The organism is Halobaculum sp. MBLA0147, from assembly GCF_041361345.1.
GTDB lineage: Archaea > Halobacteriota > Halobacteria > Halobacteriales > Haloferacaceae > JAHENP01.
This window is the reverse complement of the sequence record NZ_JBGKAD010000003.1, coordinates 1-57671: the sequence shown is the minus strand read 5'-3', so window position 1 is coordinate 57671 and position 57671 is coordinate 1. Positions and strand designations below refer to the sequence as shown.

The 57671-nt window shown below is 69.3% G+C and carries 55 protein-coding genes (1 of these 55 running past the window's edge); 27 read left to right on the top strand and 28 right to left on the bottom strand.

The features are described from left to right. From RYH80_RS16715 to RYH80_RS16705, 3 genes are all read right to left on the bottom strand, one after another. Positions 1-2250: the 5' portion of a glycoside hydrolase family 15 protein gene (locus RYH80_RS16715; RefSeq protein ID WP_370905211.1), read on the bottom strand. Its footprint begins 669 nt before the window's first position; the window shows 2250 of its 2919 coding nt (coding positions 1-2250); it begins with the start codon at positions 2248-2250; its stop codon lies beyond the left edge, outside the window. 100 nt (positions 2251-2350) lie between these two features. Next, entirely contained in the window at positions 2351-3718 is a 1368-nt protein-coding gene (locus RYH80_RS16710; RefSeq protein WP_370905210.1) for a methyl-accepting chemotaxis protein, read from the bottom strand. 254 nt (positions 3719-3972) lie between these two features. After that, positions 3973-4188 carry a hypothetical protein gene (locus tag RYH80_RS16705; protein WP_370905209.1) on the bottom strand — a complete coding sequence of 72 codons (216 nt, stop codon included), beginning with the start codon at positions 4186-4188 and terminating at the stop codon, positions 3973-3975. A 275-nt stretch (positions 4189-4463) separates the two neighbouring features. Here RYH80_RS16705 and RYH80_RS16700 point away from each other — a divergent pair, with 275 nt between their 5' ends. Then, a complete protein-coding gene (locus RYH80_RS16700) occupies positions 4464-5054 on the top strand; it encodes a response regulator (RefSeq protein WP_370905207.1) in 591 nt (196 codons plus the stop codon). 47 nt (positions 5055-5101) lie between these two features. On the opposite strand, the gene RYH80_RS16695 is transcribed toward RYH80_RS16700, so the two are convergent. After that, complete coding sequence (locus RYH80_RS16695) at positions 5102-6667, bottom strand: bacterio-opsin activator domain-containing protein (RefSeq protein WP_370905206.1); 1566 nt, start codon at positions 6665-6667, stop codon at positions 5102-5104. A 59-nt stretch (positions 6668-6726) separates the two neighbouring features. Next, positions 6727-7719 (bottom strand): sensor histidine kinase, encoded by a 993-nt coding sequence (locus RYH80_RS16690; protein ID WP_370905205.1) that lies wholly within the window; start codon positions 7717-7719, stop codon positions 6727-6729. A gap of 252 nt (positions 7720-7971) precedes the next feature. Here RYH80_RS16690 and RYH80_RS16685 point away from each other — a divergent pair, with 252 nt between their 5' ends. Continuing rightward, positions 7972-8658: an HAD family hydrolase gene (locus tag RYH80_RS16685; protein WP_370905204.1), complete on the top strand. Its 687-nt coding sequence runs from the start codon at positions 7972-7974 to the stop codon at positions 8656-8658. A 182-nt stretch (positions 8659-8840) separates the two neighbouring features. On the opposite strand, the gene RYH80_RS16680 is transcribed toward RYH80_RS16685, so the two are convergent. After that, on the bottom strand, positions 8841-9782 hold the full coding sequence (locus RYH80_RS16680; RefSeq protein WP_370905203.1) for a DUF7351 domain-containing protein: 942 nt from the start codon (positions 9780-9782) through the stop codon (positions 8841-8843). A 267-nt stretch (positions 9783-10049) separates the two neighbouring features. On the opposite strand from RYH80_RS16680, the gene RYH80_RS16675 reads away from it, so the two are divergent. Continuing rightward, complete coding sequence (locus tag RYH80_RS16675; RefSeq protein ID WP_370905202.1) at positions 10050-11438, top strand: PAS domain-containing sensor histidine kinase; 1389 nt, start codon at positions 10050-10052, stop codon at positions 11436-11438. 33 nt (positions 11439-11471) lie between these two features. On the opposite strand, the gene RYH80_RS16670 is transcribed toward RYH80_RS16675, so the two are convergent. Then, the gene (locus RYH80_RS16670) at positions 11472-12191 is read right to left on the bottom strand and encodes a hypothetical protein (protein ID WP_370905201.1); all 720 of its coding nucleotides are present in this window, start codon (positions 12189-12191) and stop codon (positions 11472-11474) included. Positions 12192-12355: 164 nt separating this feature from the next. Here RYH80_RS16670 and RYH80_RS16665 point away from each other — a divergent pair, with 164 nt between their 5' ends. The 8 genes from RYH80_RS16665 to RYH80_RS16630 all read left to right on the top strand — a co-directional run bounded on the left by RYH80_RS16665 (position 12356) and on the right by RYH80_RS16630 (position 18319). Beyond that, positions 12356-12670, top strand: coding sequence for a YbjQ family protein (locus RYH80_RS16665; RefSeq protein WP_370905200.1), 315 nt, complete (start codon positions 12356-12358; stop codon positions 12668-12670). A gap of 79 nt (positions 12671-12749) precedes the next feature. Then, a complete protein-coding gene (locus tag RYH80_RS16660) occupies positions 12750-13319 on the top strand; it encodes a hypothetical protein (protein WP_370905199.1) in 570 nt (189 codons plus the stop codon). Positions 13320-13379: 60 nt separating this feature from the next. After that, the gene (locus RYH80_RS16655) at positions 13380-14240 is read left to right on the top strand and encodes an NAD(P)/FAD-dependent oxidoreductase (protein ID WP_370905198.1); all 861 of its coding nucleotides are present in this window, start codon (positions 13380-13382) and stop codon (positions 14238-14240) included. 107 nt (positions 14241-14347) lie between these two features. Then, complete coding sequence (locus RYH80_RS16650) at positions 14348-15748, top strand: hypothetical protein (RefSeq protein WP_370905196.1); 1401 nt, start codon at positions 14348-14350, stop codon at positions 15746-15748. Positions 15749-15942: 194 nt separating this feature from the next. Further along, positions 15943-16305 carry a helix-turn-helix domain-containing protein gene (locus tag RYH80_RS16645; RefSeq protein ID WP_370905195.1) on the top strand — a complete coding sequence of 121 codons (363 nt, stop codon included), beginning with the start codon at positions 15943-15945 and terminating at the stop codon, positions 16303-16305. A gap of 89 nt (positions 16306-16394) precedes the next feature. Continuing rightward, entirely contained in the window at positions 16395-16727 is a 333-nt protein-coding gene (locus RYH80_RS16640) for a DUF7521 family protein (RefSeq protein ID WP_370905194.1), read from the top strand. A 255-nt stretch (positions 16728-16982) separates the two neighbouring features. Beyond that, positions 16983-17666, top strand: a complete 684-nt coding sequence (locus RYH80_RS16635; RefSeq protein WP_370905192.1) for a PAS domain-containing protein — start codon at positions 16983-16985, stop codon at positions 17664-17666. A 248-nt stretch (positions 17667-17914) separates the two neighbouring features. After that, positions 17915-18319 (top strand): helix-turn-helix domain-containing protein, encoded by a 405-nt coding sequence (locus tag RYH80_RS16630; RefSeq protein WP_370905191.1) that lies wholly within the window; start codon positions 17915-17917, stop codon positions 18317-18319. A gap of 55 nt (positions 18320-18374) precedes the next feature. Here the strand turns inward: RYH80_RS16630 and RYH80_RS16625 are convergent, their stop codons facing one another. From RYH80_RS16625 to RYH80_RS16615, 3 genes are all read right to left on the bottom strand, one after another. Continuing rightward, positions 18375-19028, bottom strand: a complete 654-nt coding sequence (locus RYH80_RS16625) for a DUF2270 domain-containing protein (protein ID WP_370905439.1) — start codon at positions 19026-19028, stop codon at positions 18375-18377. Positions 19029-19153: 125 nt separating this feature from the next. After that, a complete protein-coding gene (locus RYH80_RS16620; protein WP_370905189.1) occupies positions 19154-19633 on the bottom strand; it encodes a DUF6691 family protein in 480 nt (159 codons plus the stop codon). Further along, positions 19630-20121, bottom strand: coding sequence for a YeeE/YedE family protein (locus RYH80_RS16615; RefSeq protein ID WP_370905438.1), 492 nt, complete (start codon positions 20119-20121; stop codon positions 19630-19632). The genes RYH80_RS16620 and RYH80_RS16615 overlap by 4 nt, the downstream gene beginning before the upstream one ends. 449 nt (positions 20122-20570) lie before the next feature. Between RYH80_RS16615 and RYH80_RS16610 the strand changes: the two genes are divergently transcribed. Beyond that, complete coding sequence (locus tag RYH80_RS16610) at positions 20571-20816, top strand: sulfurtransferase TusA family protein (protein ID WP_370905188.1); 246 nt, start codon at positions 20571-20573, stop codon at positions 20814-20816. Positions 20817-20818: 2 nt separating this feature from the next. Further along, complete coding sequence (locus tag RYH80_RS16605) at positions 20819-21418, top strand: DsrE/DsrF/DrsH-like family protein (RefSeq protein ID WP_370905186.1); 600 nt, start codon at positions 20819-20821, stop codon at positions 21416-21418. Between the two features lie 161 nt (positions 21419-21579). On the opposite strand, the gene RYH80_RS16600 is transcribed toward RYH80_RS16605, so the two are convergent. Next, the gene (locus RYH80_RS16600; RefSeq protein WP_370905185.1) at positions 21580-22782 is read right to left on the bottom strand and encodes an MBL fold metallo-hydrolase; all 1203 of its coding nucleotides are present in this window, start codon (positions 22780-22782) and stop codon (positions 21580-21582) included. A 242-nt stretch (positions 22783-23024) separates the two neighbouring features. On the opposite strand from RYH80_RS16600, the gene RYH80_RS16595 reads away from it, so the two are divergent. The 3 genes from RYH80_RS16595 to RYH80_RS16585 all read left to right on the top strand — a co-directional run bounded on the left by RYH80_RS16595 (position 23025) and on the right by RYH80_RS16585 (position 26540). Beyond that, positions 23025-24083, top strand: a complete 1059-nt coding sequence (locus RYH80_RS16595) for a hypothetical protein (RefSeq protein WP_370905184.1) — start codon at positions 23025-23027, stop codon at positions 24081-24083. Between the two features lie 96 nt (positions 24084-24179). Continuing rightward, positions 24180-25538 carry a hypothetical protein gene (locus RYH80_RS16590; protein ID WP_370905182.1) on the top strand — a complete coding sequence of 453 codons (1359 nt, stop codon included), beginning with the start codon at positions 24180-24182 and terminating at the stop codon, positions 25536-25538. Between the two features lie 90 nt (positions 25539-25628). Continuing rightward, entirely contained in the window at positions 25629-26540 is a 912-nt protein-coding gene (locus tag RYH80_RS16585) for a DUF6338 family protein (protein ID WP_370905181.1), read from the top strand. On the opposite strand, the gene RYH80_RS16580 is transcribed toward RYH80_RS16585, so the two are convergent. Beyond that, a complete protein-coding gene (locus tag RYH80_RS16580) occupies positions 26541-27008 on the bottom strand; it encodes a hypothetical protein (protein WP_370905179.1) in 468 nt (155 codons plus the stop codon). 215 nt (positions 27009-27223) lie between these two features. On the opposite strand from RYH80_RS16580, the gene icd reads away from it, so the two are divergent. Beyond that, on the top strand, positions 27224-28477 hold the full coding sequence (icd, locus tag RYH80_RS16575; protein WP_370905177.1) for an isocitrate dehydrogenase (NADP(+)): 1254 nt from the start codon (positions 27224-27226) through the stop codon (positions 28475-28477). A 267-nt stretch (positions 28478-28744) separates the two neighbouring features. On the opposite strand, the gene RYH80_RS16570 is transcribed toward icd, so the two are convergent. Beyond that, positions 28745-29155 carry a P-II family nitrogen regulator gene (locus tag RYH80_RS16570; protein WP_370905175.1) on the bottom strand — a complete coding sequence of 137 codons (411 nt, stop codon included), beginning with the start codon at positions 29153-29155 and terminating at the stop codon, positions 28745-28747. Further along, positions 29152-30609, bottom strand: coding sequence for an ammonium transporter (locus RYH80_RS16565; protein ID WP_370905174.1), 1458 nt, complete (start codon positions 30607-30609; stop codon positions 29152-29154). Before RYH80_RS16565 ends, RYH80_RS16570 begins: the two co-directional genes overlap by 4 nt. A 311-nt stretch (positions 30610-30920) precedes the next feature. Here RYH80_RS16565 and RYH80_RS16560 point away from each other — a divergent pair, with 311 nt between their 5' ends. From RYH80_RS16560 to RYH80_RS16550, 3 genes are all read left to right on the top strand, one after another. Next, positions 30921-31436 (top strand): DUF4260 domain-containing protein, encoded by a 516-nt coding sequence (locus RYH80_RS16560; protein ID WP_370905173.1) that lies wholly within the window; start codon positions 30921-30923, stop codon positions 31434-31436. 73 nt (positions 31437-31509) lie between these two features. Then, positions 31510-31935 (top strand): nickel-responsive transcriptional regulator NikR, encoded by a 426-nt coding sequence (nikR, locus tag RYH80_RS16555; RefSeq protein WP_370905171.1) that lies wholly within the window; start codon positions 31510-31512, stop codon positions 31933-31935. Between the two features lie 253 nt (positions 31936-32188). Further along, positions 32189-33541 carry an FAD/NAD(P)-binding protein gene (locus tag RYH80_RS16550; RefSeq protein ID WP_370905170.1) on the top strand — a complete coding sequence of 451 codons (1353 nt, stop codon included), beginning with the start codon at positions 32189-32191 and terminating at the stop codon, positions 33539-33541. A 47-nt stretch (positions 33542-33588) separates the two neighbouring features. Here RYH80_RS16550 and RYH80_RS16545 read toward each other — a convergent pair whose 3' ends face one another. From RYH80_RS16545 to RYH80_RS16535, 3 genes are all read right to left on the bottom strand, one after another. After that, positions 33589-34044, bottom strand: a complete 456-nt coding sequence (locus tag RYH80_RS16545) for a DUF6176 family protein (RefSeq protein WP_370905168.1) — start codon at positions 34042-34044, stop codon at positions 33589-33591. A 176-nt stretch (positions 34045-34220) separates the two neighbouring features. After that, positions 34221-34526, bottom strand: a complete 306-nt coding sequence (locus tag RYH80_RS16540) for a DUF7521 family protein (RefSeq protein ID WP_370905166.1) — start codon at positions 34524-34526, stop codon at positions 34221-34223. Positions 34527-34529: 3 nt separating this feature from the next. Beyond that, a complete protein-coding gene (locus RYH80_RS16535) occupies positions 34530-34871 on the bottom strand; it encodes an ArsR/SmtB family transcription factor (RefSeq protein ID WP_370905165.1) in 342 nt (113 codons plus the stop codon). 100 nt (positions 34872-34971) lie between these two features. On the opposite strand from RYH80_RS16535, the gene RYH80_RS16530 reads away from it, so the two are divergent. Genes RYH80_RS16530 through RYH80_RS16520 form a run of 3 tightly spaced genes read left to right on the top strand, consistent with a single transcriptional unit; the run spans position 34972 to position 38380 of the window. Beyond that, entirely contained in the window at positions 34972-35823 is an 852-nt protein-coding gene (locus RYH80_RS16530) for a CPBP family intramembrane glutamic endopeptidase (protein ID WP_370905163.1), read from the top strand. Next, positions 35820-36734: an ABC transporter ATP-binding protein gene (locus RYH80_RS16525; RefSeq protein ID WP_370905162.1), complete on the top strand. Its 915-nt coding sequence runs from the start codon at positions 35820-35822 to the stop codon at positions 36732-36734. Before RYH80_RS16530 ends, RYH80_RS16525 begins: the two co-directional genes overlap by 4 nt. Next, a complete protein-coding gene (locus tag RYH80_RS16520) occupies positions 36731-38380 on the top strand; it encodes a hypothetical protein (protein ID WP_370905161.1) in 1650 nt (549 codons plus the stop codon). The genes RYH80_RS16525 and RYH80_RS16520 overlap by 4 nt, the downstream gene beginning before the upstream one ends. Before the next feature lie 44 nt (positions 38381-38424). On the opposite strand, the gene RYH80_RS16515 is transcribed toward RYH80_RS16520, so the two are convergent. From RYH80_RS16515 to RYH80_RS16495, 5 genes are all read right to left on the bottom strand, one after another. Continuing rightward, complete coding sequence (locus RYH80_RS16515; RefSeq protein WP_370905160.1) at positions 38425-38742, bottom strand: RPA12/RPB9/RPC11 RNA polymerase family protein; 318 nt, start codon at positions 38740-38742, stop codon at positions 38425-38427. Positions 38743-38856: 114 nt separating this feature from the next. Next, positions 38857-39360 carry a hypothetical protein gene (locus RYH80_RS16510; protein ID WP_370905158.1) on the bottom strand — a complete coding sequence of 168 codons (504 nt, stop codon included), beginning with the start codon at positions 39358-39360 and terminating at the stop codon, positions 38857-38859. Between the two features lie 334 nt (positions 39361-39694). Beyond that, positions 39695-39859: a hypothetical protein gene (locus tag RYH80_RS16505; RefSeq protein WP_370905157.1), complete on the bottom strand. Its 165-nt coding sequence runs from the start codon at positions 39857-39859 to the stop codon at positions 39695-39697. A gap of 130 nt (positions 39860-39989) precedes the next feature. After that, positions 39990-40919, bottom strand: a complete 930-nt coding sequence (locus RYH80_RS16500; RefSeq protein WP_370905155.1) for an HFX_2341 family transcriptional regulator domain-containing protein — start codon at positions 40917-40919, stop codon at positions 39990-39992. A 133-nt stretch (positions 40920-41052) separates the two neighbouring features. After that, positions 41053-41316: a hypothetical protein gene (locus RYH80_RS16495; RefSeq protein ID WP_370905153.1), complete on the bottom strand. Its 264-nt coding sequence runs from the start codon at positions 41314-41316 to the stop codon at positions 41053-41055. Positions 41317-41416: 100 nt separating this feature from the next. Here RYH80_RS16495 and RYH80_RS16490 point away from each other — a divergent pair, with 100 nt between their 5' ends. Beyond that, positions 41417-42169 (top strand): sugar phosphate isomerase/epimerase family protein, encoded by a 753-nt coding sequence (locus RYH80_RS16490; protein ID WP_370905152.1) that lies wholly within the window; start codon positions 41417-41419, stop codon positions 42167-42169. Between the two features lie 172 nt (positions 42170-42341). Then, the gene (locus tag RYH80_RS16485) at positions 42342-43598 is read left to right on the top strand and encodes an RNA-guided endonuclease InsQ/TnpB family protein (protein WP_370905437.1); all 1257 of its coding nucleotides are present in this window, start codon (positions 42342-42344) and stop codon (positions 43596-43598) included. On the opposite strand, the gene RYH80_RS16480 is transcribed toward RYH80_RS16485, so the two are convergent. The 3 genes from RYH80_RS16480 to RYH80_RS16470 all read right to left on the bottom strand — a co-directional run bounded on the left by RYH80_RS16480 (position 43581) and on the right by RYH80_RS16470 (position 47138). Beyond that, positions 43581-45353, bottom strand: a complete 1773-nt coding sequence (locus tag RYH80_RS16480; protein WP_370905150.1) for an FAD-binding domain-containing protein — start codon at positions 45351-45353, stop codon at positions 43581-43583. The two genes, RYH80_RS16485 and RYH80_RS16480, sit on opposite strands and share 18 nt — an antisense overlap. A 98-nt stretch (positions 45354-45451) precedes the next feature. Continuing rightward, entirely contained in the window at positions 45452-46213 is a 762-nt protein-coding gene (locus RYH80_RS16475) for an aldo/keto reductase (protein ID WP_370905149.1), read from the bottom strand. Positions 46214-46286: 73 nt separating this feature from the next. Beyond that, positions 46287-47138, bottom strand: a complete 852-nt coding sequence (locus RYH80_RS16470) for an NmrA/HSCARG family protein (RefSeq protein ID WP_370905147.1) — start codon at positions 47136-47138, stop codon at positions 46287-46289. Positions 47139-47270: 132 nt separating this feature from the next. Here RYH80_RS16470 and RYH80_RS16465 point away from each other — a divergent pair, with 132 nt between their 5' ends. Then, on the top strand, positions 47271-48524 hold the full coding sequence (locus RYH80_RS16465) for a PQQ-dependent sugar dehydrogenase (RefSeq protein WP_370905146.1): 1254 nt from the start codon (positions 47271-47273) through the stop codon (positions 48522-48524). Between the two features lie 5 nt (positions 48525-48529). On the opposite strand, the gene RYH80_RS16460 is transcribed toward RYH80_RS16465, so the two are convergent. Together RYH80_RS16460 and RYH80_RS16455 are read right to left on the bottom strand one after the other, a co-directional pair. Beyond that, on the bottom strand, positions 48530-49459 hold the full coding sequence (locus RYH80_RS16460; protein WP_370905145.1) for a hypothetical protein: 930 nt from the start codon (positions 49457-49459) through the stop codon (positions 48530-48532). A 95-nt stretch (positions 49460-49554) separates the two neighbouring features. Continuing rightward, on the bottom strand, positions 49555-51573 hold the full coding sequence (locus tag RYH80_RS16455; protein ID WP_370905144.1) for a PAS domain S-box protein: 2019 nt from the start codon (positions 51571-51573) through the stop codon (positions 49555-49557). A 185-nt stretch (positions 51574-51758) separates the two neighbouring features. Between RYH80_RS16455 and RYH80_RS16450 the strand changes: the two genes are divergently transcribed. Beyond that, the gene (locus RYH80_RS16450) at positions 51759-53213 is read left to right on the top strand and encodes an ATPase domain-containing protein (protein WP_370905143.1); all 1455 of its coding nucleotides are present in this window, start codon (positions 51759-51761) and stop codon (positions 53211-53213) included. A gap of 48 nt (positions 53214-53261) precedes the next feature. On the opposite strand, the gene RYH80_RS16445 is transcribed toward RYH80_RS16450, so the two are convergent. Further along, positions 53262-57671: PAS domain S-box protein (locus RYH80_RS16445; protein ID WP_370905141.1), on the bottom strand; the 4410-nt coding region annotated here is incomplete at its 5' end.

Below are 57671 nucleotides of genomic sequence, written 5' to 3'. Positions count from 1 at the left end.
CGCGCCGTCTTCGCCCTCGCCGTAGCCGTCGCCGACGTAGCGGTAGAACCCCGGCCCGTGTGGCGTCTCGACGCGGATCGCGTCGTCGACGACGGCGACGGACCGCTCGATCACCGGGTCGTCGGCCGGGACCACCCCGAGCCGGACCAACTCGAGGAAGCCGGCGTCGATCACGTCCCGTTCGTCGAACTCGCGGCCGCCGTTGGCGAGCGTCCGCAGTTCCCCGTCGTCCGGGTCCCGGTTCGCGTTCACGCGGAAGTAGTACGGCGGATCGTGGCGCTCCGTCCCCTCGCGAGTCACACACCACTCCCGGACCCCCGCGCGGAACCGGTCGGCAGTCGCCAGCCACACCAACTGGTCGGCCGGCTCGCCCGTGGCGGCCGCGAGTGAGGCCGCCGAGACGAGGCCCGCCACCTCCGCGGCGATCGTCGACGGCGACAGGCCGGACTCCTCCTCCCAGCGTTCCTGCTGTGTCTCCGGCCCGTTCCGGACCACGTAGTCCGCGAACGCCGCCACCTGGTCGTAAGAGACTTCGACGGCGGCGGCCGCCAGCGGGTCGCTCGCCCCGTCGAGTAAGTCGTCGTCGAGCAACTGCCGGACCATCACCAGCGGGAACGACACCTGGTCGAGCTGTTCGCCACCCCAGCGCGTCCGGCCGTCCACCCAGGTGTTCTGCGGGATGGAGCCGCCCTCGCGCTGCTGGACGCGGTAGAGGTACTCGACGGCGGCGCGTGCCGCGTCTCGCTTCCCGACGGCGTCGTAGGCCGTGAACGACTGGTAGAGGTCCCGTCCCCAGACGTAGTGGTACCCCACGTCGCCCGGCTCCTCCGCGCGGATCACGTCCCCCCACGGGATCGACGGACTCGCGACGCCCGCGCCCTCGAAGGTCGCGTCCTCGGCGGCGCGGAGGACGGCCAGACTCCGGCGGTACAGTCGTGTCAGATCCGGGTCGTCGGCGACCGACGCCGGGAGCAGGGCGTCGTCAAGCCAGGCCGCCCACCCGTCGCGGTACGTCTCGGCGACGGTGTCGTACCCCGCCGCCAGCGAGGCGGTCGCGACCTCGGCGGCCGCCGCGGCGTCGAGGGCCCCCGTGTCGTCCGCGGGGCCACCCGCGAACCCCAGTGCGAGCGTGGTCGAGAGACTCGTCGTCCCGCCGTCGCCGGAGCCGTCGTCCGTCCCGTCGCCACCCGTCTCCGAGTCTCCTCCGTCGGAGTCGTCGCCGGAGCCGTCCAGTCGCCCGACGAGCGCACTCGAGCCGGTCGCGGCGTCGGACTCGTCGGGTTCCGTCCCGCGGGCGAACAGGCGGGCCGTCTCTGGGTCCGGCACCGGCGCGGCGCTGGCCCACGCGAACCCGTCGGCCGCGGCCATCGCGACGGCCACGTCGTAGTCGTCGCCGTCGGGAGTACGGGCGGCACCGCCGTCGCTCGTGTCCGTCGTCGCGAGCACCGGCGTCCCGTCGGCCGTCACCCGGCTGCTCTCGTCGTCGACGGTCCCCGTCGTCACCGCGGGGCGACACACTGCGTACACCGCCAGCGGTGTCTCGCTCTCGAAGGCCACGTCAGCGAGCACGGCGTCGCGGTCCGGGTCGGCGACGTACGACACCGACAGCGACCAGTCTCGGGACTCCCCGGCGAACTCGTGGCGGTAGAGTGGCTCCGCTCCGTCGCCGACGGTCGTCACGGACCGTTCCACGTCGTCGTCCGTCCGGCGGTCGCGCTCGGCCGTCCGCTCGGCGTACCCCTCGCCGTCGGTGACGAGGAAGTCGAGTCGACGGACGTTCGGGAGGTCCACTCGCGGGAAGCGCACCTCGGTCAGCGCGCCGCGGGTGAGTGTGAACCAGACGCGGCCGTCCCCGTCTGCGCCCGCCGCCGCGTCGCCGTCGCCGGTCCCGACCGCCGTCCCGACGCCGACCTTCTCGCCGGTGGTCCAGAACGGCGCGAACTCCACCGGCTCGGGGGTGCTCGTCGGCGTCGCCGTCGCGTCCGCGTCCGAGTCGGTCCCGTCGTCGGCCGGCGTCGACCGCGACCCAGTCGCCGTCTCGTCGCCGCCGCCACCACACCCCGCGACGCCGACCGCACCGGCGGTCGCCAGTCCCGCGAGAAAGCGCCGTCGTTCCGTACTCGACGGGGCGCCGCGGCCGCTCTGCCCGTCACTGTCGGCTCCGCTCTGCCCATCACTGTCTGCTCCGGTCTCCGCACTCTCGGGTTCGAGACCCCCCGTCTCCGGCCGCTCCGTGTCACGTCCACGCACGGCGTGCCGCTCGGCACTCCGGCTACAAAACGGCGACGAAGGATCTCGTCGTCGTTCGAACAGACTCGTGGTCGAGTCGAGAGCTTCGGGGGCCGGACGGTCACTCCGGCGCCGGAGTGGGTGCCTCGTCGACGCGTTCCAAGTCGGCAGCCAGCGCGTGGACCGTCTCGTCCAACTCCCGGACGCGGTCGGTCTGGGTCTCGGTCGCGGCGGCGATCTCTCCGACGCGTTCCGAGACCTCGTCGGCGCGCTCGGCGACCGCCGTCACGTCCTCGCGGACGGCGCGGAGACTGTCGGACTGCGAGCCGACGGCAGTCGAGACGGCCGTCACCTCGCGCTCGACCGCGCTGGCGCGGTCGTCGATCTCGGCGTGTGTCTCGCGGAGCGCCGTCGCGTCGTCGGCCGCCGAGTCGACGGCGGTCTCCAGGGTCTCGACACCGTCGACCACCTCCTCGACCGTGTCTCGGATCGCCGCGACGCGATCCCGTACCGTGTCCACCTCCTCGCGGGTGCGTTCGGCGAGCGCCTTCACCTCGTCTGCAACCACGTCGAACCCGTGGTCGTCTGCGCCGTCACCACCCGCGCGTGCCGCCTCGATGGCGGCGTTCAACGCCAAGAGGTTCGTCCGGTCGGCCACGTCGTCGATCGTGTCGACCACCGCACCGATCCGGTCGGCCTCGCGTGTCAGCGTCGCCACGCGTTCGTCGATGGTGTCTGTCTCGCTCGCGGCCGTCTCGACGGCCGTCGCCACCTCGTCGGCGCGTTCCGTCGCCCGTGTCACGTCCGTCCGCAACTCTCCGTACAGCGTGTCGATCCGCTCGGCGCGCTCGGCGACCGTCTCTCCCTCGTCGCTGATCTCGGCGAGGTCCGTCTCGACGGCGTCGAGTGCGGTCCGCTGGCGGTCCGCCAGCGAGTCGATCCGAGCGGCCGCGTCGGCCGTCTCCGTCAGCGAGTCTCTGACCGACCGGGTCGTCGTCGTCACCTCCTCGGTGATCCGCTCTTGTACCTCGGCGAGGCGGCGGTTCCGGCGGACCACGTCCGTCACGACGGTGTTGATCTGGATCGCTCCGACGGTGGCCCCGTCTTCCGGGTCGAACAGCGGGAGCCCCTTCGCCAGCACGGCCCAGAGGTCCCCGTCGGCGGACTCGCCGGTCCGCGGTTCCTCCTCGACGATCACGTCGCCGGTGCGAGCGACGGTCTCCGAGAGCACCTCGCTCTCGCCGTCGGTACCGACGAGTGCCGACGCACGCTGGCCGTCCGCCGTCGCCGCCGAGACGCCGACCAACTCGGCCAACTCGTTGTTCCACCCCGCGACGTGCCCATCGTCGTCGACCACGCCGACGGGGTCCGGGAACGTCTCGACGACCTGTTCCAGCAGTCCGCGGTAGAAGTCTCGCTGCCGACGGAGCGTCGCCGTGTCGTCGCTCTCGACCGCGAGCGAGTCGGGAAGCAGTCGTGTCGCGTCCATTCTCGGAGCGGTCGGTGGACTACCCACTTGTCGGTTGTGGTACGCGGTGACGTGATCGAGAACCGCGAGAACGAGACCTACGTGGCAGTCGGCAGACCGTGTAGGTGGGAACCGTCCAGAGCGGGCGTACGGCGGGGAACGACCAGAGAGCCGTGCGAGGCGGGCTTGCAGCGAGGAAACGGGCGTGCGGCGGGGAACGACCAGAGAGCCGTGCGGGTCGGGCGTGCGGCGGACGACACTGGGTCGCGTACCGATCAGACGTAGTCGCGGCCGCAGTCGTCGCACGTCACCGAGGCCTCGACACCGTCTGGACCGGCGACGGCACGCCCCGTGAGCGAGCCGCCACACCAGCGACAGTCGCCACGCGCGGCGATCACTCTCGCGTGTTCGACGACGCCGTCCGCGAGTGCCGCCGTACTGTCACCGCTCGTCTCGACCGATCCGTCGGCCACCGATGGTCGTACTGACATCGTACCCCTACAGACACACTGTACGGTAGAGACACCCCTCGCTAACAGTGTAGCGCGCCTGTCGGACACCAGTCTAACAGTAGAGAGGCACCGAGCACGGCGTCGTCCGGGTCCACGTACACACCGCAGTCGCCCACGACCGACCGTCCACACCCGTGCCGCTGTTCTCGGGTGGATCGGTGTCGGTCACCAGATGTGTTCTATCAGTCCACTACTGCCGAACGTGTGTGGCAGATTTATGTGCGGGCGTGGGAATGTAGGGGTGTGAGTCGATAGTGCCGGGGGAAGACACGGACGGCGACATCGCCGACGTGCGAGTGCTCGTCGTCGACGACGAGAAGGAGGTCGCTGACGCGTACGCGCTACGCCTCCGGAACGTCTGTGATGTGCGCGCCGCGTACGGGGGACGAGAGGCGCTAGAGACCGTCGAGGAGGAGACGATCGACGTGATCCTGCTCGACAGACGGATGCCGGAGATGTCCGGCGACGAGGTGTTGGAGGAACTCGACGAACGGGGGTTCGACGGGCGTGTGATCATGCTGACCGCCATCGATCCCGGGTTCGACGTGCTCGACCTGCCGTTCGACGACTACCTCCGGAAACCGGTCGAACGCGAGGGGTTGGCGGCGACCATCGACCACCACCGGACGGTGTTGGCGTACGAACTGCTGGGCGAGTACTTCAGTGTCGAGTCGAAACGTGCCGTGCTCGCGGCGGAGCTGTCGACGGAGGAACGCCAGAGCAGCGACCGCTACGGCGAGATCGAGGCGACCGTCGAGGCACTGGAGTCGCGCGTCCGACGGCTGCTCTCGGATCCGATCGAGATGTTCGAGTCGTTCGACGAGATCGGCCGCGAGGGGCTGTGAACGGCGTCTACCTCGTCGACAGCCCCGAGTGAACGCCGTCCACCTCGTCAGTCGGCCTCGTCGAGCGTCCGCTCGCGCGACTCCTCGAAGAACGACGACAGCAGCTTGCGCTGGCCGGCGCGCAGGTGGTACAACAGCGTCGGCGCGGTGATGTCCAGCGAGGTGGCGACCTCCTCGGCGGTGCTGCCACGCGGCGACTCGAAGTAGTCCGCGAAGAACGCCGTCCGCAGCGCCTCCTCCTGTTTGTCCGTCAGTCGATCACCGAGCGCGTCCTGTACGTCCCGCTCGGTGGTAACGGACCGTTCGCGTTGCTGTTTCGCCGCGAGGTTCGCGTCGAACTCCCGCTTGATCGTCTCGGAGATCCGCCGCACGTCCTCGCTGGGCGACAACTCGACGATCATCTCCCCGCGACCGTCGGCGTACGTCGCCGACTGGATCGTCCCGCCGAGCGAGGAGGCCGCGACCAGCGGCGTCCCGCCGGTGAACTCCACCTCGACCGATCCGCCAGTGCCCTCGGCGACGACTCGCGTGCGGACGACGCCTTCGCACTCTGCGAGGTCGTCGGCCACCGTCTCGGCGTCCGCGTCGGCGGTCGTCACGTAACAGAGCAGTCCACCGCCGTCTTGGGGAACGACGCCGTCGAGCGCCACGTCCGTGTCGAACGACGCCGACACGTCCGCGAGCGGGCAGTTCGCGGCCGAGTACTCCAGCGTCAACTCGGTGACCGTGTCCGACAACAGGAGGTTGCGGTGGCGGGCGGCGTTGATCGCGAACCCCGCGACCTGGCCCAGCGTCTCGAAACTGGCCCGCTCGCGCCCGGAGAACGCCTCCTCCTCCGTCGCGTACACGCCGACGATCCCGTAGACGGTGTCGCCGTACACCAGCGGGATCGACAACAACGACTGGAGCCCGTTCGCGAACGCGGTCTGCCGGACGGGTTCCGGCACCGAGGGGTCGTCGGCGACGGGCGCGACGAGTCGGACCTCCCCCGTCTCCATCGCGCGTTCCTCGGGGCCGACGGCGTCGCCGTCGAGACTCTGCCGGACGCAGTCGATCGTGTCGTCGGTCGTCCCCGCCGAGGCACGGATGACCACGTCGTCGCCGCCGATCTCTCGTTCCCCGAACCAGGCGAACTCGTAGCGGTCCGTCTCGCCGAGTCGGCGGACGACGGTCTCCGCGATCCCCTCACGTGTCGTCGCGCCGACGAGTTCGACCAGGATCTCGGAGACCAACTCCGAGATCACCGCCATCTGGTCGAGTTCGGCGCGCAACGCCTCCGCCTCGCGGCGACGCGACCGGCGATCCGTCACGTCGTCGACGTACACGCGGGCACCGTCGTCGACGGCGTCCGGGTCCACCGTCACCGCGAGCCACCGCTCCAGTCCCGGGTAGTACTCCTCGAACTCGTGTGCCGTCGGGTCACCGTCGGCGTCGGCGAACGCACGCGGGAGTGTCCGCTCGACGGAGTGTGGGAACACGTCGTCGACGTGCGCCTCCGCCAGTGTGTCGTGGTCCGTGTCGAGCACCTCGACGACGGTGTCGTTCGCGGCAGCGACGCGACCCGCGGCAGTCACGTCGAGGACCCCCACCGGACAGCCAGACAGCGACTCCATCGTCTACCTCTCCCACTCGTGGAATATGTGATTGTCGGTGTGGTGAGTCCGAGGCGGCGCTACGCCGACGACGGATCGTCCAGCCCAGTCACCTCGAACCGGGCACCCCCGTCGCCGTCGACGGCCGCCACGGACCAACCGTGTGCGCTCACGATCCGTCGTGCGATGGCGAGCCCGAGACCGGTCCCGGTCCCGTCCGCGGAGTAACCGGACTCGAACACGCGCTCCCGCTCCGCGACGGGGATACCCGGGCCGTCGTCGGCGACGTAGAAGCCAACCGCGGACGGCGGCTCTGCCGCCGCAGGCGCCTCCTCCTCCGTCGCGTCGAGACGGCCGACACACACCGTGGGCGCGTCGCCGGCGTGTTCGACGCTGTTGCGGAAGAGGTTCTCGAAGAGGCGTTCGAGCGTGTCGGCGTCGCCGACGGCCGTCGGGAGCGGTCCCTCGATCCGGAGTTCGGCGTCGTCGGTCGCCACCGAGCCCCAGGCGTGCTCGACGACCGTCGCCAACGCCACCGGCTCGGTGTCGGTCACCTCGCCGACGCGAGCGAGTGCGAGCACGTCGTCGATGATCTCCTCCATCCGGTCGTGGGCGTCCGCGACCGCCGCGAGGTACTCGTCCTCGCCGGTCTCGCGTGCCACCTGGAGGTTCGCCTTCGCCACGTCGAGCGGGTTCCGCAGGTCGTGCGAGACGACGCTGGCGACCGTCTCGCCGTCCAGTCGCACCGCGTCGTCTCCGTCGGTGTCCGCCGCCCCCGGGTAGTCGGTAGCCGTCTGCTCTGGAACCGCCCCGCCGTCGCGAGCACAGACCTCGTCTCCGTGTGCGTGTGCGTCCCCACGCCGCTCCGCGTCTGCCGTCTCTCCGTCCCTGTCGTCGCCCCGGTCTACGTCCGCGTCGGGCCCGTCTCCGTCGTCGTCTCGGGTTGCACCGCGGTCCCGAGACCCCCCGCCGTCCGCTCGTTCGCCGCGTCGCTGCTCGTCTCGGTCGACCTCGGACTCGTCCGTGTCCGTGGGCCGCGAGTCCAGTCGCCTGCCGTCGTGTGTCGGTGCCATCGTAGTGTGTCGTCGGTGCGGTCGGTGGCGTGCCCGCCGTCTCCGGAGCCACGGCGGGCAGTGCGAACGACGGGGAGCGTCACGAGCCGTCGCCCGCGTCTGTGAGTGACTACGACACTGCTTGGCTTGAAAGTCGCGGCTAACCATACAGAGAGTTCGGTCGGCGAGGCGGCGATCGACCGTCGGATCGGTGACGACGTGCGCCGTTCTACTGCGGGAGCGTTATCCCTCCCGGTCGCGTGAGTGGGGACGATGGCGTACGACGCGGTCGTGTTCGACATGGACGGAGTTCTCGTCGAGCGCACCCCACAGTGGGTGTTCGACGAGACGGCGGAGGAGACGCTCTCTGCTTTCGACATCACGGACCCGATGGGGTACGAGTACCGAGCGATCAGACACCTGGAGGGGACGCCGGACCGGGCGCTGGAGCACTTCGATGCGGAGTACGGGATCGACTTCGAGGAGGTCTGGCAGCACCGCGACGAGGTGCTCGCGAGCAAGCAGGCGACGGCCGTCCAGCGGAACGAGAAGAACCTCTACGACGACGCGCGCCGGGTCGACGACATCCCGGTGCCGACGGGCGTGGTCTCGAACAACCTCCAGCCCGCGGTGGAGACGGTCCTGAACAGCTACGACCTCGCGGACAGTTTCGACACGGTGTACGGGCTCTCGACGCGCCTCTCGGAGTACGACTACCGGAAGCCGAACCCGACGTACCTGGAGGCCGCCCTGCGGGACCTCGACGCCGACAGCGCCGTCTACGTCGGCGACCGCGCGTCCGACGTGAAGGCGGCGCGGCGCGCCGGCATCGACGGTGCGTTCGTCCGCCGTCCGTTCAACGACGACGAGGTGTTCCCACCCGCGTCGCCGCGGTTCGCCGCCGACTCGCTGGGCGAGTTGCTCGACGACCTCGAACCACACCTCGCGCAGGCGGAGTGAGCGGGTGAGCGAGTGAACGAGTGAGTGGTCGTGGGACGTTGTCGTTGCCCCCACGGGTCCGACAGGGAGACCGACCGGGGAGTCGTCGACACGGCGGTTCCGTCTGGCGAAAAATCACTTCGCACACGGGGTGTGTCTGACGCAGTGAGGACGACCACTGGCGGGTCCGTGCCTCGCGGAGGCTACTCGGGCGCAGTCGCGGTCTCGGTGGAGACCACCGCGACCGTGTCGTCGACGACGACGGTCGCAGTTCCCCCGTCCGTCGTCCACGTCAACGCGACGCGGAGCGGATCTCGACTCCGGAGTTCTCTCCCCGGCAGTGGCAGCACCCACGGCGGCGAGTCCTCGGTGTCGACACCGATCGACCGCAGGGTCGCTACCACCCGCGGCTCGCGTGCGAGCGCGCCGGTGAAACTCGGCACGAGTACGAGCGAACACCGGTCACAGTCGAACCGGAGCGCGTCGTCGAAGCCGACGGCGTGGGCGTCGGTGTCGACCGCCTCCGGTGCCGGGCGGTCCACCGCCTCGGGGTCGATCGAGACGGAGACCGTCCCGGCACAGTAGGGACACTGTCCCCGACGCACGAGGTCCGCGAAGCCGTGGACGCGGTCGGCCACGGCTCCGTACACCTCCGTTTCCGTCCGCCCGGCGAGGGCGTTGCGCGGCAGCGGGAAACTGACGTGTGGACGTTCCGAGCCACAGTCCGGACACGTCACCTCGAGGAATCCGTGTTCGTACGTCGCCGCCAGGTCCGTCCCACAGGCAGGACACGACGCGTCGGGACCGTCGAGCGTCACGTCGTCGTCCGTCGTGGGGCGGCTCCCGAGCACGGCGCGGTACAGTGCGGTCGCGGCGGCGGTCGGGACGTACCCCTCGTCGGTCTTGCGGACGTACACCCCACGGAGCTTCTGGAGGTGGTAGTTGAACTTCCCACTGTCTTCGAGGCCGACCGCACGCATCAGGTCCGCGTACCCCGTCGGTTCGGTCGCCGCCGCGCGCCACCGTTCCAACAACGCCAACACGATCTCCAGTCGGAGGTCGTGGCCCAACAGCGCGAACGCCTCGCGGGCGGCCTCGTCAGCGTCTCCGTCGTCACCCACTCCGTCCCCTCGCTCTCGCGTCACACCGCTGCCGAAGAGCCCCGCCGCAATCAGGGTGACGGGACCCCGACGACTCGAACGTGCGCCGGTGGACCCGAGGTAGGGAGCCAGTGAACGATAATGCCTCACATTTACAACACTATCGGACCGATCACTGGTACACTCCAGAGTATTCGCCCCGAAGAGACGTATTCGACGCGGCGTACGTCGTTCGGACCGAACCACAGGCGACGCGTCGATCCGAGCCTGCGTTTCAGTTATGTACCTAGGCCGCATCATTCGAACGTAACAGTGGGCCTTCATCGAAAGCTCGTCGAGGAGTCGTCCGACATCCCGACGGTGATCGACGCGGACGGGGAGATCACGTACGTGAGTCCCTCCGTGACTCGGACCCTCGGGTACGAGCCCGAGGAGTTGGTCGGCGAGGTCGGGTTCGAGTACCAACACCCCGACGACCGTGACACCGTCGCAGACGCGATCGAGACCGTCCGGTCGAACCCAGACGAGATCGAGGTGGTCGAGACGCGGTTCCGTCGGGCAGACGGCTCGTGGTGTTGGATCGAGGCGACGATCCAGAACCGTCTCGACGACCCAGACATCGACGGGATTCTCGTCAACAGCCGCGACATCTCACTGCGGCGACGAGAGCGGCGGCGGTACCGCGGTCTCGCCGAAGAGTACCGGACACTACTCCAGTCCGTCGAAGACAACATCTTCTTCCTCGACGTCGAGTCGACCGAGGACGGACGAGTGTACCGCTTCGACCGGCTGAACCGGTCCTACGAAGAACAGACCGGAATCACGACCGAGGATGTCCGCGGAGAGACGCCGGTCGAGGTGTTCGGTGAGGAACTCGGCACGGAGCTGCGTGCCAACTACGAGCGGTGTGCAGCGGCCGGCGAGCCGATCTCGTACCAGGAGGAGGTCCCGGTCGAGACGGGAGCACGCTTCTGGCAGACCGTGCTCACGCCGGTCGTCGAGGGCGGTGACGTGACACGGATCATCGGGATCACGCGGAACGTCACCGAGCGGGTCAAGCGAGAGCGGCAGCTCGAGAGCCAGAACGAACAACTCGAGGAGTTCGCGAGTGTCGTCTCACACGACCTGCGTAACCCACTCAGCGTCGCACAGGCACGGACGGAGCTACTCGCCGACGAGGTCGACAGCGAACACGTCCCACCGGTGAGTAGATCCCTCGACCGGATGGAGGAGATCGTCGACGACACACTCACTCTCGCCAAACAGGGACAGGTCGTCTCGGAGTCGGAGCCGGTGCCACTGGGTGATCTCGTCGAGTCGTGTTGGGAGAACGTAGACGCGGGCGCTGCAGCGGTCGAACTCGAGTCCGACGTGACGGTCGTCGGCGATCGGAGTCGACTCCAGCACGTCTTCGAGAACCTCTTTCGGAACGCACTGGACCACGGTGGCACCAACGTGACCGTCCGTGTCGGGCGTTCGGACGACCACGAACTGTACGTCGAAGACAGTGGGCCTGGAATTCCCGAGGAAGAGCGCGAGCGGGTGTTCGAGCCCGGACACACCTCCACGCGCGAGGGGACGGGGTTCGGACTGACCATCGTCAGACGGATCGCCGAGGCACACGGCTGGACAGTCTCGATCGTCGACGGAGCCGACGGGGGAGCGCGGTTCGAGTTCAGCGGTGTCGAGTTCGTCGACTGACCCCTCGGACACTCACCGTGGGGGCGCTGGAACTCACCCCTCCGTCGTCACGTCGCCGCGCATCCCACCGTGGACCGTACAGACGTAGGTGTCGAGGTCGTCCGCGAGCGAGGACGTGAGCGTGAACGCCACCTCGTCGCCGTCGTCGCGCCAGTCGACGGCGGCGTCGGACTCGTAGCTGCCGTCGCCGTCCTGCGAGAGCAGCGCCGAGCCACCGCCGCGGAACGCCAGCGGGTGGACGCTCCACCCGCGGTTCTCGAACACGTACCGCACGCCGACCTGCAGCGTCAGCGTCGGATTCTCCGTGCCGCTCGCGGCGACGGTGGTGTCGTTCGTCACCTCCCACGCACTCGCCCCGACGTTGTTCACTACTACTCGCGTCGGGGTCGCGGTGGCGGTCGGTGTCGCCGTCGCGGGGTCGGTGGGGGTGTCCGTCCCCGTCGTCGTGTCCGACTCCGTCGCCGTCGGGGTGTCCGCCTCTGTGGGTGTGTCCGTCGGCGTCTCGGTGTCGTCGCCACCACCGTACCCGTCGTCACTGCCGCCGTAGCCGTCGTCGCCGCTCCCGTAGCCGTCGCCGGACCCCTCCGTCGGAGTCGGCGAGTCCGTCGGGGTCCGGGTCGCCGTAGGCGAGGTGGTGGCCGTCTCCGTGGCGGTCTCGGTGCCGGCGCCAGTGCCGTCGGTGCCGGCACAGCCGGCCAGCAGTGTCACGATACTCGTCCCCGTCGCGCCGAGGAAGGTCCGTCTGCGAGTCACAGGTGTACTACGTCTCCAGCCACTTGAGCGGTGTGTCGTCGGTCGGTTCGGTCTCGGGGCGTCGATCGGACCGGGGACCGGCTCCGGACTGTGCCCCGCCGACCGTGTTACGAACACTGAGACACGGAACCGGTGACTATACTCTCTCCCTCCCAGGCACCCGTATGGAAGTCGTCACGACGGAGACCGTCCCCGGCGAGGAGGTCGCGGAGACGCTCGGCGTCGTCCGCGGGAACACGGTCCGCGCCCGGAACGTCGGTCGCGACATCACGCAGTCGATCCGGAACATCACCGGCGGCGAGTTGAAGGCGTACTCGGAACTGTTGAGCGACGCCCGCGACGAGGCGCTCGAACGACTCGTCGACGACGCCGAGTCGCTGGATGCCGACGCGGTCGTGAACGTCAGACTCGAGAGTTCCGCCATCGCCAACGGCGGCAGCGAGGTGATCGCGTACGGTACCGCCGTGGCACTGGAGTGATCGCCGTGCGTCGAGCGGCGGCACGACACCCGACCCCAGTGCGAGTACGGATTCGGTCACCACCGTCTGTGCGACAGCCGTGGTGACACGCCGAGACCCCGCGCGGACGGGTGTCTACGCGGGGCGTGTCGTCGGGCTCGCGACGGGTGGGCTCGCGGTGCTGGCGGTGCTGGACCGCCGCGGCTCGTACGTCCGACTCGTCGAACTCCTCCTCGGGACGCCGTCGACACCGGCGGGCCCACTCGCCGCGCTGCGGGCGTCACTCGGACTCGACCCGACGACGGTCGTGACCGTCTGGCTGTGGACGACCGCACTCGCCGTCGTCGCGGCGCGGTACGGGATCTGTTACGTCGTCGGGTCTCTCGTGGGCGTGGTGTACGACCGACTCGACGGCGGGTCGGTGAGAGTAGTCGCACTGCTCGTCGCACCGATCGCGGCCCTCGACGCCACGCAGGTGGCGCTCGACACCGGGAGCCGCTGGCTCGCCGTCGGGCACGTCCTCGTGTGGGCGGCGTTCGTCCCCGTGTTCGGGTGGCTCGAACGACGAACAACCGGGGAGGACCGCGACGGGCCGGTGCGCCTCGGAGACCACGAGTCGAACGATCGGTCCGACGGAGCCGGTAGCGAGACCGACGGGCCCGACGACTGACCCGACCACTCGCCACCAGTCGACGGGGTTATCTCGCACGCCAGCCGTACGGGCCGCCAGATGACCGAGACACAGTCCGGCGACGACGGAACCGAGAAGACCGGGAACGAGGACGACGGCGCAGCGACGACGGGGATCGGCGACGGCGGAACGGAAAGCGAGAGTGACAGAGAGACACGGACGGAGACGGACGAGTCCAGAGACGCCGTGATCGTCGGCGGCGGCGTCGCGGGACTCTCGGCGGCGACGTTCCTCGCACGCGCCGACCGCGACACGCTGGTGATCGACGCCGGGGACTCTATCCTCCGGCGGAACGCTCACCTCGAGAACTTCCCGGGGTTCCCGGCCGGCGTGAACGCACGGCGACTGCTGGAGCTGCTGGCCGAACAGGCCGCCGGTGCCGGTGCCGACCGCCGCGAGGCGACCGTCGCGTCCGTCCGCCCGACGGCCGAGGGGTTCGTCGTCGAGACGGAACCGGGCCACACCGTCGCCGCCGAGACGGTCGTGGCGGCGACGAAGAACGAGGTGGGGTACCTCGACGGCGTCCCCGGCGTCGGCGTGATCGACCGCGGGAAGTCGTTCCTCGACGTGGACGAACGCGGCTTCACCGGGGTCGACGGCCTGTACGCGGCCGGCCGCCTCGCGGAGAAACCCCACCAGGCGGCCGTCTGTGCCGGGCACGGCGCGGAGGTGGCCGTCGCCATCCTCGAGACGGACGACGAGCCGTTCTACCACGACTGGGTGACCCCGGACGGCTACTTCACCGACCGCGGCCGCGACCTCCCGCCGGGCTGTGAGGAGATCGACGAGGCGGAACGCGAGCGCCGCGAGGCGGCGGCCCGCGAGCGGATGCGCGAGGCGTTCGCCGAGCCACACCCCGACCCGCAGCCCACCCACCCGTCGCTGACGGACGACGACTGAGCCGCGAGCACCGAGTCGGAGTCAAAGAATCTTGTGCCACTCTCCGCGCACGCGCCGCCGAGAGGGGGTTTTGAGTACGGAGGAACCCGTCACTTCGACCGTCCCCGATGACGCACGACACGACAGAATCCCCTCGGGCGGACGGGTCCGGCGGCACGGAACCGCCGGGTGCGGCGCAGTCCCTCCGAGCAGACGAGACAGACTTCTCGTCGACGGACGAGACAGACTCCTCCCCGACAGACGAGACGGACCCACCATCGCGAACGACCAGACGCGGTCTCCTCCGGATCGGCGGGACGGGCCTCGCTCTCGGCGGTGCGGTGGGATCGGCGGGGTGTCTCTCCGCACTCCCGCCGCTCGGCGGCGGCCAGCGCTACGGTCGGATCGACGCGCCGGCCTCGGACGACCCGGAGTACGCACGCTGGGTGCCCGCGCCCTGGGACGAGGTGAGTGAGGACGACTACTTCGGCTTCGGAGCGGCGCGTCCCGGCACCGCTCCACGTGTCCCGCACCTGCTCGCGTGGCGGCGTGCCAGCACCGTCTGCTCGCTCGACTACTTCGGCGTCGGGTGGGCGTCGTACGACCGGTACGTCTGGACACCAGCGGGGTCGGTCCTGACGGGGTCGTTCGAGGCAAAGACGGTTCGAGACACCCTCGGGGGGACCGCGTACCGTCCGGCCGGCGACTACCGCGAGTACGACCTGTTCGAACGACCGGACGGGCGGCGGGTGGCGGTCCGCGACGGCACACTCCTGTTCGTGACGCCGGACGACGAACACCCGGATCTCGAACGACTCGCCGACACGGGTGCCGGTGCCCACCCGCGACTAGTGGACGCGAACGACGCCGCCGCGACGGTCGTCGAGCGGGCCAGCGAGTCGACGCGCGTGAGTGCCGCTCGCGAGTTCGGCGCGTTCCACGAGGCGGCGGCGTGGGGTGCAGACGGGTTCCGCGTCGGCGACGACGGTGTCTACCAGGTGATCACGCTCGTGTTCCCGTCGCCGGACACGATCACTCTCGACGAGCTCCAGACGGCGTATCGAGAGCGGACGGGACTCGTCGAGGCCTGGACGCAGGAGGCGGACTCCTTCGACGCTCAGATGGACGAGCGGGTCGCGACACTGGAGACGCGCGTTCCGGAGGGGGACCTCCGCCGGTTCGACGCTGTGGCCGAGCCGGTGCAGGCGACGTGGGGGTTCGAGTGGGACGCCGCCGAGCGTGCGCTCACGATCCGCCACGAGGCGGGTGCGTCGGCCGACCCAAATCGTCTCACCGTCGACATCGACACCGACGAGGCGCCGTACCGACACGACGACCGGCCGGTGTGGACGGACGTCGACCGGGTCGAGCCGGGTGCCGAGACCACGCTCGACCTCGGGGCGGTGACGGGACTGGAGTCCGTCGGACTCGACCTCCGGCGCGTCGGCGAAGACGGGTGGTCCTACTGGAACTTGGCGGGCTGGCGCGCGCCGACCGTCGACGGAGGAGAGGGAGGTGACCACTCGTGATCGCCACCGTGAGTACCCCCGGCCGTGACGAGTGGACCGTGACGAGCGCCGTCACAACGGCCGCGACGGTGAGGACGACGAGAGCGGAGGCGACCACAGAGAGGACCGGGGGAGAGACGGCTCCGACGACGAGCCGAGCAGCGATCCAGAACACGACCCTGGCGACGACCACACGACAGCGACCGACACAGACTATGGGAGAGACACCAGCCGACGACCCGACGCTCGCCGAGGTCGTCTCGTTGTTCGACGACGAGCACGTCAGGACGATCCTCGCGGCCACGAGCGCGGAGCCACAGTCCGTCGAAGAGCTCGCCGAGCGGTGTGGGCTCTCGGCGTCGAACGTCTACCGGCGCGTCGGGGAGTTGGCGGAGGCCGATCTCCTCGCGGAACGGACCCGACCACGGGCGGACGGTCACCACGAGTCGGTGTACGTCGCGACGGTGGACGCCTTCGAACTGGAGTTCGCGGACGGCGAAGTGTCGTGGTCGGTCGAGCGGAGTGGGACGGACGTGGCCGACGAACTGACGCGACTGTGGGGGCAGTTCGACCGATGATCGGCTCTCGGCTGGCGTCGATCGGACTGCCGCCTGCGCCCGGGTCACTCGGAGTGACCGGACTACCGCTCGCACAGAGCCCGTTCCGAGTGGTGGGACGACTCGTCGCCGAGGGGTCGCCGTTCGCAATCGCGGCCGGTGGGGCGGCGACGCTGTCGGCGGTCGTCGGCCTCTACATCGGGTACCACGCGTTCCGCGGACTCCGTCGCAACGACGACCCGTCGATGCGGTACCTCTCCGTCGGGATGATCCTCCTGTTCGGGGTGACCTACGTCGTCGCGCTCGCCGGCCAGGGACTGCTCGCTTTCCGCGTCGTCCCCGTCTACCGCCAATCGTTGATCCGACTCGTCGTCCGCCTCCTCCAGTTGACCGGGCTCTGCTGTATCGCCTACTCACTGCGGATCGCCACGCGGCCGTCCTGATGGCCACGAGAGTGGCAGGTTGGCAGCCGCAGACACTCGTTCTCGCGTACCCGTCGAACCCGTCGCCCGCCGGTCGAACTCCGGACGTGGCGGGAGATCTGTGTCGGGTTACAGTATAGCTACACGTTGTAGCTGTAAGCTGTAGGTGAACGCTGGAGCCGGGGTTGCGAGACGCCGGGCAGGCGACGTTGGTGGCTCCGGACACTGCCGAGGCGATCCGCGCGGTTTACCACGGTGTGGCCCCTCGCTGGACCCGTGACAGGAGAGGGACCGCCGGGGTCGACGCTCCGAGACGACACGGGAGAGACTGCTCTCTCGCTGCCGCCAGACCACGGGCCGCGTCCCGCACTGCGAGACGCGCTGCGAGACCTCCTCGTCGCCGATCCCGACGAGTTCCGCGAGCGAGTGCGATCACTCGCGGCGAGACACGAGTTCCCGGTCGCGGAGCGACTCGACACAGTTCCGCACCCGACACCAGAAGAGACACCCAGCGAAGCCCCGCCCGATCGCCTCCCGTTCGACACGGGGCGACTCGCACCGCGAGAGGTGTCGCTGGCGTGGAAGGTGTGGGTGCTCGACGAGGCGCCACTCGGCGTCACGCTCGCCGGCCCGGCGTACCACGACACCCCGCTGGTGGCGGTCAACGAGACGTTCTGTCGGCTGACCGGGTACGACGCCGAGACGCTCCACGGCGAGAACCCGCGGCTGCTCCAGACGGACGCGACGGCGGAGGAGGCCGTCGCCGACTTCGTCGAGGCACTCCGAACGTGGGAGGGTGTCACCGTCGAACTCCACAACGAGCGGCGCGACGGGACGCCGTTCCGGAACCGGGTGAGCCTCGTCCCGGTTCCCGGTGCCGACGGCACCGTCGAGAACTGGTTCGGACTCCAAGCGGCGGTCGCGTGGCCCGAAGGGCGGCCGACTCGGTCGACGGAGTGACCCCCGTCCGAAGGCGTCGTGGTCGCGGCCTCGTCCGTGCCGGAGACTCCCTGTGTTGTTCGCCTCTCACAAGACAGGTACGCCCGTGGCTCGGCCTCGTAGTGAGACGCTCGTCTCTACCGACAGCACCGGCGTACACATCGCCGGGTGAGAAAGCTCAGTGGCGGGACACGTCCGGTCGGATGTCTCCCCGGGAGTATTCGCGATTCGGGCAACACTTTTGCCCGGTCGTGTCGTAGACGGCGTGTATGCCAGCGTCGATGACGGAGTACCTCGGGGGCGAAATCGACTGTGAGCGACTGTTGGACTGCTTCCACGGGCTGAAGGACCTGGACCGGCGCGTGTACGATGTCCTCGCCGAGAGCGACACGGCGATGACCGTCGACGACATCGCGGACGTGGTCGACAGGGAGCGGTCGACCGCCTACCGGTCGGTGAAGCGACTGGTCGACGCCGGTGTCGTCGAGCGCGAACAGATCAACTACGACGAGGGTGGCTACTACCACGTGTTCGAGCCGCGGCCGACCGACGAGGTCGCCGACGAGATGCAGGCGACGCTCAACGAGTTCTACGCCGAGATGGGGACGCTGATCGGAGAGTTCCGCGACGAGTACGACGACGCCGCTCGCGTCTCGCTGCCCGCCGAGAGCTGACTCGTGGACGACACGCTGCCCGCCGAGAGCTGACTCACAGACGGCACGCGCTCGACTACTCGTCGTCGCGTCGCAGCCGTTCGGTTCTGAGTTCCTCGTGACCGTGCCACGTTCGTGGGCGACAGGCGACGACGACCAGCGTCGCGACCGTCACGCCGACGACGGCCGTGACGACGAGTCCGGGGATCGACCCGACGGCCGCGCTCGCGGGCCACGGACGGTGTGCGAACGCGACCACCCGCGCCACCCACGCCAGGATCACGACGAGGATCAGCGGGAGGTACACGCGTCGGAGCCGGTGTGCGACGGCCTCCTCGGTGGAGATCTTCAGCGTCGGACGAGCGTAGTCCTCCGCGAGTCGACCACGCCAGTCGCCGTCTGTCACGGAGCGTTCGGGGTCCAAGCCCGGCGCGAACACGTTCTGTTGGAGCGTCCGGACGCGCGAGCGCCAGATGTCGTAGCCGCGGTAGCGCCGCGCCTCGATCAACAGGAACACACACAGTGCCGCCACACCGACGAGCAGTAGGTAGTGCGGGTGCGTGCGGTCGGAGAACGCCCACGTCAACACGCCCGCCAGGACCAACACGGCCCAGTTCGTCGTCCGGTCGAGGCGCTCGCGCCAGAACTTCATCCGGTGGATCTCCCCGCGGTAGAGGTGCGCCATCGCGGAACTGGGCCCCATCTCCTCGTCGAGTAACCCCCGGCCGATCGCCGCGTCGGTCCACGCTCGCGGGCCCGTGGACTCGTCGGAGCCACCGTCACCCGGTGCGCTCGATCCGGAGTCTCCGCCCGCCTCGGCGGGCTCACCAGGGTCGACGTCGTCTCGGGGCACGGTCAGTCGTCCCCGGTCGGTGTCGGGGCGGTCGCTCCGCCGGTCGAGCGCGAGCGCCAGTACCCCTGTGCGTACGCGCCGAGGAACATGCCGGCGACACCCCAGAGGATCGGCAGGTTCCCGACGCCGAGACTGGCGTAGGCGGCACCGGGGCAGATCCCAGAGATCCCCCAGCCGACGCCGAACACGACGCCACCGTACACGACGTTGCGATCCATCGACTTCGTCCGACGCCCGTGTTCGTCGCCGGTGAGCGGCGCCCGCCCGAACAGACGCGGTACGACGGCGAACACGACCCCCGAGACGACTGCCGCACCACCCATCACGAACACCAGTCCGAGGTCCTCGAGCTGGAGGAAGTCGAGGACGACCTCCGGGCGCGCCATCCCGCTGTAGGCGAGTCCGAACCCCTGGACGAGCCCGCCGAGTACGATCACCGGGTAGAACAGCGGGTGTCGTCCGTCCGTCGACGCGTCACTCACGCCGCCACCCCCAGCGCGCCGAAGACGGCTACGGTCGCGATCGCCACGCCGACGAACAGGGCGACGTTGACGAGGGAGGTGCGCGACCGCGACCCCAGTCCGCAGACGCCGTGGCCCGCGGTACACCCCTTGCCGAGTCTGGTGCCGACCCCGACGAGCACACCGCCGGCGAACAGTCGCCACGGCGGCACACTCGTGACGAACGCGCCGGGATCGAGCACGAGTCCCCACAGCGCCGCACCCGCGACGATGCTCGCGGCGAAGACGACTCGCCAGTCGCGAGAGGCGCGGAACCGAGACTGCTGGAACCGCTCGCGGTCGGAGACGTACGACAGTGTCGTCTCGAGGAACGTACTGTTGCCCGGGACGATGGCCGTCGCGAGGTAGATCACCGCGATGCCCGTCGCGACTAACACCCCACCGGCTGCGTACTGCACGACGCCGTTCGGGAAGAGTTCGCGGACCAGCGGTGGCAGCGTGCTAGCGATCGGCGTCGGGTCGATCACTGCGACACCTCCGCGGCACCACGATCCGTAGCGTCGACTCGCCGCGAGCCGTGTGGCCGGTCTTGTACTGCTCGCAGCGAACTCGTTACCTCGAACCGGACGAGTCGTCGCGGGGCGCGCGTCCGAGTCCCGCCGCCTCGTCCAGCACCGAGACGCCGTAGCTCGGCTCGTTTCTCGTGGGTGACCCACGTCGATGTCGTCGTCATCTGTCGTCTCTCGGTGAACTCGCGACAGCAATAAAGCTTCACATCTACAATATCACTCGCGGCGGGCGACTCTGCGGCCTGCCCGTCTACAGCCCGATTCTACCCGCAAGAGCCCCCGAGTACCGGGATCGTGTCTCTCGGCGTCTCGGGCGGCAGTGTAGATTATTGAGAATAGCACAATACAGTCGACAGTGTTTTCACCGAGGCGGGCACAGTGGCGGGTACATGAGTTCCACAGTCGAGGCGACGGAGACGCTGGACGTACGGGGAGAGAACTGTCCGATGCCGGTCGTGAAGACGAGACAGGCGGTCGACGACCTCGCGTCCGGGGCGGTGTTGGAGGTGCTGGCGACGGACCCCGGTAGTCTGAACGACGTCGCCGGGTGGGCCGAGACGACCGACGGCGTGACACTGGTCGAGCAGGTCGAGGACGGGGACGTGTACCGCCACTACGTCGAGCGGACCGCCTGACCATGTCGACGGACACACCGGACACGGCGGCGAGTGCCGACGAGCCGACGCGGGCGGAGCTGGCGGCTCGCGTCGAGGCGTTGGAGGCGGAGCTCGACACACTCCGGGAGGAGACGGCGGCGGCGACGGCGGCCGCCGAGGACAGCCAGAAGATGGTGATCGTCGCCACGCAGGGGACACTCGACGCCGCGTACCCGCCGTTGATCCTCGCGTCCACCGCGGCGGCGTTCGGCTACGACGTGACCGTGTTCCACACGTTCTGGGGGCTCGAGATCCTCCACGAGGAGCACGCGAGCGAGTTGTCGCTGTCGGCGGTCGGGAACCCGAACCTCTCGGTTCCCAACGCCGTGGCGGCGCTGCCGGGGATGGACGCCGTGACGAGCCGCCTGCTGCGTCGGAAGATCGACGCCGAGAACGTCGCCAGCGTCCCGGAGTTGATCGAGACCTCACTCGACACCGGGGTCGACCTCCAGGCGTGTCAGATGACGATGGACCTGTTCGACTACGACGAGGACGACTTCTTCGACGGGGTCACGACCGGCGTTGGTGCGGCGACCGCGTTCCAGGAGATGGCCCGAGCGGACGTACAACTGCTGGTCTGAGTGCTGGAGGCGGTGACTTCTCGGAGACCACTCACCTCGTCAGGCCCCACGCTGGGTGAGTGCCCGCAGGACAGTTGCCCACACCGACAGTGCGAAGACGGCGTCGTCGGCAGTCGAACGGCGCGATGCCGTCGGCAGTCGAACGGAGCGGCGCCGGGCGCTCAGTCGCTCGTCATCGCGGCGTCGCTGGCGGCACAGTTGTTCGGCCCCAGTTCTAGTTTGAACGCCTCGTCGTCGTCGGCCGTCTCCCGACCGAGGTTCGTCGCGACGATCTCCTCGTAGTTCGCCGGACGCGGCGGCATGTCGGTCATCACGGTGTCGACGAACGCCTCCTCGTCGGCAGTCAACACCGGCATCCGGTCGACGACCTCGCCGAGCGGTGCCGTGTACGTACCGTCGGCGGCCGGCTCCGCCCCGTCGCCGTAGTGCGCGCCGCCGATCACCGTGTCGTCGTCGAGAGCGAGCACGCGGTCCCGGAGCGTCTCGTGCAGTTGGCGCGCAGCGTCGGCGGCCCCGTCGGCACCCGCTTCCAGATCCGGGCGCGCGACACTCTCGACGAACAACCCGTCGCCAGTGGTCAACACGGAGTCACCGAGCAGGTACGAGGTCATCCCGCTCGTGTGCCCCGGCGTGTGGAGCACGTCGATCTCGGCCGTCCCGACCGCGAGTGTGTCGCCGTCGGCGACGGTCTCGACCCGATCGGCGTAGGTGACGCCGCGGTCGACGGCCGCCGTCGGGAGCACGCCGGTGACACCCTCACGCACCAACTCGCGGACGCCGCTGACGTGGTCCGCGTGAACGTGCGTGTCGAGTGCGTACACCAACTCCGCGTCGAGTGCCGCGGCGTCGGCGAGGTACCGGTCGGTGAACGCCCGCAGCGGGTCGATCACCGCCGCCTCGCCGTCTGCGACGAGGAGGTAGCCCAGACAGCCGCTGGAGGGCCGTCGGTACTGGTAGACGGTCCCCGGCCCGTCGTAGTCCGTCACCTCGTCGCGTTCGTACAGTCGGGCCCAGCCACGCATCCCGTCGACGACGTGGACGACCGATCGACCGGCCTCGGCGAGTGTGCCGGCGACGAACTCGCTGGCGCCACCCTTCGCACACAACACAACCAACGGCTCCGCCTCGGGAACGCGGTCCAACAGGGTCTCGTCCAGACTGCCGTCGACGGCGTCGAGGAACTCGAAGTACGGCACGTTGACGACCTCTGCGATCGGTGCCTCGAGGTGCCACTCCGCGAACGTGTCCGGCGCACGAGCGTCGAGGATCGTCACCCGCTCGCCGTCGTCGAGGCGTCGCTTCAGCGCCGCGGGTGTGAGTTCCGGTACCGTCGCGTCCGTCGTCGGGAAGTCCTCCGGGTTCATCGTCACCTCTCGGTCGGTCCCGCTCCGTGAAAAGACTTGTGAGAATAGCACAATACACTCTGCTGTGAGGCGGTCTCCGACGGCGTCGTCGCGGAGTGGGACCCGACGCGTCGAGTGAGACGGCGGAGGCAACTCGGGACCCATCGGAAGGGGCCGTCCGTCGGGTGCTCGGAGTCGAGCGTCCGAGACGCGTCTGTGCTGTGAGCCACGAGATATAGAAGTCGAGCCCTCGGACGGCGTGTGTGAACCTCGACAGACGGGAGTTCGTAGCGGGAGTCGCGGCGGCTGGCCTGGGGGCCGTCGCCGGGTGTTCGGGTACCGGACTGGGCGGCGTCGGCGGCGGTGGCGGGCCGGCGCGGTACAGTGACTTCGTCGCGAGCGAGGCGGTCGACGACGGCGGCACCACGGCCGTCTCCTTCGACTGGGCCGGACTGAGTGCGCTCGGCGACGACGGGACACCGGAGGACGGCACGACGGAGACGGCGGAACAGACGGAGACACCCACACCGAGACCGAGCGACGACGGCGCGGGCCTCTCGGAGTTGGACGACCCGCTGGCGGCGTACCCGGTCGGAGTCCTCTTCGCGGGTGTGTTGTCGGTGGGGGTCGTCTCGAACCTCGTCGGGCTCGGTCGGCTGACGGAGTTCGACGGCCCGACGGACGACGTGCACGTCGTCGGCGACGCCGGCATCGTCTTCGAGGGGGAGTACGACACGGAGGCACTCGCCGACCCACTGGGGACACGCGGGTTCGAGCGGGTGACGACCTACGAGGAGGTCCCGCTCTACGAGTCCGGCTCGCGGGCGACGGTCGCACTCTCCGAGGAGTTGGTCGTCTTCGTCGCCGGTGACGAGATCGAGGATACGACGGCGGTGACGCGGCGCGTCATCGACAGCGAGGCGGGTCGTACAGAGCGGTACCGGGCGAGTACGAGTGACTACGAGCGGCTGGTCTCGCAGTTCGACGCCGGGTTGATCGAGAGTGCGCAGTACGTTCCGGCCGGAGACGTACGCGAGGCGGCGGGCGGCGGGGAGAACGACCCGGCGGCGGCCGCGTCGGAACTCGATCTGGAGGGGACGGTCCGCGGCGTCGCCTCCAGCGCCTCGCTCGACGACGACGAGTTCGTCTCGAACCTGGCGCTGCTGTTCGCGGAGGAGAGTGCGGTGCCCGCACGAGCGGACGTGGAGGCTGCGCTCGGCACCGAGGCGACCCAGCGTGACGTGACCGTCGACGGCCGACTCGTGACCGTCACCGGCACGTACCGCGACACCCCGTCGGCGCCGGGCGAGACGCGCGTCTGATCGGCCGGCGGGACACACGTCTGTTCGGCCGACGGGGTACAGGTCCGATCGGCCGACGGGACACGCCTCACGCCCGTCGGACACGAGACTTTTACCGTGGACGGACGACGCCTCGACCCGATGGTCCCCGACCTCCTCTCCTCGACCAGACGACAGCTCCTCGCCGGGGCGGCCGGTGCGACGGTCGTCGGGACGGCCGGCGTCGGCGCGACGCGCCCGACGGCGTTGCCCGACCCCCTCACCGACGCGGCGACACGACACTACCCAGACCCACCGGGCACCCGCGACCTCTGGCGGCCGACGGTCACCGAGACACACGCGCGTGAGGCGATCGAGTTCTTCGCAGAGACCGTCGAAGCCGCGGCGCGACTCCGCGAACGGATCGATACGGAGGAGCTCGACCACCACTTCCTCGGGGACGGGGGATGGCTGCAGAACGCACGCGACGCACTTGCAGAGGGTGAGTACGCCGACGCACTCTGGGACGCACGGTCGGGGATCCAGTACGCGGCCGAGGACCTCGGCGTGGCACGCACCTACCTCGACCACCCCGAGGCGGAGCCCGACAGACTCCGCGAGCGGTTCGACGCGAAGCGAGAGCGGGCACGGGCCGTCCAGGTTGCAGTGCGGCCGTACCCGGTCGCCGAGCCGGGGCGCGACTTGGCGTGGTACTACCGGATCGAGCACGAACTCGTCCGCTCGCGGCTGACACTCGACTGGGAGGACCGTCTCGACGACTCCTCGGAGCCGCCGGTGGACGTGGTCGCACGACTCGAGCAGAACCTACGACGCGCGGAGTTACAAATCGACGCCGCCGAGCGGTTCCACGCGCTGGTGCGCGACCGGCTCGACGGCGCGGCGACGACACCGCAGGCGGACCGGCTGGCGACGGTCGTCGACGAGCTGCGTGCCGAGGTAGAGTCGTTCCCGTCGCGGAACGCGGTCGAGCGGCGGTACGTCGGCGAAGACGACGACTCGTCGGTCACGCCGTACGAGTACACCCACCGCCGGCTGGCGTGGTGGCTCTTCGACCTCGACTACCGGGTCGTCGACGACGTCGCTCGCGACTCGCTCGTCCGCCAGGCGGTCGACCTCTCGGAGGCACTCGCGGACCGGCGGGCACACGAGACGGCGGTCGACCGACTCGTCGTCGAGCCGGACGACACGGACTTCGACTCGGGACACACGTTCCGCGAACGAGGGCGGGCGCGGTCGACGTATCGGAACGTGGTCGGCTCGAACCCGCCGCCGCTGGTGACGCGGATGGCCGAGCGCGCCATCTCGGACGTGCGGGTCGCGGAGGTAGAGGGTGCCGAACCGGACGACCGCTACCCGTGGTGGCGTGCGCGGCTCGACGCCTACCTCTACGCCCTGATCGGGGCGGCGAAGTTGGCCGAGTTCCCGCCGCTGTACCGCCGGGTCGCCGGCGAACCGCTGTCGGCGTGGGAGGGGTGAGGTGGGCGTTCGGGTGGGCCTCTCCGTGTGTCTCTGACCCAGTTGGAACAGATCGAGTAGACTAAATTCACAGCCACACTCGGCGGTGGTGTGACGCCCGACGTGGGACTCCAGACGAGTGTCTCGTTCGGCCGGCAGTTGCTGTTCTTCCTGTTTCTGTTGATTCCTGGGTACCTCACGGTTCGGACGTACTACTGGGCGAACGTCGCGATCGAAGACAGAGGACGAGTGAATCGGCTCGTGCTGATGGCGATCGGTGGATTCGTGTCACTCGCGATAGTAGCTCTCTGGCGGGAGTTGGTCCCGACGTTCCGAGTCGGTTTCCTCGAGTGGCTGAGCCCCTCGTGGCTGGTGGTCGAAGAACGGCTGAGTGTCGGGTCGATTTCGCGGCTCTCCATTCTCGAATCGACACACCTGATACTCTGGGAGAGTCTGGTGGGGGTGCTCCTCGGGTACGTCTACGGGACGGCGAAGTACGTGACCTACGACCAACGGCGACAGGAACGGACTCAGTTGAAACAGCCGTGGGAGAAGTTCGTGGAGAGTGTCGGTACCGGAGCGAACCAAACTGTCGAGGTGATCACGTCCGACGGAGAACGGGTGGTCGGGGAGGTCGTCGGGTTGGGCTCACCGTCTGAAGCGTACGACCTACTGTTGACCGAGCCTCGTACACCGGACGGAACCGACGACGAGTCCAATACCGACGGTGGTGGGAGGGGGCCGGACGGCGAGAGTGGTTCGCGGGGAGACTTGTCGTACCACCACTACGAGGACATCTCTCACGTGTATCTGCGTGACGACGCACTGACCAATCAGACTACGAGACTACAGGACCGTCACACCGATCTGCTCCAGTACCTCCGCAATCTGCAGGGTGGCGACGAGGACGAACCGCCCGAAGCGAACGAGGACGAAGCCGGATCGACTCGCTCACTCGAAGCCAGTGACGACGCACGGGACCGTGGCGACACGACTCGGAACGCCACGGACGAGACGGAGTGATCACCGCTCGTAGACGCTGTTCTCGAGATACTCGGGGTGCGCTTCGTACACGTCCTCTACGAGAGACCGAATCGGTTTGTCGTTGTGTTCCTCGACGATTTTCCTGGCTGCCTCGAGTGCCTCACGCGCGCGCTCGTCGCCCGACTCCACTAGGTCCGCGACGGAACCGAGGAAGTCTGGATCCATCTCGTAGTCGTGGCGTCTGTTTCCGCTGAAGGTTCTCGTCTCGTCCTCCTCGACGACTCCGTCGTGATGCAGTCGCTCCATATCCTGCAGCAAGGTCTTCGAGAACGGTCCGTAGTTGTGCTTCTCGAACTCGTAGTCCGGGTAGTCCTCACCCAACTCCTCTTCGACCATCAGGAACGCCAGCTTCTGGAGCCGTGTCCGTCCCGAGATCTCGCCGTCGGCCGCCTCCAGCAGGCTCAGCGGGATCAGCTGTCGGTCGGAGACCTCGACGGACTGGCTCATCTCGTTCGAACCTTCTTCCTCACGCGATATAAACATTTAGACCGCCGAGCAGAACGCGGACGGGAGACCAGACGGGAACGCCGTCAGTCAGCTCTCGACACCGGCGGAGACATCTCCCCACGTTCACGACTCACACGGTCGGAGACTCCCGATTCGTGCAGTTGCGACCGAGAACGGCAGGCCTTTACAGGCCCCACAGAAACGGCGACGTGTCTATGAGCTACGAGCACATCGAGGCCCCGGACGGTGGGGCGAAGATCACGCTCGCCGACGAGGAGACCGGCGAGTTGGACGTACCCGAGAACCCGATCATCCCGATCCTCTACGGTGACGGCACCGGCGAGGACGTGGGGCCGGTGGCCCAGGACGTGCTCTCGGCGGCCGCCGAGGCGACGGGGCGCGACATCGAGTGGATGCGCGTGTACGCCGGCGAGACGGCCCGCGAGAAGTACGACGAGAACCTGCCGGACGAGACGGTGCAGGCGATCCGCGACCACCGCGTCGCGATCAAGGGCCCGCTGACGACGCCGGTCGGCGCCGGGTTCCGCTCGCTGAACGTCGCCCTGCGACAGACGCTGGACCTGTACGCCAACGTCCGGCCGACGTACCACCTCGAGGGCGTCCCGTCGCCGGTGTCGAAGCCGGAGGAGATGGACATGGTCACCTTCCGGGAGAACACCGAGGACGTGTACTCCGGGATCGAGTTCGAGGAGGGGACCGACGAGGTCGCTCGCGTCCGCGAGTTCATCGAGGACGAGATGGGATACGACTCCATCCACGAGGGACCGGTCGGGATCGGGATCAAGCCGATCACGGAGTTCGGGACGAAGCGACTCGTCCGCGAGGCCATCGACTACGCGCTGGAGAACGACCGCGACTCCGTCACGCTGGTCCACAAGGGGAACATCATGAAGTTCACCGAGGGTCAGTTCCGCGACTGGGGCTACGAGGTCGCCGAGGAGGAGTACGGCGACGAGGTCATCACCGAGGACACGCTGTGGGAGGAGCGCGACGGCGAGGCGCCCGAGGACACCGTCGTCGTCAACGACCGCATCGCGGACAACATGCTCCAGCAGCTGCTCACCCGCACCGACGAGTACGACGTGCTCGCGATGCCGAACCTCAACGGTGACTACCTCTCGGACGCCGCCGGCGCTCAGATCGGTGGGCTCGGCATCGCGCCCGGTGGGAACTTCGGTCACGGGCGGATGCTCGCGGAGCCGGTCCACGGCTCGGCGCCGAAGTACGCCGGCCAGGACAAGGTCAACCCGAGTGCGCTGATCCTCTCGGGGGTCCTGATGTTCGAGTACATGGGCTGGGACGACGCCGCGGAGCTCGTCCGCGACGCCGTCGAGGAGACCATCGCCGCGAAGGAGGTCACCTACGACTTCCACCGGCAGATCGAGGGCGGCGAGAAGCTCGGCACGAGCGAGTTCGGCCAGCGCGTCGTCGACCGCATCCAGAACTAGAGCGAACGACCGAGTGTGGAGCGACGCGGACGATCACGTCGGCGGCTTCGTGACCACGCCGTCGTGATCCTCCGTCGTAGATTCGTGACCGCAGTTCTCTCTCTTCTCTCGTGTCGCCAGACGACGAGTGGCCGGTGTCGCGGGACCGAGCCTCGGGTGCCGGGGAGTGGCGACACGGGTCGCGAAGGTACGGAGTCGAGTCGCGAACGTGCAGACTCGCGCCGCGTCGTCTCCGAGACCCGAGAGCGACGGCGGCGCGGACTGTACTCAGACCGCGTCTGTGCCGGTCGCGCCGGTGCGGATCTGGTAGGCGTCGGCCACGTCCAAGACGAAGATCTTCCCGTCGCCCGCCTCGCCGGTGTTGGCGGCCTCGGCGATGGCGTCGACGACCTCGCTCGCGGGCACGTCGGCGACGACGCACTCGATTCGCGTCTTCTGGTGGAGGTCGACGGTGTACTCCTCGCCGCGCCACTGACCGGTCTTCTCGGGCTGTGAGCCGCGCCCGGACACGTCCGAGACCGTGAGCGACGGCGCGCCGACGCGTGCCAGTGCCGTCTTCACCTCCCCCAGTTTCTCCGGGCGGATCACCGCCACGACCATCTGGAGTTTCCCCGCGCCATCCGCCGTCTCGTCCGTCCCGATAGCGGCGTCGCCGGCCTCGTCGGGTGCGTCACTCACGCATCGTCACCTCCGGTGTCCGCCGGGGGATCGGCACGCTCCGCGTCGGTGCCGGTCGCCGACACCGCGTCGGGCTCGCGAGTGCCACCGTCCGTCGCGACTTCCTCCGTCCCGGTACCGCCGTCCGTCGCGACTTCCCCGACGCCGGACTCGCGCTCGCCGAACTCGGGGTAGGCGGCGATGCCGTGCTCGACGCGGTCCAGCCCGGTCAGTTCGTCCTCGTCGGAGACGCGCAGCCCGAACAGCTCGTCCGCGACGAGCAGGACGGCCATCGTCGTCAGTACCGTCCAGGTGCCGATCACGAGCACACCCGTGATCTGCATGACGAGTTGTGCCACGGAGAACCCGGCCACGTCGAAGAACGGGATCAGGAGTGTCCCGACGAATCCGGCAGAGCCGTGGACGGCGAAGACGCCACACACGTCGTCGACGCCCAGCGAGTCGACCACCCACCGGTAGACGAGCGGCGTCTGTGCGCCGCCGATCACGCCGAGTGCGATCCCGCCGACCCAGGTGACGTGCGCACAGGCGCCGGTGATCGCGACCAGTCCGGCGAGCAGTCCGTTCGCGCCGAACAGCGGGTCGGGTTTGCCCTCCCAGTAGCTAGTGACGAGCGTCGAGGCGACCATCCCGGCGCCCATCGCCAGCGTGGTGTTGAGCGCGACGCGGCCGAGTTCCGCGCCGGCGAAGGACCCGTCCTGGAGGAACACGCCCTGCGTGCCGACGTTGAACGCGTACCAGCCGAACGCGAGGAACAGCGTCCCGATGACGGCGAACAGCATCGAGTGGCCGGGGATCGGCCGCGGGTTCCCCTGCTCGTCGAACCGACCCTTGCGGGGACCGACCATGTACGCGGCCGTCAATCCGGCGATGCCACCGAGCGCGTGGACCACCGTCGCGCCCGCGAAGTCTTTGTACCCCGCGCCGATCAACTGGCCGAGGTAGCCCGACGACGACAAGAGTCCGTTCCCGCCCCACGCGAACCCCTGCATCACCGGGTAGATCACGGCGACGAGGGCGATCACGTAGAACACGTACGCGGAGTAGCTCATCCGCTCGGCGACGGCGCCAGAGACGATCGTCGCGGCCGTCATCGCGAAGACCGCCCCGAACAGCCAGCCGACCCACGCCGTCGGCGTCGTGACGTACGCGAACACGCTGGCGACGGTGTACGCAATCTCGGCGCCGTACTCCGCACTCGGCGTCGTCACGTAGCCGGCGAGTGCCGCGACCGCTGCGCCGAGTGCGTAGTACACCAACACGCCCAGCGACCAGTCGGTCATGTTCTTCATCACGACGTTGCCCGCGTTCTTCGCCCGGACCTGCCCCGCCTCCAGCAGGGCGAAGCCGGGCTGCATGAAGAAGATCAGGAACGACACCACCAACACCCACACCGCGCTGGCGGCGTCCGCCACCGCCGTCACGTCCGACTGGAGCACCGCGCCGAGGGTCACGCGCGATCACCCCGCGACTCGCCCTCGGCGTCAGCCCGGACATCTGCCGCCTGGCCGCCGTCTCCGAGAGCACACCGTTCACTCTTTTCGAAATGCGGTACAGTATCGTCTACCGAACTGCGAGATTGCCGAGTGTTCGTCCACTGCATCACGAGATAGCGTGACACCGAGGTAGTATATAGTGGTTACCAGTAAGGTGTGACAGACTGTCTGTACCGATAGTGTGTGTATAAGGTACTACAAGGGAAGGCGACGGCCGTATCGACACGGGTCACGGCGGTGTATATCGTGACTCGCTACGTACACACTGTATGAACACGACACGATTCGGCCGACTCGACCCGACACCGACCCGACTCCTCCGGGTGGAGGGACTGGCCGCGTTCGTCGCCGCGACGGCGGCGTTCGCGTGGCTCGGCGGGCCGATCTGGCTGTACGTGGTACTCGCGTTCGCTCCCGACCTCGCGATGCTGGGGTGCCTCGCCGGCCCACGCGTGGGGGCGAGACTGTACAACCTCGTACACACGTACACCGCACCCGCACTGCTCGGCGGTGCGGGACTGGTGTCGGGAACACCACTGGCCGTGCTCGTCGCGCTCGTCTGGACCGCCCACGTCGGCGCGGACCGCCTCGTCGGATACGGACTCGAGTACCCGACGACGTTCGGCGACACACACCGCGACCGCCTCGCGACGACTGCGAAGCGTGAGGACGGTGGAGGGGAACACGTCGATACCGAACGACGTGTCGACGGAACGGTGGTCACACCCGCCGGGAGCGATCGGAGCGGCGCAGACGGAGTGACTCGGACCGGTGCTCGGCGGTAGCGTGTGTCCCGACGCCGTCGTCGCGTGAGAACGCCCCTCAATCTTTAACAACTCGAACCGCCTGGGTTGTTACGTGACAGTCGTCAGTGTCTCGATGCCACAGGAACTGCTGGATCGGCTCGACGAGTTCTCCGAGGATCACGGGTACACCGGCCGCAGCGAGGTGATCCGGGAGGCGAGTCGGAACCTCCTCGGGGAGTTCGAGGACAAGAAGTTGGAGGGACGGGAGCTGATGGGCGTGGTGACGGTGGTCTTCGACTACGACACGACGAGCGTCGAAGAGAAGATGATGCGACTCCGGCACGACCACGAGGAGACGGTCGTCTCGAACTTCCACAGTCACGTGGGCGGTCACCACTGTATGGAACTGTTCATCCTGGAGGGCGACCTGGAGGAGATCTCGACGTTCGTCGGGAAGATCCGTGCGACGAAGGACACCCTCACCGTCGACTACTCCGTCCTCCCGGTCGACGACTTCGGACCGCTTGCGGACGTCTGAGTCGGCCGTGCGTCGCGGTGCCGTGACCGGCCGCGACACGGCGAGTCGCCGCCCTGACCCCGAGTCTCACTCGCGATACCCACGGGACACAGTATTTGTACCGGGGCGTCCCAGTGGTGGTCGTGAGAGGTCCACACACGCCCACCCGGAGATCGGGGCGACTCCGCGGTGAGGAGGCGCCCGTCGAGGGAGTATCCGCCGGCCGGTTCGGGCCGTGTGTGGGCACGACCGGCGCGTCGGAGGTGACACCGCAGTGACCGGGCCGTGTGAGTGGGTGATCGTCGGCGGCGGCGTCCACGGCGTCTGTGTGGCCGCACACCTTCGGGCGGCGGGGTACGGCACCGACGAGATGCGGATCGTCGACCCACACGAGGAGTTCCTCGCGACCTTCGAGCAGCGCGCCCACCGCTCCGGGACACAGACGCTCCGGTCGCCCGTGGGCCACCACCTCGACGTCCCGTCGGACTCGCTGGAGCGGTTCGCGAGCGAGCGGAACCGCACGCGGGAGTTGATCGGCACGACCGACTACCCGAACCGGCCGTCACTGTCGCTGTTCTTGGATCACGCACACTGGACCGTCGACCGGTGGGACCTCGAGGAGACCCACGTGATGACGACCGCGACGGGAATCTCGTCAGCCGAGGGCGCAGACGCCGACGCCGGCTGTGGTGGCGCCGCGCGCCCGCCGACACCCGGCGAGGGACCCCTCCACGTCGAGACACCGGTCGGCGACGTTCGTGGTCGCCGAGTGGTGTTAGCCGTCGGGTTGGACGGCGGGTTGCGCGTCCCGGAGTGGGCCGCGTCGCTGCCGGACGGTGCCGCCGTCTCGCACGTCTGGGACGAAGATCTGGACACGGACGCGTTGCTGGCCGCCGACGAGCGCCCCGTGGTGGTCGGCGGCGGCGTCACGGCCGGCCAGTTCGCCTGTCGACTCGGCGAGCAGCGCGACGCGACGCTGTTGTGTCGGAGTTCACTCGACGTGTCACAGGCAGAGGCGCCGACTGCGTGGACCCGGCCCAGCCACGTCGAGGGGACGCTCCACCGCCTCCCACCCGGCGCGCCAGAACGGTACGAACTGATCGAGGCGGCACGCAACGACGGCACCGTCCCGCCGTACCTCACGGTACGACTGCGGCAGGCACGTCGGGACGGCGGACTCGCGGCGCGCCAGCGCGAAGTCGTCGCCGCCACCGTCGACGACGCGGGAGCGGAGAGCGGGTCGGCGTGCCCCGAGACGGCGTGTGCCGGGACGGGGCGACCGCTCCGACTCCGGACCGCGTCGGGCGAGACGGTCGCGGACGCACGGGTCGTGCTCGCGACCGGCGTGGAGTCCGTCGCCGAGCACTCGCTGGTTGGCGCGGTCGCCGACGAACTGTCGTTGGCGCGCGGCGAGCACGACTACCCGATCCTCGACGACGACACCCTCGCCTGGCGTCGGCGAGACGGGAGTCGCTCGCGAGTGCACGTCAGCGGCGCGCTCGCCGTCACCTCGGTCGGGCCGCTGTCGCCGAACGTCGTCGGCGCGCGGATGGCCGCCGAACGACTCTGTCGGGTCGCGGACCGGAGTTTCGACCGCGACGCCGTCGCACGACCGGGGCGTGTCTGACCGGCGTCTCTCCGGGTCACTCCCTCGAATCCCGGCCGCGCGCTTCCTCACTCCGTCGAGTCGTCGCCGGACTCGTCCGCCGCGTCCGGGTCGCCGTCGGATTCGTCCGCCGCGTCCGCGGGCTCGACACCGCCGGGCGAGAAGCCGCCGTCCTGCTCGCGGGCGGCGTCGCCGTCGACGAGGTGGTAGAGGAGTTCCGGCTGCTCGTCCGGTTGCTCCTCGGCGGCGACCTCGCGGAGCACCGCCGCGTGTTCGCGGTCGATCTCGTACGGTGACGACTCGAACGCCTCGTGAACCGCGTCGACGTCTTCGGCCTCCATGTAGTAGAACAGGTACGTCTCCTCCGGTCCCTCGTCGAGGAACGCCGCCTCCGCGACCATCCCCTCGTGGGCGAGTGTCTCCAACGCCTCCGACTCGCGGGTCTTCACCTCGGCCATCCACTCGCGGAGTCGGTCGACGCGGTCCGGTGCCACGCGCTGCTTGGTGAGTGCGACGTCTGCCACACCGGCGTGTCGGCGGCTGCCCTCTCGAAGCTTTCCCCCGTCGGCGGCCACCCTCTCGAAGCTTCCCCCGGTCGGCGGCCACCCTCTCGAAGCTTCCCCCGGTCGGCGGCCACCCTCTCGAAGCTTCCCCCGGTCGGTGGCCACCCTCTCGAAGCTTCCCCCGGTCTGCGAGCCGCTCACCGGTCGACTCTGAGTGCGAAGACGACCAATGCGAGCCCGAGGATCTTCGAGAGTTGTGTGATCGCGGCTGCCGCGACCTCGCCACCGACGCCGACGTAGACGACCGCGACACCCACGACGGCGGGTGGTCCGAACAGGAGCACGAACCCGAGACAGAAGTACAACATCGTCAGCCGGTCGTGTCGGCGGTAGCCGTCGTAGGCGATGTACGCGATGGTGAGGCCGAGTAGCGAGACGAGGAACTGACTCGCCGCGAGCACCGTCTCGACCGTCACGGACTGGAGTGGCGTCGTGGTGAGCATGGGTCAGAGTTTGTCGACGAACCGTGTCAGGCGGTCGGACATCCGTTCGGTCCGCTCGATGTCGTACGTGTACGTCCCGTCTTCGAGGCTGACGACCACCCGGTCGAACGTCGCTCGGAACACCTTCTCGTGGGGGCCCGTCTCCGACGGGTGGATGGTCGCAGCGACCAGATCGTGGTCCTCGAGTCGCTCGATGCGACGGTAGATGGTCGGCTTCGAGGCGTCGACGTGTGTCGCCAACTGGTTGACTGTCATGGGTTCACTGCTGGTCTCGGCGAGGATACGACGGGTCGTGTCGTCCTCGAGAACCGCACCGATCGCCTCGAGGTCCCCCTCGTCCGCCATGAGGGTCGTGTCTGCCCCCTGGGATCATAAATGCCACCCAGATTCACGGACTGAAGCCGGGCTCGCGATTTCTACACCTCCCCGCCCCACGACCCTCGTGATGTCGACGCGAATCGGAACACGCGTTCGGTCGATCGGACAGTCGGCTCCGGCAACCACCTACTTCGTGCTGGCGCTGGCACTGAGTTGGAGCGTGTGGGTGCCGTCGCTGCTCGCCGGCGTCGAGGCCGGGGTCGTCGTCGGGGCGTTCGGACCGGCGGTCGCCGCGGCGATCGTCACACGCCTCCGTGGAGACAGCGTCCGCGCCTGGCTCCGCAGCGTGCTCGATCCCCGCACCGACCTGCGGTGGTACCTCGTCGCACTCGGGCTACCTGCGGTGTGGGCCGTCGCCATCGTCGGCGGTCTGTCGCTGTGGACCGGGTCGGCCGACTGGAGTGTCCTCGTCGGACTCCCGCCGCAGATCCCGTCGGCTCTCGTCGCCACGACGCTGCTCTACGGCGGGAACGAGGAGTTCGGGTGGCGTGGGTTCGCGTTGCCGGTCCTGCAGGAGCGGACGGACGCCGCGACCGCGAGCGTCGTCGTCGGTGTCGTCTGGACGGTGTGGCACATCCCGATGTTCCTGCTAGGTGTCGACTCGTACGGGTCGGTGGTGGTGCTCCCGGCGTACGCCGTCGTCGTCGTCGGTGTCTCGGTGGTGTTCACCTGGCTGTACAACGAGAGCGGGCCGAGTATCCTCCCGGTGATGCTGTGTCACGGGATGTTCAACGTCGTGATGGACCCCGCCGCGGCGGCGGGCACGACATCGACGGCGCTCCGGTACCTCTCACAGACCGTCCCGATCTGGGTGACGGCACTGGTCGCGCTCGCGGTGTACGGACGGACGCGAGTCGCCGGCTCGCTCGTGGACACGAGAAGTTGGCGCGACGCCGTCGACGGAGGTGAACACGCGTGAGCGACACCGGTCCCCGCCTCCGTGTCGACGAGGTGACGAAACGGTACGGAGAGACGACCGTCGTCTCCGACGTGAGTTTCGAGGCCGACGTGGGCGTGCTCGGACTCCTCGGACCGAACGGCGCCGGGAAGTCGACCCTCCTGCGGACGATCGCGGGAGTGACGAGTCCGACGAGTGGGCGGATCGAGTGGGACGGCGAGGACGTGACCGACACGCCGGCCGCGATCCGACGGGTGTGTGGGTACCTCCCACAGCGGTTCGGCGTCTACCCGAACCTCACCGCCCGCGAGTACCTGGACTACGTCGCCGCGCTGGAGGGGGTGCCGTCGGACACCGCCGCCGACCGGATCGAGCGGCTGCTGGAGACCGTGAACCTCTCCGACGCGGCGGACGAGCGGTTGGGAACCTTCTCCGGGGGGATGCGTCGCAGGGTCGGCCTCGCGGCGACGCTGCTGTCGGACCCGGCGTTGGTGATCGTCGACGAGCCGACCGCGGGGCTGGACCCGGCCGAGCGTGTCCGCTTCAGGAATCTGGTGACCCGACTGGGCGAACGGCGAGTCGTCGTGTTCTCCACACACGTCGTCCCCGACGTGGAGGCGACGGCGACCGACGTGGTGTTGCTCGCCGACGGCCGCGTCGTCGAGCGGGGCCGACCGGCGTCGTTGATCGACCGGGTGGCGGGTCACTGCTGGACCGTCGAGACGGATCGAGAGGGCGTGAGCGACCTCCGGGAGCGGTACCGGGTGCGTTCGACGACACGGACGAGCGACGGCGTGACTGTGGACGTGATCGCGACGGAGCGACCCACGCCCGACGCCGAACCTCGGGAGCCGACGCTGGAGGACGCCTACCTCGACATCGTCGACACGGCCGCCACCCGAGCGGTCGACCCAGGGGTGGTCGAGCGGTGACGGTGCGTCGTCTCGCCCGGATCGTCCGCGGCCGCGTCCGCGAACGGACACGGAGACGGCGCTTCCTCGCGGCGGTCGGTGTGGTCGCCTACCTCGGTGCCTCGATCACGACCGGTACGGTCGGGCTGACGTTCGGCGGGACCGTCGCGCCGGTCCGCAACGGACCGTGGCTCGTGTCGGTCGCCGCGATGACCGCGACGACCGTCGTCTTGCTCGGTGGGTGGGTCGTCGCGGGCGGCGTGCTCGAGAGGGACCGCGAGACCGGCGTCGGCGAGGTCTGCGCGGCGACGGCCGCCTCGGATCGACTGGTCTTCCTCGCGACCGTGGTCGAGACCGTCGTCTCGCTCGGGGCGCTCACTGGGGTCGTCCTCCTGGGTGCGTTGCTCACCAGTCTCGTCTCGCTCGGCGTCGCCGTCTCGCCGACGGGGGTGATCACGTTCCTCCTCCTGGTCGTCCCGACCGTCGTCCTCGCCGCCGCCGTGATCGCGGTCCTCGCGTCGGTCCGCCCACTCCACTCGGTCGCCGGGGGACTCTACGTCGCCGTCGGCTGCGGACTCGTGGTCCTCGGCGCGACGGTCGGGCTGGTGAGTGTCGGCGTCTCTGCCCCGGGACTCCCCGATCCGACGATCGGACCGACCCTCGCGTGGGTCGACCCGCTCGGGTTCACCCCGGTCGTCGAGAGTGCGGCGCGAGCGCTCGCCGACGGATCGACACCGACGCGGCTACCCAGTTTCGGCGTGAGCGGGGCGACGGTCACCGACCGCTTCGTCTGGGAGGGAGTTCGGTTGGACGGTCACGCGCTCGTGGGTCGGGGACTCCTGGTCGCCGCCGCGCTCCCACTGTTCGTCGTCGGGGCGGTGGCGTTCGACCGGAGCGACCTGCTCGCGAACGACGACGGCGGACACGGCGCTACCGGCGACGACGGTAAACACAGCGCCACGAGCGACGACGGCAGACACGGCGCCACCGGCGAGGATTCGGAGCGAACGGGGGCACCGGCTGCGGCGTCGGGTGCGGTGTCGGATCTGTCGTGGCTCGGCGAGTCCGACACGACGCGGTCGGCGTCGTGGGGGCGACTCGTACTCGGCGAACTCCGTGTCGCACTCGCCGGCCAGTCGCGGCGGTGGCGACTCGGGGCACTCGCACTCGTGGTGGCCGGTCTCGCGGTGTCGGCCGACACCGCGCGAGCGGTCGTCCTCCCGGTCGCCGGAATCTGGCCGCTGTTCGTCTGGTCTGCCGTCGGTGTCCGAGCCGACCGTCACGGGACCGTGCCGGTGATCGGCGCGACACGGTACGCCCACCGACGGCCACCGGCGGAGCTGGCCGCGGCGGTGCTCGTCGGCGTCGCGTCGGTGAGTGGTGTGTCCGTCCGACTCGCACTCGCAGGCGAGTTGGCCGCCGCAGTCGCGCCGCTCGGTGGTGTGGTGTGTCTGGCCGGGGTCGCGGCCGCACTCGGTTGGATGGGCGGTCGACGAGCGTTCCCACTCGGGGCGCTCGTCGTCTGGTACGCCGGCACCCTCAACGGGTTCGCTCCGCTGGACGTGTTCGGGGTCACCGACGAGGCGATCCGGCTCGGCGTCCCCGGTGTCGCCGCGGCCCTCGGACTGCTCGCCGCGACCGTCGCGTTCTGGACGCGTCGGTCGTGACACACGTCTCGCAGGTGAGTGGTGACCGCGCGGGAGTCGCGCCCTCAGGACCCGCGCCACTTGTGACCACACTCGACGCAGGTGAACAGGCGGACCTCGTAGGAGCCGCCCGGTTTCGGCAGCATCTCGTAGTTCGCCCGCTCGCCGTCGCAGTCCTCCGCCGGACACGGCTCTGCGACCGTCTCGTCGGCGTCTCGGGTCGCGTCGGCCACGTCGGGTGCGCCGTCGTCTCGCTGTCCGTCCCGCGTCGTCATCGCCGCCTCCGCCTCCGGGTCCCGCTCGTCGACGTTGTCACACGACCCGCACACCCACGTGTCGCCCTCCGTGTGCATCATCGAGCCACACTCGTCACAGAATTGCATATCGGGTGGGATCACTGGACTGGCGAGTATGTGTGTTACGCTCCCTGCGCGGGGATGGTCGTGTGATCGCACGGTCGGACGATCCGGACCGATCGCGTCGCCGGCCGACCTCGGTCAGAATCCACCCTCGTCGAGTGCGTCCGCCAGTCTGTCGACGACGGCCGGTGGTCGCGCCGCGACCCGGCGGCGGGCGTCCTCGCTCGTGCGTCGCGCCAGTCGTGCGAGTGCGGGGAGCGACTCTCCGGACGCGAAGGCGTCTCGGTCCGTCTCGCGAACTCGTCGCCACCGCCCGTCCGCCGTCTGGAGGTGGAACGCGACGGCTCGGGCGCGTCGCGTCAGCGCGGCCGCACGCTCGCGGTCGTGGACAGTCGGCGGGTCGTCGTCGGGCGGCGACTCGCCGTAGCGACCGACTCGTCCGAGGTCGGTTCCGAGGTCGTCTTCGAGGTCGCCGAGGAAGCGGTCGAGGTCACGGCGGACGGTCCCGACGGCCGTGAGGAACGCCGTAGCCCGTCGGTCGCCACAGGCGAGCACGGTGACGCCGTCGTCGACGAGTACCCCGCCGTAGACGACCGTGGCGTCGGTGACGGCAGTCGGGACGGCTCCGTCTGGAGTGGGCACGCTCGGTGGTGGGTCCGCGGGCGCTAAGCGGTTCCGCTCGGACGGTGGCGCGCTCGACACGACACACGAGTGGCGTCGGGAAGTGGACGGCCCGCGTCGTCCGCCTCCGAGTGGAGGGCCGGAGCGTCGAGGTGGAGGGTCGGAGCGTCGAGGTGGAGGGTCGGAGCGTCGAGGTGGAGGGCCGGAGCGTCGAGGTGGAGGGCACCGGTCGGTCCGGCTCCACGACGGACCGGCCGGGGGGACCGGGCCGGTGGGGCGAGCGTGTCGCCCCGCCGGCCCTTCGGTCCCGTCGGAGCCGAGACTGCGGGCGCGAGAGGCGTGAACGGGGCTCCCGTCAGGCCAGCGCGCCCAACAGTGGGACGACGTACGAGACGACGAGCAGCGTCGCCAGGAACGCGACCGCGACGGCGGCGATCAGCAGGACCGACCGTCCCGAGACGGTGCGGTCACGTTCGTGGCTCCAACTCGTCTTCGGATCTGCGGGGGCTTTGGGGCGCATCTCGTGTCACCTCACTCTCCCGTACGCCGGGGACGTGTGTCAGTACTGTGTGATTACTAACGACGACATCGTTACAATGCTGAACGAGTCGAGCAGTGCCCGAGAGGCCGTCCCGAGCGAACCAGTCCTATCAGTACTCCGGAAGGTCGGGTTCGAGCCAGTCGGGGACTTCGGCGTCGGGGATGCCGCTGCGGCGGTAGATCTCGGACAGCGGGTCCAGCAGCGACTCGATCTCGTGGCGGAACGCCTGCAGCGTCTTCCGGCCGGTCTCCGTCGGTTCGAGGATCACCTGTCGGCCGGACTCGCGCGTCTCCAGGTAGCCCCGGTCCTCCAGCGGGTCGGTGACGTGACTGCTCAGGCGGGCGTAGGCACTCACCTGTTCGCTCCGCGAGAGGTGGGTGCCGAACTCGATCGGCTCGCCGTCGGCGCGGTCGTCCGCGGCGGCCGCGACCGCCCCCTCGACGAACGGGAGCGTCTCGTCGTGCCGGACCGCCAACTCCAGCCCGCGGTCGATCAACGTGCGTTTCTTCGGGTCTGCGACGGAGTCGCTCTCGACGGTGACGACGGCCAGCATCGCGACCTGCTCCCGGGAGGGGGACCAGATCGGGTACTCGACCAGTTCCGTCTCCCCGTCGTAGCCGGACGTGACCGGCTCCTCGGTTCCGTCGACGGCACGCGAGGCCGCGTGGGGGTAGTACGCCTGTGCCGCCGTGTCCGTGTCCATACAGCCGAACGCCGCGCCGATGGCCGCGAGCGTGCTCCCCGTCGCGACGTTCACCCCGGTGCTGTCTTCCAAGTGGTGTTGTGACAGCGTCGTCACGAGTCCGAACACGTCGTAGGGGTCGCCGTGGTCGGCACCGATCCAGTGGCAGTCGCTCTCGGCGACGACCCCGTCGGTGATCTCCGCACCCAACTCGTCCCAGTACGTCGGCCGTTCCGGCAGTGTCTCGTCGTACAGGAGGTACACCACGTCCGCACCGTGGCTCCGGAGCGGTTCGATCACTCTGTCGTACTCGTACTGGAGCGGGACGACGTGGACGCGGTCTGGGTGGAGTTGCATCGAGCGGACCTCCGCGGGTACACGTTCGTCTGTCACGCGTTCGTTATAACTCCACCCGGATCGCACGGGCTACGAATCGGGCCGAGTGTGTCCACCGTCGCCGGACACCGGCGCTCGACCGGCGGTGGGAGACTCACAGGAGTCGGAGCAGTGTGACGACGAGGGCACCGACCGCGCCGACCCCCGTCGACAGGGTGGCGACCCGGGACCCCTCGAACTCGTCGGGAGAGTCAGTCACGAGTGCGAAGGTGGCGACCAGCGCCACGCCGACGCTCGCGACGAGCGAACCGACGTCCACGGGACGTACCGCGTCACGAACGAGTGTCGGGGTGACACCGACAGTCCACGAGACACCGGCGACCAACAGCGAGCCGTAGAACAGGTGGAATCGTCGCACGGCGACAGTGACGGCGTAGCCCGGTATCAACGTTCCGACACGTCGAGGGAGATGGATCGACGACGACACGCACAGGTGTCCGGCGCCCGACCGGGGTGGTATGGAGATCGGAGCCGCCGTCGGGCCGTACCTCGACACCGCCACGGAGTTGCCCGAACAGTTCGCGTTCGTCGAGTTCGGTCTCGGCGAGGGAGAGATCACGCGTGAGGAGTTCGCGCCGGACGCCGTCCGCGAGGTGCTCGCGGAGACCGGACTCGACCCGGTCGTCCACCTCCCGTACCACCAGCCGATCGCGACCCCGGTGCCGGAGATCGACGCCGCGACGGCGGCGTACGTCGACGAGTTGTGCGAGGTGGCGGCGAGTGTCGGCGTCGAGCGGGCGGTCGCACACCCGAGTGCTCGCGGCGCGGGCCACGCGACGGAGACGCTGATCGACCGACTCGCGGAACTGTCGGACCGCGCCGCGGCACACGGCGTCGAGGTGTGTTTCGAGACCGTCGGCTACGCCGGTGGACTCTCGTTGGACCGAGTCGGCGAACTCGCGACGGCCGCGGACGTGAGCGTCTGTCTCGACGTGGGGTACGCGGCCGCGGAGGCGGACACGGAGGGTGTCGTCGAGTTCCTCCGAACCCGTGGCGACCGCGTCGCTCACCTCCACGTCCACGACGTGCGCCACCGCGGCGACACACACCTCCCGGTCGGTAGCGGCGACGTAGAGTTCGACGCGCTCGGCCCGGTGATCGCCGAGACCGTGTCCGACGCGACCGCCTCCGTCGAGGTGTTCACCGACGACGCAGAGTACCTCGCCACCTCCGCCGAGCGGTTCCGTGCCGCACTCGCCGGTGATCTCTGACGGGCGCCGGTGTCGCCGGCCGGTCGACGCCGGGCCGTCCTCACAGCGGAGCAAGGCGGAAGCCCACCCCTTCAGGGGTGGGAGGAAGCCGACAACACCGTGACACCCTATCAACATACGACCGACTCACTCCCAAACGCTCATAAGAAACTGGCCTATGTGTGAAGTCGTGATGGAGGTTGACCGAACGGTTCGGGTAAAACTCAACGTGCCCGATGAGCAACACGACGACCTCCATCAAACCATCCAGCAGTTCCAAACCGCCGTCAACTACACCGTGAACCACGGCGAGAACGACGACGGCTACCTGATTACCAACAAGTCCACCATCCACGACGAAGTGTACCACGACCTACGGGACGAAACCGACCTCCCCGCCAACCTCGTGGTGCGCTCGTACTCGAAGGCCGTGGAGATGCTGAAATCCACCGTCGAAGATTGGAAGAAGGGGAACAGCCGACCACTCCCGACCTTCGACCAGTCAACCGTCGTGTACGACAAGCGGACGCTCACCATCAAAGACGAGTATGCGACCCTCTCGACGGTGAACGGCCGGGTCGAATCCGACTTCGTACTCGGTGAGTACCAGCGGTCGTACCTCGAAGACGACGACTACGAGAAACGGATGGGCGAACTCCACTACGACCCGGATGCCGACACGTTCTACCTCCACATCGTCGTGCGAAAAGAGGTAGAGCAACGGGACGGCGACCGGGTGCTGGGTGTGGATTTGAACCTGAAGAACGTCGCTGTAACCAGCACGGGACGGTTCTTCGACGGTGGCGAACTGCTGTGGAGGCAGAACCACTACTTCCGCGTGCGACGAAGCCTCCAAGACAAAGGCACTCGTTCCGCTCGGCAGGTGTTACAGCGACTGTCGGGACGAGAAAACCGCTTCGTCTTGGACCGCCTGCACAACATCTCGCGCGGAGTCGTGGAGGAAGCTCTGTCCCACGACTGTTCGTACATCGCCGTCGAAGACCTGACCCACATCCGCGAGCGGATGGACGCCCACGATGACCGGGTCAAACGCCAGATGCACAACTGGGCGTTCCGGGAACTCCAGGAGCAGATCGCGTACAAAGCCAGCGAGTACGGGATTCGCGTCGAGTCGGTCAACCCTGCCTTTTCCTCGCAGACCTGCTCTCAGTGTGGCCACCAATCCAGTACGAACCGTGACCCGGAGACGGGGTGGTTCGCGTGCAACGAATGCGGGTACGAGGTCGACGGGGACTACAACGCCTCGAAGAACATCGGTCTGCGGTTGTTAGCTGTACCATCGGGCAAACGTCCCGATGGGTTGGGCACCGGCCAGCTGGCCCTGAAGTCGGGGACGTTGAACGTGAGCGACACATCCAGTGTCCACTCCAGCTTGGAGTTCGAACGGGAGTCCACCGACAAGCCCACCGCTTCAGCGGTGGGTAGCTGACTCGAAGGCGCCGAGACTCGTCTGATCGCCAGTCGCCTCCTCGTCGGACTCACCGTACTCGGCGGCGATGGCGCGAGCGGCGTCGTAGCCGCCGGACAGCGACGCGCGGCGTGCGACCTCGGGGTCGGCGAGTCGTGCGGCCGCCCGCGGCTGGACCGCCTCGTAGCGGTCCCAGAACTCCTCTTTGGCCGCCTCGAACTCCCGCACCGGGTACGGGTAGTCCTCGCCGATCCGGACGCCACACTCCCGCTGGACGGCCAGCGGCGTCTTCTCCGGTCGTGGGAGGTGTTCGTCCGGGAGGTCGGCCAGTTCCGGGACCCACCGCCGGACGAACTCGCCGTCTGGGTCCTGGTCGCGGACCTGTTTCGCCGGGTTGTACAGCCGTAGCGTCGGCTTCCCGACGAGCCCGCACTGGTACTGCCACTGGGTGTAGTTGATCGCCGCGACGGAGTCGACGAGGTGTTCGTGGAAGTAGTCGGCACCGTCCCACCACGGCTGTTGGAGCACGTGGTAGTAACAGCTCACACACAGCGCCCGCATCCGGAAGTTGAGCCACCCTGTCTCGCGGAGACACCGCATACTCGCGTCGACCATCGGGAACCCCGTCTCGCCGTCCTTCCAGGCCGCGATCAGTTCCGGGTCGCGTCGGTGGGCGTTGAACCCCTCCAACTCCGGGTTGCAGGCGGTATCGAGCCAACCGGGCCAGTCTTCCAGCTTCTGGCGGTAGTGGAGGTTCCAGAACAGTCGCGAGACGAACATCTCGCGCCCGCGACACGCCGGGGCGGCGTCGTGGACGTGTTGGAACACCTGTCGGACGGAGAGGCAGCCGAACCGGAGGTACGGGGACAGCCCGCTGGTGCCGTCGCGGGCGTCCACCGGCGAGGAGATGTTCCCCGGGTAGTCGGCGATCCGGTCGACGAACCCCGCCAACTGGTCCCACGCGGCCGCGGTCCCACCCTCAGGCACCATCGTCTTCTGCGGTGTCACGTCGTAGGTGTCGGCGATCTGCTCGACGCCGACGCCGGTGTCGATACTGTCGACCGCGACGGAGGTGGGGTCCCAGTCGTACTGGTCGTCCGTGAGCCACGTCTCGACGCGCTCCTGCCAGTTCTCGCGTGGGTCGTCGACGCCGCGGACGAGACCGTCGCCGCTGACGAATCGCACGCCACACCGCTCGCGGACGCGCTCGTCGCGCCGGAGCCCGTACCGTCCGGTCGGCGACAGCGGCGCGACCACGTCCCAGCCGGCGTCGACGAACCGCTCCAGGACGGCCACGGGGTCGCCGTGGGCGAGTGTGAGTCCCGTCCCGCAGGCCGCGCGGTACTGGCGGTCGAGGTCCCGGAGACAGTCGTGCATGAACGCGACGCGAGCGTCACACGCCAACCCGCGGTCGCCGTAGAACGTCGGGTCGAAGACGAACAGCGGGAGGACGCGGTCGCTGCGAGCCGCGGCCGCGGCCAGCGCCGGCTGGTCCGCCGTGCGGAGGTGTTCGCGGTGCCACACGACCGTACCGGTGGGGGCGTCCGCCTCGGGGTCGTCGACGCAGGTGGCGTCGTCTCCGTCGACGTGGTCGGCCGCGTCACCCCGCTCGTCTCGTGCCGCGAACTCGCTCGGGGAGGGGACGCGTTCGGGAGCGACGACGACACCCGACTCCGGGTCGGGTGGGTCGGTCGCCGTCTCACCGGCGGTGGTGTCGGTCGTCGCACCGCTGTCGGCGTCACCGACACCGGACACGTCACCCTCGGGCCCACTCATGTCGAACCGTCGTAGGCGCGCGGTGAACGAAAACCCTCGCCCCGCTCCGGTGGGGGAACACTCGGCCGGCCGCAGTGGAGGACCCTCGGGCGGCGGCGCTACTCGGGGAACAGTTCCACTTCGCGCTCGATCCCGTCGATCCGCTCGATCTCGGCGTCGGACAGCTCCAACTCGGCCGCGGCGAGGTTCGCCCGCAGGTGGGCCGGCGAACTCGCCTTCGGGATCGTCACGACCGGGTCGTGTGAACACACCCACGCGATCGACACCGCCGCGGGCGAGGTGTCCCGCGTGTCGGCGATCTCGCGGATCACGGGGTCCGACAGCACCTCACCACCCGCCAGCGGAGAGTAGGCGACGATCGGGTACCCGTGCTCGCGGGCGTCGGCCAACAGCCGCTCGTCGCCCCAGTACGGGTGGAACTCGACCTGGTGGGCGGCGATCTCGTCGAGGTGGTCGTGTGCGACCGCCAACTGGTCCGGGTCGAAGTTGCTCAGTCCGACGGCCGCAGTCAGGCCCGCACGTCGGACGGCCTCGACGGCGGGGAGCGTCGTCTCGGGGTCGTACTCGCCACGCGGTCGGTGGACGTACAGCAGGTCGACCGCGTCCAGCTCCAGGCGGTCGAGACTCCGTTCCGTGCTCGGGCGGACGGCGTCGTCCCTCAACGCGTCGATCCAGAGTTTCGTCGCGACCGTCACCGACTCGCGAGGCACGTCGCTGGCCGCCAACCCGGCACCGACGACGGTCTCGTTCTCGTAGATCTGTGCGGTGTCGAGGTGGCGGTACCCCGCGGCGAGCGCCTCGCGGACGACGGTCGGGTCGTCGACACCCATCGTCCCGAGCCCGACCGGTGGCAACTCCATACCGTCGCCTGCGATCGACTCTGCAAGAGACTGACGGTTCACTGGACGAGCGGGTGTCGGAGACGCCGCCGGATCACCGAGCCGGGCCGCGTCGCTCGCCCCACCCTGTCTCCTCGAGGTACGAGCGCAGCGAGCGGGGGTGGAAGCCGAACTCGCGGCGGAGCCGGTCGGGGTCCGCCTCGGCCGTCGAGAGGAACTCGAAGAACGCAGCCTGCTCGTCGCCGACCGACTCCAGTGGGAGGTGGACCGGGGCGACGGACTGGCCGAGTACGTCCGCGAACGTCTCCGCGAGCGCCTCGGCGGTCGTCACCTCGCCGGCCAACTCGACCGTGACGCCGTCGAACCGCTCCGGCTCGGCGAACGCTCGCGCCGCGAACCGTCCCACGTCGCGGGCGTCGACGAGGACGTGGTCCGCGCCCGGTGGCAGCGGGACGGCGAGGCGCCCCTCCTCGATCCCTGGACGTTCGCGCTCGAAGTTCTGGAAGAAGGAGTGCGGGCGGATCACCGTCGTCCGCAGGTCGAGATCGGCGAGGTGGCGCTCCACGTCGTGTTTCGCGTCGACGTGTGGGACGCCCGGACGCCGGTCCGCGTTCCCGCCGGAACTGAAGACGAACTGGTCCGGATCGCCCGCCGCGGCGGCGTCTGCAAGCGTGATCCCCTGCGTTCGCTCCCCGTCGCCGGACGACGCCGCCGTCGCCCCGAAGACGGCGTCGACACCGTCGACGGCGGCGTCCATCGACTCGCGGTCGGTCAAGTCGCCCCGAACTACCTCGACACCGCGGTCCGCGAGCGTGCGTGCCTCGCGGCTCGTCGGGTCCCGCGTCAGTGCGCGCACGGCGACCGGAGCGTCCGCCGCGCGGAGTGCGTCCACCACCGAACCGCCCTGTGTCCCGGTCGCACCGGCGACGAGTACCGTCCGTGTCACACTCCACCTCGGGTGCCCAGCTACCTGAACCCACCTCTCCGGCGTCGCGACCCCCGCGACGGGTTCTCGTCTCGTCTCGAGTCCGGTCACGCGACGTGTCGTTGATACCGCCACGGCCCTACGGTCGAGCCGATGGACAGACGCGACTACCTGGCGGCGCTCGGCGCCGCGACGACGGCCGGGGTGGCCGGCTGTACGACGTTCTCCGTCGAGAAGAACACCGAGGTGAGTGGCTCCGGTGGCGACGGCGGCGGTGGGGCGAACGGCGACGACTCCGACGGCTCCGACGGAGACGGCGACGACCGGATTCCGACACCGTCGTACACCGTCGAGACGGTGACGACGGGTCTCGCCTCGCCGTGGAGTGTGACGACACTCCCCGGTGACGACCGGCTCCTCGTCACCCAACAGGGTGGCTCACTCCGACTGGTGGACCCCGGAGGCGGCGCGACGACGCCCGTCGACGGTGCGCCGTCGGTGTTCGCTCGCGGACAGGGTGGACTACTGGACGCCGCGGTCCACCCGTCGTACCCCGAGGAGCCGTGGCTGTACCTCACCTACTCCGTCGCCGGCTCCGACGGCGAGTCGTCGACGGCGGTCGGCCGCGGGCGACTCGACACCGACGCGGGACGACTGCGGAACTTCGAGCGACTCCACGCCGCCGAGCCGTTCGTCGAGTCCAGCGGGCACTACGGTTCGCGGGCCGTCTTCGGCCCCGACGACCTGCTGTACGTCAGCGTCGGGGACCGCCAGTTCAAGAACTTCGGTCCCGACCACGTCGGGCAGCGGGTCGACGAGGAACTCGGCTGTATCCTGCGCCTCCGTCCCGACGGCTCCGTGCCGGAGTCGAACCCGTTCGTCGACGACCCGGACGCCCGCGACACGATCTTCAGTTACGGCCACCGCAACCCGCAGGGGTTGACCGTCCACCCGGAGACGGGCGCGATCTGGGAGTCGGAGTACGGCGAACAGGACGGCGACGAGATCAACGTGTTGGAGGCGGGCGGCAACTACGGCTGGCCCGTCGCCGACGAGGGGTGTACCTACGGGTCGGGCGACCCGATCGGCGTGTCACACGACGACCGCGAGGACGTGATCGCGCCGGTGTTCGGCTGGCCGTGCGGCTCCGGGGGGTTCCCACCCAGCGGGACGACGTTCTACACCGGCGACCGCGTGTCCGGGTGGACCGGCGACCTCTTCGTCGCCGGGACGGCCTCGCGGGCCATCGCCCGGTTCGTCGTCGACGGCACCGACGTGCGGCAGGCCCCGACGCTGTTGGAGGACCGCAACCAGCGCCTCCGCGACGTGGAGACCGGGCCGGACGGCTACCTGTACGCCATCGTCGACGCGGGCGACGCACCGCTGTTGCGGTTGAAGCCGGCGTGAGTCCGTCACCCCACCACCCGTGCCACCACGTCCGTCTCCGCCCAGAACGCGGCCACCGCCGAGGCGACGAGCGCACTCGCGAGCGGCACGACGAACGCCAGCGTGGCACCGACGGAGCCGGCGAGACCGCCGAGTGACCCACCGAGGCCGGAGACGGCGAGGAAGACGGCGCCGACGCCGACGGCGACACTCAGTGCCAACGTCGACGCGACCAGGAGCGTCAGGTACTCGCGCACCCGGTCGGGCACCCGCGCACCGACTGCGACACCCCCGAGCGTCGCGATCGCGACGCCGACGAGCGGTGTCACGCGAGCAGGTGTCGACGTGCGGCCGGGACCGTCGAGTGTGAGGCCGACCGCAGCGACGAGGAGCACGCAGACGGCGATCCCAGTCAGACAGCCCGCGACGGCACCGAGCACGTGCCCCCGCCGACGGCGGTACCACGCGGGGCCGTCGGCACCCGTCCGGTAACCGAACAGCCACGCAGCGGTGAGTGCAGCGAGACCGGAGAGCCCCGGGAGAAGAGCCCCCGCGGGCGTGCCGAGCGGTTCTGTGACGGCCAGCTCCCAGACGAGCGCCGGAACGCTGGCGAGTGCCCACCCGACGAGGAACACGCCGAGGAACCGGACGCGTCGTCGGTGCGCGTCACTCGTCGCCGCGCCGGGGCCAGCCTCGAGCCACCGGTAGCCACCGTACGCGCCGACGAGGAACGCCGGGAGGGCGGCGAACCGGAGCGACGAGGGCCACGCCGGCGGGACGCCGCCGATCCACGCGTCGTAGCCGGCGAGCACACCGGCCGCCGTCTGGAGCAGGAACGTCTGGACCAGTCCCCACTGGAGTGTGGCGACCACGACCTGCCGACTGCTCGCGGCGGCGACCGGATCGCCGCCGTCGTCGGACTGGAGGTCGACGTCCTCGGTTCGGGATCGTCTCACGAGAGTCGATTTAACTCGTCGGTGTAAGGGCTTTGTGTCACGCGCCGGCGGTCACGGAGTCGGACGAGGTTCGACGTCGCGGTCCGTCTCCGACGCTACGACCCGGCGCCAGTGTCGCTACCGTCGTCTGTCTCGGTGTCGGCGTCGGCTCCGTCGTCTGCCACGGCGGTGACTCCGTCGTCGACCTCCGTTCCGTCGTCTGCCACGGCGGCGACTCCGTCGTCCGTCTGCCCGTCTGCAGCCGGGAGGGTGATGTGCAACGACGGGCTGTCGCCGTCGAGTCGGACACTCACGTCGCCGTCGGAGGCGAGGACGGTCCAGCGGACGATCCACAGTTCCAGCCCACGCGAGTGTTCGATAGGTGTCTCCCGTTCTGCCGCGATCGCCTCAAGGTCTGCCTCTGGGATCGAGTTGCCGCGGTCGACGATGTCGAGGATCACTCTGTCGTCGCGCCGCGACAACTCCACGGAGAGGTCCATCCCCGTCGGGTCGGACCGGTGGACCGACTCGACGCCGGCCGCGAGCGCGGTCGCGAGTTTCGGGTGGCAGCGGACGACGAACGACCCGTCCGGTGCGTGCAACGCCAGTCGTCCCGGCTCGTCGGCGAGCGTCTCGGTCAACCGTTCGAAGACGGACTGGATATCCCTGTCGACGGTCTCGACGGCGTCGTCCCCAACGATCGCTTGGAACTCGCGGGCCTGCTCACTGATCACCTCGAGTTCTCGCGCCGCGTCGACGATCCGTTCGAGGGCGGTCTCGTCGTCGAAGCCGAGGGTGGCGCTCGCCGCGCTCTCGTCGGCTCCAGTTCCGGTGTCCTCGTCGGCTCCGTCGCCGTCCTCTGGTTCGGCCAACCCCTCCAGGAGGAGTTCCGCGGTGCCGGCGATCACGTTCGTCCGGTTGCGGATGTTGTGTCGCAACACGCGGTCCAACACGGAGAGCCGTTCCTCGCGTGTCTTCCGTTCGGTCACGTCCGTCTGGAGCCCGAGGTAGTGTGTCACCGACCCGTCGTCGTCGCGGATCGGGACGATGTCGAGTTGGTTCCAGAACGGCGTCCCGTCGGCGCGGTAGTTGAGTAACTCGACGGAGACCGGCCGCTCCTCGTCGACGGCCCGCCGGACCCGCGCGACGGTCTCCGGGTCGGTCCCCTCTCCCTGGAGGAACCGGCAGTTGCGCCCTAGGATAGACTGTCTGTCGTAGCCGGTCAGTCGCTCGAACGCCTCGTTGGCGTACACTAACGGCTCGTCGTCCTGCTGGGCGTCCGCGACGGTGATCCCCTGTGAGGCGGACTCGACGGCGCGACTCATCAGCGTCAGCTGTCGGCGACGTTCGCGCTGCTCGCTCAGATCGCGGACCACGAACTGCGCCGCCGGCTCCCCCTCGTAGGTCACCGTGACGCCCGCCGCCTCGACGACACGACTCTCTCCGTCGGGGGTGAGGAGTTCCAGTTCGAGGAACTCCTCCAGTCTGCCGTCGCGCTCGACGGTCGCCAGCGCCGTCTGCATCGCGCGCTCGTCGTCCGGGTGGACCAACTCCGTCACCGCGCGGCCGACGAGGTCGTCGGCGCTCTCGACACCGAACAGACTCGGGCCGGCGTCGTTGACGTACCGGATCGTCCCGTCGCGGACGACCAGGATCGTCTCCGGCGTCAACGCGACCAACTGCTCGTACTGGTCGCGCACCTGCGAGAGTCGCAGCGAGGTGCGGCGTGCCCGCAGGAGGTTCTCCAGTCGCCGGCCGAGGTCGTCCTGCGAAATCGGCGTCTGAACGACGTCGTCGACCAACTCCGTGTCCGCCGCCGTCTCGTCCCCGCCGATCGCCACGTGCGGGAGGTACAGTGGGTCCGCCGCCTCGCGTCTCGCACGGAGTTCCGGGCGGCGGGCGCCCACCACTCCGGCGTCGACGAGCGCCACGTCGTACTCCGGGAGCGGACCGTCGTCGGGACCCCGGACGATCACGTCGTACCGCGGGACCCCACGCAGCCACTCGGCCAACAGTTCGCGGTCGCGGTCCGGGGCTCCCACCAGGAGGACCGTGTCTTGATCGGACGAGCGCTGCTCGGTGGCGGTCCCCGGATCCGAGGCACCGCCGTCGTCCGACCACGAGTCGTCGGCCATCGTTCACTCTCCGTACTGTCGCGTGCGTAACAAGCGTGGCGGTGTTCCGATCCGGTGGCGAGAGGCGACGGTGCCGACACCGCGACGACCGGACGTGGGTCGGGCCGACGACGAGCGAGGCGCCGTCCGCGGGGCGTCGGTCTCGCTGGCGAACAGTTAACGCCGTGCCGCCCGTCGGAGCGGGTATGACCGAGGCCGAGCCGACCCGTGTCACGAGCGGGGTCGAGGGACTGGACCGTGTGCTCCGCGGCGGACTACTCGCCGGCCGGAGCTACGTCGTGAGTGCCCGTGCCGGCGCCGGGAAGACGCTGCTGGCGCTGTCGTTCCTCGACGCGGCCGACGCCGACGAGACGACGCTGTTCGTGAACTTGGAGGAGGACGTCGAGGATCTCCGGTCGAACGCCGCCGCCGTCGGGATCGACACGAGCGACGTGGTGGTCTGTGACCTCTCGCCACGAGCGGACGTGTTCACCGAGGAGGGCACCTACGACGTGTTCGCGCCCGACGAGGTCGAGGGTGGCTCCTTCCGGGCGGAGGTGCGCGAGACGGTCGAGCGCGTCGACCCGGACCGCGTCGTCGTCGACCCGATCACACAGCTCCACTACCTCACGCCCGACGACCACCAGTTCCGCCAGCAGGTGCTCGGCCTGTCGCGGTTCCTCACCGAGCGCGACGCGACGGTCGTGTTCACCGCACAGGCCAGCGCCGACCTGCCGGTCGACGACCTCCAGTTCGTCACGGACGGGTTGATCGAACTCGACCCGAGCGGTCCCGTCGAGACCGTCTCGGTGCCGAAGTTCCGCGGCTCCGGTAGTCTCTCCGGCGAGCACGCCTACCGGATCGACGAGACGGGTGTGTCCGTGTTCCCGGCGCTCCAACCGGGCGAGCGGACGGTCGAGACGGATCTGGAACAGCTGTCCAGCGGCGTGGCAGAGTTGGACACGATGATCGGCGGGGGCGTCGAGCGCGGGACGATCACGGTGTTGTCCGGGCCGACCGGCGCCGGGAAGACGACGCTGGCGACGCAGTTCGCGGCCGCGGCCGCCGAGCGCGGGGAGCGGACAGTCGTGTACCTCTTCGAGGAGCGGTGGCCGAGTTTCCGCGAGCGGTCCGAGGCGATCGGCATCCCAGTGACGGAGATGGTCGAGGCGGGGACCCTGGAGGTCGTCGAGATCGAACCGCTCCGGTACGGTCCACAGGAGTTCGCGTCGCTCGTCCGCGAGCAGGTGGAGGGGAACGACACCGACTTCGTCGTCGTCGACGGCGTGGCGGGCTACCGGCTCACGCTGGAGGGACAGGAGGACCGGCTCACCCGTCGGCTCCACGCGCTGGGGCGGTACCTCGCGAACGCCGGCGTGACGACGTTCCTCACCGACGAGACGCAGTCCGTCGTCGGCGACTTCACCGCGACCGGCTCCGGCGTGAGCTACCTCGCGGACAACGTCGTCTTCCTCCGACACGTCGAGTTGGACGGGGAGCTCCGGAAGGTCGCCGGAGTGCTCAAGAAGCGGACCAGCGGCTTCGAGCGGACGCTCCGGGAGTTCGAGATCGGGGCCGACGGGGTCGCACTCGGGGAGCCGCTGCGGGGGCTCCGTGGTGTCGTCTCCGGCGTGCCGGAGTCGGCGGACACGGACGGGTGATCGGGACGACTCGGACGGGCCGCGAGGAATCGGCCACCGAGAGCGGGGTCACACCGACACGTCGTCGGCGTCGGGCGTCGGGAGCGCGATCCGGGCGGTCGTCCCGGTGTCGTCCGCGTCGAACTCCAGTTCGCCGCCGTACCGCGAGACGATCCAGTGGACGATCCACAGGCCCATCCCGCTCCCGTGGTCGAGTTGCGTCTCCTCGCCCGCGCTCAACACCTCCCACTCCTGGTCGGGGATGCCCGGCCCGTCGTCGGCGATCTCGACCGTGACCCACCCGGTGCGTTCCGGCATCTCCGCCACCGACACCGACACGTCGGGGTCGTCGTTACCCTCACCGCTCGGCGTCGTGTGGCCCCCGGCACCGTGTTCCGCGGCGTTCTCCAGCAGGTGCCGCAGCGCCAGCGACAGTGTCTCGTCGGCGAGGACCGCGGCCGTCTCCGGGAGGTCCGTCGTCGGCGTCACCGCGTGCTCGTCTGCGAGCCAGTCGACGGCGTTCCCGACGACGCGGACGGCGTCCGTCGGCCGGCGGACGATCTCCCCGTCGAGGATCGCCTCGGCGTCTCGGACCGATCCAGAGAGGTCGACGAGTTCCTCCGCCGTCTTCGCGATCATCTCGGCACTCTCGGCGACGCTGCCGTCCAGATCCTCGACCAGCCGGTTGGCGTGCCCCAACACGACCGTCATGTCGTTACGCAGGTTGTGCCGGATCACCCGGTGGAGCGTGTCAACCTGTTGGCGACGCTCGCGGCGGCCGGTGATCTCTCGGACCGTCTGGACGTGGGTGAGCGAGCCGCCGATCTCCGTCGCCGTCGTCGTCGTCTCGACGGGGGCCGTCGTGCCGTCGGCTCTGACGAGTTCCGTCTCCCGCTGACGCGTCTCGTTGTTCGCGAACGACGCCCAGTGGTCGGCGAACGACTCGTACGTCAGGTCCGCGACCCGGTTCCACACCCGCCCGCTCTCGACCGCCTCGCGAGACTCGCCCAACAACCCCGCGTAGTGGTCGTTCGCGTAGGTGATCCGCCCCGCGTCGTCGTACAGGGCGACGCCGACACCGCTCTCCGTGATGGCGTCCCGGAACGCCGCGAGTTCGTCCTGGCTGCGACGGCGCTCGCTGATGTCTCGCACCGCGCCGACCGAGCCTCTGAAGCCGTCGTCGGTGGGCAACAGCGAGAGGTCGATCTCGACGGGGACGCGTTCGCCGTCGTTCGTCACCGCCGCCCCCTCGTAGCCGCTGGCACCGACACCGAGGCCGTCGGTCGCGATCTCCTCGCCCGCACTCTCACGGAGGCGCTCGACCAGCGTGTTCGTCCCCGCAGCGACCGTCTCGTCGGTCAACACCGTCGAGACGTGTTCACCGGTCAGGGCGTCCGGCTCGTAGCCGAGCCGCCGTGCCAGCGGGTCCGACACCAACTGGAAGTAGCCGTCCGCGTCCAACACGTACAGTTTGTCCTCCACGGTGTCGAAGAGGGTCTCGTACTCGACGAGGTCCTGGACACGACGGGCCCGCTCCAACGCGACGGTCGCGTTCACCGTGAGCAGTTGCGCGAGGTCCACGTCGCCGTCGTCGAAGCCGTACTCCTCGGAGCTACCCGCGACGAACACGCCCGCCCCGCCCATCGGGACCACCTGCAGCGACTCCAGCTCCGGGTAGTTGGCGGCGCGCGAACCGAGTGCCGCCTCCATGTCGGTGTACGTCGCCGGTTGGCCCGTCTCGTGGGCGGTCTGTACCGCGTCGTTCGGACGTGCCAGCGACGGCCCCCCGAACACCTCGTCGACGCTGTCGGACCACGCGACCGGTTCGAGGTCGCCGTCGTCGTCCGCGAGGTAGACGCCGCTGAACTCGTGGTCCAGCACCGAGCCCGCGGCCTCGACCACCAACTCCGCGATCTCCGTCGGCGACTCCGCCGACAACATCCCCCGGGTCGTCGCCAACATCCGCTTGCGGACCTGCCGGACGCGGCGCTCCTCGCTCACGTCCGTCTGCGTACCGAGGAACCGCACGACGTTCCCGTCTCCGTCGTGGATCGGCGTGATCTCCACTCGGTTCCAGAACGGCTCGCCGTCGGCGGTGTAGTTGCGGACTTCGGTGGAGACGTGTTCACCCGCCGCGACGGCCTCGCGGAGGTTCGCGACGGTCTCGTCGTCCGTCTCCGGCCCCTGCAGGAACCGGCAGTTCCGGCCGAGCACGTCCGCCTCGTCGTAGCCGGTCAGACTCTCGAACGACTCGTTGACGTACGTGAGCGGGGTGTCCGGCTCCGTGGCGTCCGCGAGGGTGATCGCCAGCGCGGACTCCTCGATCGCCTGTTCGCGGATGCGGAGTTCCCGCTCGCGTTCCGTCCGCTCGGTCACGTCGCGGACGACGCCCACGCGGCCCAGGTCGCTGCCGGCCTGTGACACCGTGGAGATACGGAGTTCTGCCGGGAACTCCTCGCCGTTCGTCGGCCGGTAGGAACACTCGACTTGCGCGACCCCCTCGGCGTCGGCGGCGCGCTCCCGAACGTCACGGACGCAGTCGCGCGACTGGTCGGTGACCCACTCGTCGAGGCGTGTGCCGAGCAGGGTCTCGCGGTCGACGCCCTCCATTGCCGCGAACTCGTCGTTGACGTACACGAGTTCGTCGTCGGCGTCGACCGCGTACACGCCGTCGTCCAACCCGCCGAGCACTTCGCCGAACCGCTCCATCTCGCGTTCGCGCTCCTTCCGCTCGGTCACGTCGGTGAAGTAGACGGACAGGCCCTCGTCGTCCGGGTACGCGCGCACCTCGAACCAGACGCCCATCGGCTCGTACCGCTCGACGAACGTCACGCTCTCCTGTTCGCGCATCGCGTAGCGGTACCGCTCCTCGAAGGCGGTCGCCGCTTCGTCGGCGATCTCCTCCCAGATCGCCATCCCGACGACCGGCTCTGCCTCCGCCATGCCAGCCGCCTCGCGCAACACCGCTGCCCCATCGGTGTTCGCGTACGACACCTCCCACTCTGGCGTGAGTGCGAAGAAGGCGTCGTCCACCCGGTCGAGGAGTTGCTCGACGCGTTCGCGTGCGTGTCGGAGTTCGATCTGTTTCATCTTCCGAGCGGTCGCGTCGTGGAGGTAGATCGACACGCCGTCGTCGTCCCCGGGGTACGCACACACGTCGAACCAGCCGTCGATCTGGGGACACTGCTGTTCGAACTCCACGGGTTCGCCGATCTCGTTCGCACGGACGAGCCTGTCCCGTGCGTTCGCGACCACCTCGTCGGGGATCAGCTCCCACAGCGACGTGCCAGTCGGGTTCATCTCTCGCCAGTCGTCCCGCCCCGCTGCGTCCGCGAAGAGGCGTCTGCCGGCGTCGTTGACGTACTCGACACACCAGTCCTCGTCGACGGAGAGGAACGCGTCGTCGACCCGATCGAACGCCCGCGTCTGGCGAGTGGTCTCCGCCGCGTCGGCGGTCACGACGTTCTCCTCCGTCTCGGTGGCCACAGCGGTCTCCTCCGTCTCGGTGGTCACGGCCCTCTCCTGCGTCTCGGTGGCCGCAGCGGTCTCCTGCGTCTCTGCGGCCACGGGGGTCTCCCCCACCCCACCGGCAGTCGCTCTCGTGCCGTCTCGTCTCGCCCGCGCTCTGTCCGGGCGGCCGGGGAGTGGACCGACACCCTCGGCGGGGGACGGTACGGCGCCGGTCGTCGCCACCGCGTCCGAGGTGGGCGCGGGGACGCTCCCGCCCGCGTCGCTCCGGTCGGGCACGTCGCGGACCGTCCCCAACACGACCCGCTCGCCCCCGACGGTGGACCGCTCCAGCGACACCTCGACCCACGTCGTCTCGACGCCGTCCGGCTCGATCCACTCGAACGTGCGCGGTCGGCCGTCGGCGGCGTCGCGCACCAGCGAGACGGCGCGTTCACGCGAGAACTCCGGGTTCGCGCCGGTCACGTCGTCGAGCGTCACCTCGCGGTCGCGACCGAAGCCGAGGAGCTGTCGCAGCCGGTCGTTGACGGCTCTGATCGCGCCGCTGTCGGGGTCGTGGACGATCAGTCCGGCGCCGTCCGTGTCGACGGCCGCCACGGCGGGTTGGCGCTCGTGGTGGCGGTCGACCGTCTGCGCCGCCTGCATCGCGGCCGCGTCCGGCGCGGTGGCGGCGTCAAGCGGGACGACCTCCGTCGCGCCGGCGCGGTAGAGTGCGGCCGGGTCCGAGTCCGTCCCGACCACGACCACGGGCGCGTCGGTCGTGATCGTCTCCACGAGTGCCGGCGCGTCGAGGTCGTCCGTCGTCGACGTGCGACAGACGACACCGGCCGAGTCGGTGGTCGTGTCGCGTGCCGCCAGTGCGGCCGGCGTGAGTGTCTCGACACGACCGGCCGACTGCCTGTCCGCCAGCCGCGAGACGAACGGGGACTGCCCGTCCACCTCGCTCGCACCGACGACGTACAACGGCCGCCCACCGGCGGCCTGCGGGGAACTCCCGCCTCGGGAGGACAT

Coding starts and splice junctions, on each gene's coding strand:
- RYH80_RS16710 (WP_370905210.1), bottom strand. CDS start 3,718: ATGGACGCGACACGACTGCTTCCCGACTCGCTCGCGGTCGAGAGCGAC.
- RYH80_RS16705 (WP_370905209.1), bottom strand. CDS start 4,188: ATGTCAGTACGACCATCGGTGGCCGACGGATCGGTCGAGACGAGCGGT.
- RYH80_RS16695 (WP_370905206.1), bottom strand. CDS start 6,667: ATGGAGTCGCTGTCTGGCTGTCCGGTGGGGGTCCTCGACGTGACTGCC.
- RYH80_RS16690 (WP_370905205.1), bottom strand. CDS start 7,719: ATGGCACCGACACACGACGGCAGGCGACTGGACTCGCGGCCCACGGAC.
- RYH80_RS16685 (WP_370905204.1), top strand. CDS start 7,972: ATGGCGTACGACGCGGTCGTGTTCGACATGGACGGAGTTCTCGTCGAG.
- RYH80_RS16665 (WP_370905200.1), top strand. CDS start 12,356: ATGGAAGTCGTCACGACGGAGACCGTCCCCGGCGAGGAGGTCGCGGAG.
- RYH80_RS16655 (WP_370905198.1), top strand. CDS start 13,380: ATGACCGAGACACAGTCCGGCGACGACGGAACCGAGAAGACCGGGAAC.
- RYH80_RS16650 (WP_370905196.1), top strand. CDS start 14,348: ATGACGCACGACACGACAGAATCCCCTCGGGCGGACGGGTCCGGCGGC.
- RYH80_RS16645 (WP_370905195.1), top strand. CDS start 15,943: ATGGGAGAGACACCAGCCGACGACCCGACGCTCGCCGAGGTCGTCTCG.
- RYH80_RS16630 (WP_370905191.1), top strand. CDS start 17,915: ATGCCAGCGTCGATGACGGAGTACCTCGGGGGCGAAATCGACTGTGAG.
- RYH80_RS16610 (WP_370905188.1), top strand. CDS start 20,571: ATGAGTTCCACAGTCGAGGCGACGGAGACGCTGGACGTACGGGGAGAG.
- RYH80_RS16605 (WP_370905186.1), top strand. CDS start 20,819: ATGTCGACGGACACACCGGACACGGCGGCGAGTGCCGACGAGCCGACG.
- RYH80_RS16600 (WP_370905185.1), bottom strand. CDS start 22,782: ATGAACCCGGAGGACTTCCCGACGACGGACGCGACGGTACCGGAACTC.
- RYH80_RS16580 (WP_370905179.1), bottom strand. CDS start 27,008: ATGAGCCAGTCCGTCGAGGTCTCCGACCGACAGCTGATCCCGCTGAGC.
- icd (WP_370905177.1), top strand. CDS start 27,224: ATGAGCTACGAGCACATCGAGGCCCCGGACGGTGGGGCGAAGATCACG.
- RYH80_RS16560 (WP_370905173.1), top strand. CDS start 30,921: ATGAACACGACACGATTCGGCCGACTCGACCCGACACCGACCCGACTC.
- RYH80_RS16540 (WP_370905166.1), bottom strand. CDS start 34,526: ATGCTCACCACGACGCCACTCCAGTCCGTGACGGTCGAGACGGTGCTC.
- RYH80_RS16535 (WP_370905165.1), bottom strand. CDS start 34,871: ATGGCGGACGAGGGGGACCTCGAGGCGATCGGTGCGGTTCTCGAGGAC.
- RYH80_RS16530 (WP_370905163.1), top strand. CDS start 34,972: ATGTCGACGCGAATCGGAACACGCGTTCGGTCGATCGGACAGTCGGCT.
- RYH80_RS16515 (WP_370905160.1), bottom strand. CDS start 38,742: ATGCAATTCTGTGACGAGTGTGGCTCGATGATGCACACGGAGGGCGAC.
- RYH80_RS16505 (WP_370905157.1), bottom strand. CDS start 39,859: ATGCGCCCCAAAGCCCCCGCAGATCCGAAGACGAGTTGGAGCCACGAA.
- RYH80_RS16500 (WP_370905155.1), bottom strand. CDS start 40,919: ATGCAACTCCACCCAGACCGCGTCCACGTCGTCCCGCTCCAGTACGAG.
- RYH80_RS16490 (WP_370905152.1), top strand. CDS start 41,417: ATGGAGATCGGAGCCGCCGTCGGGCCGTACCTCGACACCGCCACGGAG.
- RYH80_RS16485 (WP_370905437.1), top strand. CDS start 42,342: ATGGAGGTTGACCGAACGGTTCGGGTAAAACTCAACGTGCCCGATGAG.
- RYH80_RS16480 (WP_370905150.1), bottom strand. CDS start 45,353: ATGAGTGGGCCCGAGGGTGACGTGTCCGGTGTCGGTGACGCCGACAGC.
- RYH80_RS16475 (WP_370905149.1), bottom strand. CDS start 46,213: ATGGAGTTGCCACCGGTCGGGCTCGGGACGATGGGTGTCGACGACCCG.
- RYH80_RS16465 (WP_370905146.1), top strand. CDS start 47,271: ATGGACAGACGCGACTACCTGGCGGCGCTCGGCGCCGCGACGACGGCC.
- RYH80_RS16455 (WP_370905144.1), bottom strand. CDS start 51,573: ATGGCCGACGACTCGTGGTCGGACGACGGCGGTGCCTCGGATCCGGGG.
- RYH80_RS16450 (WP_370905143.1), top strand. CDS start 51,759: ATGACCGAGGCCGAGCCGACCCGTGTCACGAGCGGGGTCGAGGGACTG.